A 57,671-nucleotide genomic window follows, 5' to 3' on the forward strand; every position below is an offset into this window, starting at 1 on the left:
GGTAGGTAAGCTTGGGAATGCCGCCCGGACGATTGCCCGCCAGCTCGGCTGTCGAGCTGTCCCTGATCTTGGGGTTCACCCAGGTCGCATCGACGGCCAGGTGGAAATTGTCGATGTTGAAACGGCCGGTAAATTCGATGCCCCAGGACCGGTAATCGTTCGAAATATTGGGATCGTTGTTCGGCGGCGGATTGTTGATCCGCGTAAAGTCATAGTTGTTTTCGGTGAGGGTCGACCGGAATCCGGTGATCTCCACCGAATAATTGCCCGACCCGCCGACATGACCGCGATGCTTCACCCCAATCTCCTGCTGGTTCAGGAAGTTGATGGCGGTGCTGGCGCCCTGGCTGTTGAGCGAGCCGTCGGCATTGAAGTTTCCGCCCAGCACGCGCCGGTCCGCGTTGAAACGACCGCCACGGCTCGCGCGGGCGAAGACGCTATTGTTGTTGTCGATCGCATAGAGCGCGCCGAACGACCAACTGGTATAGCTGCGCCTATAGTTGATCCGCTCGATCGGCCCGCCCGGCAGCATGGAGGGCAGGGTGGCGCTCCCCATTTCATCGCTGACGATATAGTCGGGGCCGGCCACGCCCGCCTGCGCCGTGCCTTCGCCCCGCACCCGATCGAAGCGAACGCTGGCGTCGATGTCGAACCCGCCGCCCGAATAATTGGCCGACAGGAAGGGCGCCTCGTCGGTATATTTAAGATCCACGCTGCGCGCGCAGCACGCCCCCCAATTATCGTTGAACCCTGCCTGTCCCGCCGCAGTCAGCTGGACGCCGGTGGTGGAGAAGAGGTTGAGCGGCGCAGCATTCTCCCCTTCCAGGGCGCTATACTGGCGATTGACGTGCCAGTCCTGGACGATGTTCTGGCTCATGTGGAACCAGCCCGCCTGCACTGTGACCTTGCCCGCGCCGATATCGAACTTGCCGGTCAGCGCCAGGTTGTTGGCGATGCTGCCCATGTCCTTCATCAGCGTGTTGATGTTCGGATTATTGTTCAGATAGGCACCACTATAGACCTGTCCCAGTTGCGGCCCGGCGGCGTATCGGATCGATCCGACGGTCTGGCCGTTCACCGTCGATCCCAGCACGCCGGCGGTGGACGCGACATTCAGGAATTGCGTCGCGAAACTGCCGCTCATGTCGGTGTAGCGAAAAACATTGTCGATGGTCAGCAGGTCGCTCAGTTCATAATGGAATTGGGCGCCGACCGACGTGACCTTGGGATGGATGCCGTTCATGTCGGCCGAGTTGAGCTGACCGTCGCGCGTCACATATTGGAACTGGCGGTTGTAGATCGAATAGGTTGATCCGTCGCGCGCGTCGAAGCCTGGCAACGGCTTGAAGTTGGTGATCTTGTTGCCGTCGATCGTCACCAGCGACGGCATGGTGGTGTTGGTCGGGGCGTGTTCGTCCAGACGCTTGAAGTTGAAGCGGATAAAGCCCTTGCCGTCGTCGAACTCCTTGGTCAGGTTCGCCTTCACCTGATAGCCGCGCAGGACATTGAAATCCTCATTTGTCGGCCCGCCGCCTTCGCGCGCATAGCCGCCGACATGAAAGCGCAGCGTGTCGCTGATCCGTCCGCCATAGTCGAAATCGATCCGCCTCTCGCGGAAGTTGACGCCCTTCGACAGGGCGATCGATCCGCCCTCCCTGTCGCCGGTCTTGCCGATATAGTTGACGACCGCACCGGGCGCCTGGCTGGCGAAGGTGGAAGCGGAACCGCCGCGCACTGCCTCCACCCGATCGACATTCTGGTCGAAGCGGAGCCAATAGTCATTATTGCCGAAATTGATGTCGCCGAACAGTGTGACGGGCAGGCCGTCCTCCTGCAACGCCACATATTCCGAACCGCCGGTCGAAACCGGGATGCCGCGCACGCCGATATTGGCGTTGCCGCCGGGGCCGGCGGTGTCCGACGGTGTCCGACGGCTGGAGGCCGGGGATGGAGCGCAGCACTTCCGCTTCGGAACGTGGCGTGAAATTCTGGATCGCGTCCTGGCTGACCTGGGACACGGAGATGGAGGACCGGAAGCGGGATTTGTCGCCAGCGGCGGCAGTGACGACGATATCCTCGCCACTGATGGGGGACTGATTTCCTGCTGCCTGCTGGACTTCGGCCGGGGCGGCGTCCTGCGCCTGGCCGGCCGTGGAAAGGCAAGCCATGGCCAAGGCGGCCGTAGAAATGCAGCTATGTGGAATGCGACTCTTCATCAACCCCTCCTGAAAAGGCCGCCGCGCGTCATCCGCGGTCGGTGAGGATGATGCATTAGGCGCTAAGGCAAACCTTTGCAAAAATTTTCAGCAAACGTTTGCAGATTTAATCCGGCCATGGGAAGGCGGGCGGCTGAACGACCCGCATTTCTTTCTTCATAGCTGTCCGTTTCGCTGTCTGTTTGATCCGCCAGTCCCGCAGGTCCAGCACTGGGATGACCGCGCCCGGAGGCGTGACGATCATGCTGCAATGCCGCCCCTGTCGCCGTCCAGCCAGAGCTGCGTGAAGGGCGCGAAGCTGCCGCCGAAGCGGCGTTCGGTCCCGACACCCCAGTCATCGACAAAGCTGGTGACGGAAAGGTCGGGCAAGATCATCCAGCTATAGGCCTGAGCAGGCGCCTCGCGCGGATTGGCGAAAACCAGCCCACTGCCATTGATTGGCCGCCAGGGGCCGGACACCCCCTCGCTGACCATGCCGTACAAGCCGGTAGGCCCGATCGCCGCTTCGGGATTGAAGACATGGCGTTGCGTCGACCAGAACAGATAATATAGGCCTTTGTGCTGGATGACATGCGGCCGTTCGAGTTCATTGTTGACACCGTCAGCCGACAGCAGCGGGCGCGCGATGGTCCAGTGATCGGGCTGATCAGCCGGGGCCGTAGCGACGCCGACAACTCCGTTGAAGGCGGATGCCGACCCTGCGAGCGATCCGGCGAAGAACAGATAATGGCGGCCATCGGTCGGGTCGCGGAAATAGGCCGGATCGCGAAAGGCCTTGATCGTGCCGATCTGCCCGCCGTCGGTCGTCGGCATGTAGAGCGCGGGTTGGGCGGGGATGACCTCTATGAGTTGGCCCCACTCCACCAGGCGGCCCTCTTTCGTCAACCGGGCACGGGCGCTGAACATGCGTTGTTCGAAGGTCAGTTCCGCTTCGTCCCGGCGGCCGGCAGCCGTGAAGTAGAGGATCACTTCGCCCACGGCTTCATCGAAAATAGCCGATCCCGACCATTCCCGGCTACCGGGAGAGAAACCGTCCGGCATGGCCGGACCCAGATGGTCCCAGCGATCGTCCGTCCGAAGGAAGAGGTGAATGCGCGCATGTTCGTGGCGTTCATCGGGATTGTCGAACCGAGGCGCCGCCAGCGCCATCCACAATTGAGCGCCACCATCGAGAAGAAGAGGCGCGCCATCGCGTTTCTGCACGGGCCAAGCATCCCATATATCGATGGAAGGGGATATGCGCACAAAGTCATCTGCGGCGATTAATGCCGAGGTGGACGGGTTCGTGGAAATTGCGCCGACATGCTCGGCAGTCCAGGATGTGAGCATATTCGGCGTCCTCTCTGCATGAGGAGGACGCCATCAAGCGTGCAGTCTTGACGACATCCTCCCCTGAAATGGGAACCGATTCGAACTGCGTGCGCCCCAGAGGGCAATGCTCCGAACCAGTGTTCCGAGAACGGAATATGCAATTAAGCAAACGTTTGCAATATGTCTTTTGCCAAGGACGCAGGATTGAGTGGATAGGGAAGCGATGCCATCATCGAAGTCCAGTATCGACGATGGCATCGACGATCAGGCGGGTTTGACGGCTGCCGTCTCCCTATCTCCCGTCCGGACCCGGTCTTTCCCCGCATTATAGCTACCGAAGCGGGCGTAGAGCGTCGGTAGAATGAACAATGTCAGCAACGTCGCGGAGACGAGGCCTCCGATCACCACGGTCGCCAGTGGTTTCTGGACTTCGGCGCCTGACCCGGTAGCGAGCGCCATCGGCACGAAGCCGAGCGAAGCGACGAGCGCGGTCATGACGACGGGCCGCAACCGCTGTCTCGCACCTTCCCTGGCGGCGTCGGCCGCCGCCATGCCCTGCGCTACGAGATGCTGGATGGAGGTCAACATCACCAGACCATTGAGCACAGCGATGCCCGATAGCGCGATGAAGCCCACCGCAGCGGACACGGAAAAAGGCATGCCGCGCAGGAACAGCGCCAATATCCCCCCGACCAGCGCCAGTGGTACGCCGGTGAAGACGATCACTGCATCCCGCGCCCGACCCAGGGCGCCGTAGAGCAGCAGGAGAATGAACGCGAAACATGCAGGCACCACCAGCATCAGCCGTTCGCGGGCGGAGGCGAGATTCTCGAATTGCCCGCTCCATTCCAGATAGGCGCCGGCGGGCAGGCGCAATTCCGTGGCGACGGCGGCTTGTGCGTCGGCGACCACGCTGGCGACGTCCCGGTCGCGCACATTGGCTTGCACCACGATCCGCCGCTTGCCATTTTCCCGGCTGATCTGGTTCGGTCCGGTCGTGACCGCAATGTCTGCCACGCTCGACAGCGGCACATGGACGCCCGCCGGTGTCGGCACCGGTATCTGTTCCAGTTGCGCGAGGTCAGCACGTTGGCGATCGTCGAGGCGGATGGTGACGGCAAAGCGCCGGTCGCCTTCGAAGATCATGCCGGCATCGCGTCCGCCAACTGCGGCGGCGATGACATCCTGCACGGCTCTGGCGGACAGGCCATATTGGGCGAGCGCTTCCCGGCGGGGACGGATGTCCAGCATGGGAAGTCCTTCCGTCTGCTCGACCCGCACGTCGGTGGCACCTTCGCTCTTGCGCAGGATCGCGGCGATGCGATTGGCGGTGCGGGCCATGGAGTCCGGATCGTCGCCATAGACCTTGACCGCTATGTCGCCGCGCACCCCGGCGATCAGTTCGTTGAAGCGCATCTGGATCGGCTGGCTGATTTCGAAGGCGCTGCCGGGCAGAGCCTCCAGCTTCTGCTCGATCTGCGCGATCAACGCCGCCTTGGACAAGCTGGGGTCGGGCCATTGGTCGCGCGGCTTCATGATAATGAAGGTGTCGGAAATATTGGGCGGCATCGGATCGGCGGCCAGTTCCGCCGTTCCCGTCTTGGAAAAAACGAACAGCACCTGGGGTAGGCTGGCGATCGCCTTTTCGACCTTGAACTGCATCGCCTGGCTCTGTTCGACCGATGTGCCGGGGATGCGCAACATCTGGGCGGTCGCGTCTCCTTCGTCCAGTTGCGGCAGAAATTCCTGGCCGAGGGTCAGGAAGGCGCCGATCGCCAGAAGGAAGGCTGCGACGGCAATGCCGATCGTACGGGTAGGGCGACGCATCGCACCATCCAGACCAGGTTCATAGCGCGTCTTGATCCACGCGATGATCCGGCCTTCCTTCTCTTCCACCGGTTTGGACAGCAGGATGGCGAGCATCGCCGGCACAAAGGTCAGCGACAGGATGAACGCGCAGGCAAGCGCGAAGATGACCGTCATCGCCATCGGCGTGAAGGTCTTGCCCTCGATGCCCGTCAGTGTGAGCAGCGGTATGTAGACGAGGATGATGATCGCCTGGCCGTAAACGGACGGACGGATCATCTCTCGCGCCGCGGCCACCACGGTGGCGAGCCGTTCATCGAGGGTGAGCAGCCGCCTTTGATGATGCTGTCCCTCGGCAATGCGGCGCAAGGCATTTTCGACGATGATGACCGCCCCATCGACGATCAGCCCGAAATCGAGCGCGCCGAGGCTCATCAGATTGGCCGAGATACTCCCCTGCAACATGCCGAAACTGGTCATCAACATGGTGATCGGAATGACCAGGGCAGCGATCAGCGCTGCGCGGAAATTACCCAGCAGGGCAAACAGCACGACGATGACGAGCAACGCACCTTCGGTCAGGTTCTTTGCCACGGTGGAGATGGTCGAATGGACCAGCGCGGTGCGATCCAGAACCGGCTGGATGATAACGTCGGTCGGCAGTGAGGCGTTGATGGCCTCCAACCGGTTCGCCACCGCTGCCGCCACGGTGCGGCTATTTTCGCCCACACGCATGACGGCGGTGCCGACCACGACTTCCCGCCCGTTTTCGGAGGCAGACCCCATGCGGATCGCCTGCCCGGTCTTCACCGTCGCCACCTGGCTCAGCAAGATCGGTACGCCTTCCCGCGTGGCGATGACGGTGCGGGCCAGGTCGGCGGCACCGGACAGGCGCGCGTCGGATCGCACCGCCAGTCCTTCCCCATTGCGGTCGATGACACCGGCGCCCACCGCGCCATTATTCTCCTCCAGCGCGCGGGCCAGGTCGTCGAGGCTGATGCGCAGCGCCGCCAGACGCTGAACGTCAGGCACGACCTGATATTGTTTCACATAGCCGCCGATCGAATCGATGCCGGCAAGGCCGGGCGTATTCTTGAGCAGGGGCGTCACGATCCAATCCTGCGCGGTGCGCAGATAGGTCGCCTGATCCGCCTGACTGACCAGCCTTTCGCCTTCGGGTGTGATATAGCTTCCGTCCGGCTGCAGACCCGGCTCGCCCGGTTCATGTCTGTCGTCCTTGCGATGAGCGAGGTGGACGGTCCACATATAGACCTCCCCCAGTCCCGTCGCGATCGGCCCCATTTCGGGCGTCACGCCAGTGGGCAGGCTTTCGGCAAGTCCCGCGAGCCGTTCATTCACCTGCTGGCGCGCGAAATAAATATCGGTCGCATCGGTGAAGACCGCCGTGACCTGCGCAAAGCCGTTACGGCTGAGCGATCGTGTATATTCCAGCCCCTGGATACCCGAAAGCGCGGTTTCGATGGGGAAGGCAACCTGCTTTTCGATCAGTTCGGGCGACAGGGCAGGCGCCCGCACATTCACTTGCACCTGGTTGTTGGTGATGTCGGGAACCGCGTCGATCGGCAGGCGCTGAAGCGCCCATCCACCGATCAGACAGGCGACGAGGGTCAGCAGCAGCACCAGCCAGCGCCGTGCGACCGAAAATGTGACGATGGCGTCGATCATCGATCAATGTCCATGTTCGGCCTCGCCCTTTCCGAGCTCGGCCTTGAGAATGAAACTACCGGTGGCGGCGATGCGTTCGCCGCCTTTCAGGCCGCGCGTGATGAGGATGCGTTCGCCGCTGACGGCACCGGTCTCGACCGACATCGCCCGAAATCCGGTGCGTGTGCGGACGAAGACGCTGGGCTTGCCCTCGATCGTCTGGACCGCGACCTGCGGCACGCTGATAGACTGGTCCCCTTCCTTGACAGGCAGGTCGATAGCAGCGGTTACGGCTTCGCCGATGCGCCAAGAGGCGTCGCTATTATCCAGTGCTACGATGGCCGGGACCAGCCGGGTCTGCGCATCCAATATGGGCGAGAGGAAGCGCAGCGTTGCGCGCGCGCTGCGGCCCTGACCCGTTATGGTTACTGCCACGCCGGGTCGAATCAACGCGGCATCGGCGGCCGAAAGCGACACCGAAACGGACAGCTTCGAAAGATTGGCGATGCGGTAGACTTCCGTATCGGCAGCAACGACCTGACCCAATAATGCGGTCCTGCCGATGATCTGACCGGAAATGGGGGCGGGAAGGGCGACGCGGTTCAAGCCGCCGCTCGCACGACCGGTGGCGGCGAGTTGCTGGCGCGCGAGGCGCAGGGCGATAGCGGCTTCGGTTGCGGCGGTACGGGCGGCGATCAGATCCTGCTCGGGCGACACTTTCTCAGCGAAGAGTCGCTGTTCTCTGGCGAGATTGCTGCGCGCCAGCGTGAGCCGCGCTGATGCGGCCTCGATATCGCCCTGTATCTGTGCGGCCTCGCGGCTCTCCACTACCACCAGCGTTTCGCCACCACGAACCGTCTCGCCCAGATTGCGGTTCAGGGCAACGATGCGGCCACCAATCGCAGCCGTGACTATCTGAATCCCTTGCGGGTCCGCCTCGATCGTCGCGGGCAGGGACAGCATCCCCTTCGTGCCCGCTGCATCGACCGGCACCAGTTCGATCTGGGCCGATCGGATCTGGGCGTCGGTCAAAGTGACGACGCCTTCTTCTTCCTCATGATCTTCTTCGTGAGCCTGAGGTGTGGCATTGTCTGCCGTGCCGCCACTACAGGCGGCGAGCGACAGAGCGAGCGCCAGTGGCACTGCATATGTGAATGACTTCATCGGATCAGTCCTTGGATGAAAGCGGCGCCGGCGCGGTCAGGCGGTCGCGGCGGGCCGAAGCGTCATGATAGGCGGTGAGCGCGTCGATCGCGGCCAGCCGGGTTTCGGCGAGCGAGCGTTCTGCATCGAGCAGATCGATCTGTCCGAACTTGCCTTCGCGATAGCCGATGCGGGCGATACGTGCCGCCTCGGTCGCGATGGCCAGCGCGGTGCTGCTGGCGATGCGTGCGGCAGTCTCGGCATTGGCGACTTCCACATCGGCCGAAGCAATCGCCTGCGCCAACTGGATTTCGGTCATGCGCCGCGTGGAGTCGGCCTGCTGCCGTGCTGCGCGCGCCTGCGCCATGGCCGCCGATCCATTGTTGAAGATCCGCAACGGAAAGGAGACGCCGAACAGCATGGCCGTGTCGTTGGTTGCCGCCAGCCTGCGTGGGCCGGCGAACAGTTGAAGGTCGGGTACGCGCTGCGCTCCAGCGAGACGTACCTGCGCCTCCGCCGTAGCAACATCCAACGCGGCGGCGCGGGCGGCCAGCATCATCTCCGGCGGCGGGCGATCGATGGGGCCAGTGGACGACAGGCGATCAAACCAGGGCTGGTCGAGCGGGCCGTCAACCGCTGCGTCGATCAGCCGCGCCAGATTCGCCCGCGCGACGATGGCGGCGCGCTGGTTCTGTTCCGACAGCGCTTGCGCGTTGATCCGCATCAGACCTGCGCGCTGTTCCTCCAGAGGAGATGCACGACCGGCGCGCACGCGAATAACGGCCGCACGGCTTGCCTCCTCCGCTATTTCGACCTGCCGCGCGGCGATGGCGGCGCGTCGTTCAGAGGCGACGGCAATGATATAGTTTTGGGTGACGGACAGGCTGAGGTCGGCCATGACCACCGCTTGCTCGATCAGTGCGCGGTCATGCTGGGCGTCTGCGATGGCCATGCGGGCCGACCGCTTGCCACCCATTTCAAGCGGCAAGGTGACTTGTGCCGTGGTTTCCGCGCTACCGAAGCCGCGATAGCTACCGCTGCCGGCGACATTTTCGGTTTGCAGATTGAGTTCGGGATTGGGGCGGAGCCGCGCGACGGCCTGGGCGGCTTCGGCCGCCTGGACGCCTGCGGTGCCTACTTGTGCAGCGGGGGACCGGACGCCTGCCAGATTCAGCGCCTTCGCCAGAGTAAAGGGCGAAGACCCTTCCTGTGCTCCGGCGAAGGGAATGCAGCAGGCCACGGCCAGCATGGCCGCAATGAAGCGATACATGATGAAAATCTCCTGAAACGACGAACCGGGCCGCGTCGCGCAAGGCGACGGGCCGATGGATCGGCTTCAGGCGATGGGTGGCCGCAGGGCAGGGTCCGGGGCCACGGCCGACAGGCGACCGGCCGGGGGCATCACTGGCTTGTGACGGCCTGAAGCAGTCTCTCCCATCGTCAGGCGATGGACCGGTGTGCCGACATGATGGCCATGGCAGCCGCCATGATGATGCGGCATGGCGCTATCGTCGTCGGGAAGCTGGTCGCCGTCCCCGTCGCTATGATCGACGGACGAACTGATGCTGGTGCTCACGCAATCAAGGCTCTCGCGCGCATGTGCCAGCGACCCCACGCCCAGCGAGAGGAGGATGACGGCCATTGCAAGAAGCGAGAGCAATCGTTGCATGGCCGCTCCCTTAGCATCGCGGCGGACTGCTGTCATGCCCTGCGCAAGCATGATCAACTTCAAAGCGGGATATATGTCTTGATCAGACGGTCGAAGGCCGGGGCACTGCATTGGTTGAAGGACAGGAAATTGCCCTTCGACCGCGCGACATTTTCGTCATATCCTCCTGGCATGAGCTGCGTCTGCGCGCCGACAGCACCCTTATCTTGTTTGGTTATTCGGACAAGGCGGCCCGGGAGAAACTGCATTTGTACAAGGAGTTGAGTACGTGACCACCCTGTTTGAGCCGCAGGCGCCCGTGATAGTCGCGACCAGCGAAGGCAATGGCTTTCCTGTCCGCCGCCTGTTCTGCATCGGCCGAAACTATGCCGCCCATGCCCGCGAAATGGGCAGGGACCCGGACCGCGAAGCGCCCTTCTTCTTCACCAAATGGGCTGAAACCGTGGTGCTGTCCGGCTCGATGATCGCCTATCCCGCCGAAACCGCCAATTTCCACTATGAGGCCGAACTGGTGGTCGCCATCGGCAAGGGCGGACGCAACATCATGGCGGTCGATGCGCTAGACCATGTCTATGGCTATGCCACCGGCCTCGATATGACGCGCCGCGACCTGCAGTTCGAAGCGCGCGACAAGGGCCGCCCCTGGGACACCGGCAAGAATGTCGAGCAATCCTCGCCGCTGGGTATCATTCATGCGGCCAATGCAGTCGGTCATCTGTCGACCGGGCGCATCGCGCTGACCGTCAATGGTGTGGTGAAGCAGGATGCCGACCTGGCCGACCTGATCTGGAATGTGCCCGACGTCATTGCCTATGTCTCGCGCTTCTACCGGCTGGAGCAGGGCGACCTGATCTACACCGGCACGCCGGCAGGTGTCGGCGCGGTGGTCGAGGGGGACGAGATCGTCGTGACCATCGACGGCCTGTCCGATTGCATCATCAAGGTTGGACCCAAGGCCCATGACTGAACCCGTCCTCCACGGCTATTTTCGCTCGACCGCATCCTATCGGGTACGGATAGCGCTGAACCTGAAAGGTGTCGCCTATGCCGATGCCTTCCACCATCTGCGCAAGGGCGAGCAGCGCGCGCCGGATTATCTCGCGCTCAATCCGCAAGGGCTGCTGCCTGCATTGGAGATCGACGGCGCAGTGCTGACCCAGAGCCTCGCCATCTGCGAATATCTGGACGAGACGGCGGCGGGACCAAGGCTGCTTCCCGCCGATCCGATCCGCCGGGCCAGGGTGCGCGCGGCGGCGCAGGTCATCGCCTGCGACACCCATCCGGTCCAGAACCTCAAGATACTCGATCGGCTGCGCGGCCTGGGTCTGGACAAGGAACAGGTGACGGGCTGGGCCGTGCAGGCGATCGACGAAGGGCTGGACGCCTTCGACCGGCTGATCGCGGATGAGGACGGGCCATATTGCTTCGGCAATCAGGTGACGCTGGCTGACATTTTCCTGGTGGCGCAACTGGTGAATGCCCGGCGTTTCTGCGTCGACCTGCGATGGCCTAGATTGCTGGCGGTGGAGCAGGCCTGTCTGGCGCTCGATGCATTCAACAAGGCCGCACCGCAGAACCAGCCGGACGCGGAATAGGGAGCAAAGATGGGGGCCGCCGGATGGGCGTGACGTGCGGGCGCGCGTCTCAGCCCTTTGGTGTGAAATATTGTCGCAGCCGGTCCAGTTCCTCATTGCTGATCGGGATCACCGCGCCATGTTTCGGCTGGACGAAATTGGTCGCCTTCATGGGCGAGCCGGGATCGTTGAAATGCCCCAGATTCCGGAAATGAACAAAGTCTTCCGTTTCGGAGAAGCCCATGGTGTTGACCGGCTTTGCGCCGAAGACGTCGTACATCAGGACATAGGTGTTCGTGCCATGCCGCCGCCACAGATTCGGCGCTTCAGTGCCGACGGTTTCCGGATCGATCTTGGCGGGGTTGAAGACATAGCCGCCGTTGATCCGGGCAGAAGTGGCCTGGCGCAGATATCCGGGGCGGTCATGTGCAACGTAGAAGAGATGATAGGTGTCGCCGATCTTCGTAATGTCCCCGTCGATCGTGCTGATCCTCACCTTGGGGTAGGTGAATAGATTTTTGGGTTCGGTGACGAGCGTCGTGAAGGCATCGTCGGCATAGGAATAGACCATATGGTCGGTTTCCTTGCCGTTGCGGGTCGTGAAATAGACCATCATCTTTCGCTTCTGCGGATCATAGATGGTTTCGGGCGCCCAGGCCGCACCGATATTGGCGGTCGATTTGAACAGGCGGTCGACGGGTACGATCGCATGGGACCAATGGATCAGGTCGTAGGACTTCATGAAGATCATCGCGTGGTTATTGCCCCAGCCATAGGTTTCGTCGGGCCGTTCCCATTCCGTATCGCGCAATCCTTCGCGTTTCGCGAAGATATGGAGATCTGTCATGGCGAGATAGAAGGCATTGTCGGGGCCACGGACGATATGGGGATCGCGTATCCCCTTCTGCTCGGCGATGTCGCGCCCGTTCAGAACCGGCTGGCCATTGTTGACGTCGGTGAAATGATAGCCGTCGGTGGAAACGGCAAAGTGCAGCGAATGGGTCTCATCCTTGAAATAGACGAGGAGATAGGAGGATAGGGTTGCTTCGCCTTCGGCCTTGCCGTCTTTCGGCTTGGCAAGGGTCTGGACGATATCCAGTTGGCGCACCTGGTCGGCGGCGACGGGCTGCGCCGCACCGGTAAGGCTGGTCCAACCCAGGGCCAGACAGATGCCCAATATTCCGATCCTCGCCTTTGGCTGCATGGTACGAAGTTCCTCCCTCATTGTTCGATTTCCACCAGCGTCACCGATTTGGACGCGATCTTCACGCTCACCTGCCCCTGACTGATTCGGGTTGGCAGCGGCTGCGGTATGAAGGGGTCGGGCGCATCGAACCCTATCCGCGTGTCGATCCGGTCGGCGGTGAGCGTTTGAGCGCTCGCCTTGCGCCATGTTCCGCTCTTGAGCGTGATATGGAGATTGCTGGCACGCGCCGGATCGAGATTGACGATGGTCAGGTGCAGCTTTCCTGCTTTATCCTTCGAGGCGGAGACGCTGAGGCCCGGCAGGCGCGTATCGCCTTCGATATAGTCGGGGGCCTGTACCTCGACCGGTATCAGCGCCGCGCCCTGATGCGCCTTGTACAGGTCGAACACATGATAGGTTGGCGTCACCACCATCTTCGCGCCGTCGGTCAGGATCAGCGACTGGATTACATTCACCATCTGGGCGAGATTGGCCATCCGCACCCGGTCAGCATGGCGATTGAAGATGTTGAGGCTAAGTCCCGCGATCACCGCGTCGCGCAACGTGCTTTCCAGATAGAGTTGGGACGGGGCGTCCTTCTCGCTCTGGAACCAGGCGCCCCATTCGTCCACGGCCAGGGCGACGCGCTTTTCCGGATCATATTTGTCCATGATCGCCGAATGACGGCGGATGAGTTCGTCGGTCAGATTGGCGCGCGCCAGTGCGGAGGCCCATTCGGCCGCGCCGAAGCCGACATTGCGTCCCTTGTTGCGCCAGTCATTGCCGGCGAAGGTATAGAAATGGAGCGACAGGCCCCACATTAGCGGGCGATCCGTCGTATAGGCGAGCGGTGTCGGATGGGGCCGCCACATCATCGCCTGGGCCATGACGCGATCGGTCCAGTCATAATCGTCCGTATCGGCGCCCACGGCGATCAGCTTCGCCCCTTCGCCTGAATAGTTGCGCAGGAAGGCGGCATAATGGCGGAAGGCGACCGCGTAACTGTCTGCGGTCATATTGCCGCCGCAGCCCCAGTTTTCATTGCCGACACCGATGAAGGGCACCGCCCAAGGTTCGGTCCGTCCGTTGGCTGCGCGGGCTTTGCCGGGCTGGCTGTCGGCCGGCGCGGTCATGTAACGCATCCAGTCGTCGGCTTCCTTGACGCTTCCCGATCCGACATTCACCGATACGAAGGCCTTGGCGCCGATCTGATCGAGAAAATCCATATATTCATGCGTACCGAACGCATTGGTTTCGGGCGATTTGTCCCAGGCCGCATTGATGCCCTGTGGCCGCTGGCTGGCGGGACCGATTCCATCCGCCCAATGATAGCCATCGGCAAAACATCCGCCCGGCCAGCGGATGACGGGGATCTGTACCTTGCGAAGCGCGGTGACGACATCGCTGCGGATACCGCGCACATTGGGGATAGGAGAATCGGGACCGACCCAGATGCCTTCATAGACGCCACGGCCCAGATGCTCGACAAACTGGCCGTAGATATTGGGATCGATGGTGGGGCCGGGTTTGTCCGTATCGACAATCAGTTGGGCGTCCCCAACGGACGCGGACGGCTGCCGCGCTTTTGCCTGGGGCGTGGATAGGCTGAGAAACAGGGCGCCGATCGCGGCGATCCCGCAACAAAGTTTCCGTCCGGCCTGGCCCACGCGCAATCACTCCCCTTTTGTCGGAGTAATTATGCGGGCAAGTATCGCGGTCGTCAAGCGGCCAGCTCGTCGCTGGTTCCTGACGGGGAGGCCTATCGCCCGGTAGCGAAACGGACGGATATCAGTGTTCCCGGCCCACCGTCCGCTATCGCGACGCTAGCGCCTATGCGCAAGGCAGCGGACTGCACGATGGCAAGGCCAAGGCCCGTCCCCTCCGGACCGGTCTGGCCGCTCACCCGGAAAAATCGTTCGAATATCTTGTCATGATAAGCCGGAGGGATGCCTGGCCCATCGTCGCCGACGGTCAGCGTCACATGATCCGGGTCGCGTGACAGGGTGATGGTCACGGAGCCGCCGTGCCGGTTGTAGCGAATACCGTTGTCGATCAGATTGGCGATGATTTCGAACACCAATGTCCGGTGCGCCTGAACCAGATAGGTTTCATCCTCCCGCGCGTCCAGATTGAGTTCGACCTTTGCCTGGATCGCCTGGTTGATAAGGCGGCCGATCACGGCGGCGCTCACTTCCTTGAGATCGACCGTTTCCAGGGGAGGGGATACGCCGCCCTCCTCGGCGCGGGCAAGCGCCAGCAATTGCGTCACCAGCCGCTCCAGCCGTTGCACCGCGTCGGCAATTTCGTCCAGCGCGGCGGATGATCCTCGCCGGGCCAGTTCGATCTGCACTTTCAGCACCGACAGCGGCGTGCGCATCTGGTGGGAGGCGTCCGCTGTGAAGCGGCGTACGCCACCGGTTGCCTTGTCGAGTTGCGCCAGCAGATGGTCGAAGGCGGTGGCGAGCGGCCGCAGTTCGTTGGGCAATGGACCGGCATCGAGCGGGGAGAAATCGGGTCGCACGCTGGCGTCGCGCGCCTCCACCGATCGGCGCAGGCGGGCAAGCGGGCGCAGGCTCCACCCCAACGCCGGGCGCAGCAGCAGGATGGCGACGCCCACCAACGCCACCTCGCCTAACAGCAGTGCGATCGTCAGCCGCCTCGCCAGCGTCTTGCGATTGTCGAGCGTCTCGGCGACCTGGACGATAACCGGGCGGTCGATCCGGGGAAGCATCCGTTTCACTTCAGCGATGCGGACACCTTGATCGCGATAGCGCGCGAAGCGGAAACGGGGCTGGTCCACCGCCATTGTCGCCGGATCGGGCGCGGGCAGGTCGGCATAGCCGGTCAGCAACTCGCTGCCCACTGCGATCCGGTAATAGACATTGTCGCGCTCGCTATTCTCCAACATGCCGAAGGCGGCGGGTGGCAGGTCCAGCGTTACTTCCCCGCGCTCCACCTGTACGGTTTCGGCGATCGCGCCCAGCGCGCCGCCCAGTACCCGGTCGTTGGTCCGGCGCACCACGTCGGCGATCAGTGTCGCCCCGCCGATGCCGATGATCGCTGCTGCGCCGAGCAAAGGCCCCAGCATGGCCGCCAGCAGCCGGGTCCGCAGCGCGACAGCGCGCGCTTTCCCAATCCCTTTAGCTGGCATCGAGCATATAGCCGACGCCGCGCACGGTACGGATACCGGGACCATCGGGCGCCAGCTTACCCCGGAGCCGCGTCACATGCACTTCGATGGCGTTGCTGCCGACCGGTTCGTCAAATCCGAACACTTCCCCGATCAGCAATTCGCGCGGCACCACCTGCCCCGCGCGGGTCGCCAGTGCTTCCAGCACCGCCAGTTCGCGTCGGCGCAGGTCGAGCGGCCGTCCCGCCACCTCCGCCGTTCCGGTGGAGCGGTTGATGGTCAGCGTACCGAAGCTGATCTCCGGCGTAGGATCGCCGCCGCGCCGCCGTCCCAGCGCTCGCACCCGCGCCTCCAACTCCTCCGGGTCGAAGGGCTTGCGCAGATAATCGTCGGCGCCCAGATCCAGCCCGCGCACCCGGTCGTCCAGCGCGTCGCGCGCGGTCAGCATCAGCACCGGCACTTTCTCGCCCCGCCGCCGCAGCTCCGCCAGCACGGCAAAGCCGTCCATGTCGGGCAGGCCGACGTCCAGGATGACCAGCGCATAGGGTTCGCTGCCGATCACCGCCAGCGCGTCTTCCCCGGTCGCGACATGGTCCACGGCATGGCCGCCCGCGCGGAGCAGGGCGGAAATGCTGCGCGCCAGTGCGGCGTCATCCTCGATCATCAAAATCCGAATAGGGCACCTGGTGCTGAAAGGTTGATGACAGCTTGGCTTCGTAACGGGGCTTCACATCTTATCCGACCAAAGAAGCGGAAAAGCGAGGAGCAGGGTTGATGCGAAGGGTTATTCAGATAGTGGCGGCGCTGGCAAGCCTGTCCGTCACGACTGCGGCGGCGGTTGCCGAACGACCTGCCGGCTATCCGCGTTCCTATGACCAGTTGATCGCCGATGCCAGGACGGAACGGCAGGTGATCGTCTACGCCAATGCCGATACCTCGGAAATGGCGCCGGTCATCCTCGCCTTTCAACGCCGCTATCCCGGCGTCACCGTCCGCTATGCGGATCTCGGCTCCAACGAAATATCTCGTCGCTTCCTGGCGGAAGCGCAGGGACGTAAACCTTCGGCCGACCTTGTCTGGTCGTCGGCCATGGACCAGCAGGTGAAGCTTATCAACGACGGCTTCGCCCAGGCCTATGCCAGCCCTGAAAAGCCTGCCTTGCCGCCATCTGCGGTCTGGAAGAATATGGGTTTCGGCGTGACCGCCGAGCCGATCGCCTATGTCTACAACAAGAAAGCGATCCCGCAGCCGCCGCGCAGCCGCGTCGCGCTGGAGGCTATGCTGCGCAAGGATCGCAGGGCGCTGACGGGCAAAGTCGCGACCTTCGATCCGGCGCGTTCCAACACCGGCTATCTTTATCTGACGCAGGATTATGCGATCACCGGCGACACGCGATCGCTGGTGGAGGCGATGGCGGCGACGCGCCCGGTGCTGTCGATCACCACTGAACCGATGTTGCGCGGCGTGGCCGAAGGCAAGCTCTCGATCGCCTATAATGTCATCGGTTCCTATGCCGTGGAGCGCGCGCGTCGAGACCCGCGTATCGGTGTCGTTTTCCCGCAGGACTATACCATTGTGATGTCGCGCATCGCCTTCATCGCGCGAGAAGCGCGGCACCCTGCTGCCGCCAAGCTCTTCCTCGATTTCCTGCTGTCGCGTCAGGGCCAGTCCCTGCTCGCCCAGCACAGCCTCTGGCCGGTCCGCACCGACATAAACGGCCGCCGCCTTCCCGCTGCCCAGGCCCGGCCGATTCGTGTCGGCCCGCAGCTTCTCGCCAATCTCGATCGCCTCAAGCAGCAGCGCTTCCTGCGTGACTGGAATGCGATCCTTGCCTCCGGAGCCAAGTAGAATGACCCCCTCCATCCTGCGCGGCGGTTGTGCCGCGCTGGCGCTGATCGTCGCCACGCCCGCATTGGCGCAGGCGCCCACCCCCGAAGAACTGGCTGCGCTCGTCAAGGCGCAAGCGGCCGAAATCGCCGCACTCAAGGCGCGCCTCGACCGGCTGGAAGGGCAGGGCGTGGCGCAAATTGCCACATCCGCGCCATCGCAACAGCCCGCGCCGCAGGTTGTCCAGCAGCAAACCGCCCCGCCGCTGGTCATTACGCCTTTCGCCCCACAGATTGTGCCGCCCGGCCCCGCCGACATCGACGTGGCGCAGGCCCGCGCCGTCGCCGCCAATCCATCGGGCGTGACCACCGAATGGGGCGCGGGCCTGCCCGTCTTCCGTTCGGCCGATGGCGTCTTCACCTACAAGCCGCGTGGCCGCATCCTGGTCGACGTCAGCTCGACCTTTGGTTCCGACTATGCCGGGCGTAACACCACCACGACCGGAATGCGCGCGCTGCGCCTGGGTCTGGAAGGTGGTGTGGGTCCGCACTTCTTCTATCAGTTTGAAACCGACTTTTCCGAAAATGAAGTCGACATCGTCACTGCTTTCCTCGGCTGGCGCAACCGGCTCAGCAGCAAGGTCGATTATGATATTCGCGCTGGCCACCTGTTCAACGACCGCGCGTTCGAGGGCAGCACCGGGTCGGATTCGACTCCCTTCCTTGAACGCAGCGTCGTGTCCACCGCGATCATCCCGCAGCGCGGTTTTTATGGCATCGGCATCATGGGCCGCATGTTCGGCCCCAACTGGCATGCATCGGTCAGTGTGACCGGCGACCGGGTCGACGGTGAGCAGACGACGAACGACAGTCGCACGGCCTCCGCCCGTTTCCACTGGAACCCGGTCAAGACCGATCGCTCGCTGTTGCATGTCGGCGCATGGGGCTTTGACGAAGCGCTGTCTTCATCGGCGACCACGCTCACGCGCAGCACCGTGATTGGCGGGCGCTTCAACGGCGCGGTGCGGGTATCTACAGGCGAACTGCTCGGCGGTCGGTCGACGACCGGCTATGGCGTCGAACTGGGCGGCTATACCGGCGGCCTCTGGGTCATGGGCGAAGCGGGCCAGCGGATCGCCCGGCTCGATGGCGGGCGCCCCGACTTCAAGAGCAAGGCCTGGAGCCTGTCCACCGGCTTCTTCCTAACCGGCGAACTGCCGCCCTATAACCCGCGCCTCGGCAGTTTCGGCCAGCCCAATGTGCTCGATCCGGTGCTGAATGGCGGGTCGGGCGCGATCGAACTGACCGCGCGCTATGAAAATCTGGACTATACCGATCTTGTTCTTGGCGGCGACGGCTGGGCCGCGACCCTGGGCGTGAACTGGTATCTCAACAGCTTCACCCGCATCCAGGTGAACGGCATCCACTGGCGCACCAACAACCGCACCGGCGTCTTTACCGGCAGCGACGATGGCCAGACCGTCAGCGCGCGTGTCGGCGTGACCTTTTGATCTTCCCCCTTATTGCCCAATCAAGGACGCAGCGATGAACCTTGCCCTGCTCGGCTTCCTGATGGTCGCCACCTTCATGACGCTGATCATGACCAAGCGGATGACGCCGCTGGTCGCGTTGATCGTCATCCCCTCTCTCTTCGGCGTGATTGCTGGCCAGGCCGCCGGCCTTGGTGACATGATGATCGACGGTATCAAGAATCTCGCGCCGACGGGCGTGATGCTGCTCTTCGCCATCCTGTTCTTCTCGACCATGACAGATACCGGCCTGTTCGATCCGCTGGTCGGGCGGCTGGTGAAGCTCGTCCATGGCGATCCGTTGCTGATCCTGCTGGGATCGGTGGTCCTGTGCGCGATCGTCAGCCTCGACGGAGACGGGTCCACGACCTACATCATCACCATCGCCGCGCTATTGCCGCTCTACAAACGGTTCGACATGAAGCGCATCTATCTCGTCTGCCTGTTGATGGTGACGAGCGGGATCATGAACCTTACCCCCTGGGGCGGCCCCACCGCCCGCGCGGCGAGCGCGCTGAAGCTGGATGCCGCCACCCTGTTCCTGCCACTTATTCCCGGCATGATCGCAGGCCTTGCCTTTCTGCTCGGCCTGGCTTTCTGGTTCGGTATCAAGGAACGCCGTCGCCTGGGCCATGTTCATGTGCCGCAGCGCGAGCCGGTCGACATTGCCGACCTTGGCGTCTCGCAATATCCCGAAGCGCGTCGCCCGCATCTGCGTTGGTTCAACGCGCTGCTGGTCGTCGCGCTGCTCGGCCTGCTGGTCTGGGGCGTGCTGCCGCTTTCCGTGCTGATGATGATCGCCTTCGCCATCGCCATGATCGTCAACTATCCGGGCGTCGCCCAGCAGAAGGAAAGGATTGCCGCTCATGCGGGCAATGTCCTGTCGGTCGTCTCACTGATCTTCGCGGCTGGTATCTTCACCGGCATCCTTGGCGGCACCGGCATGGTCGAGGCGATGAGCAAGGAAGTGGTAGGTGTCATCCCGCCCGTGCTTGGCCCCTATATGGCGCCGATCACGGCGTTGCTCTCCATGCCCTTCACCTTCTTCATCTCCAACGACGCTTTCTATTTCGGGATGCTGCCGATCCTGGCTGAGGCTGGGTCGCATTATGGCGTCGATCCGATGGCGATCGCCCGCGCCTCCCTGATGGGCCAGCCGGTGCATCTGCTGAGTCCACTGGTGCCGTCCACATATCTGCTGGTCAGCCTGGCGGGGATCGACCTGGCCGATCACCAGCGCTTCACCCTGCTGCCTGCCGCAGCGGTCTGCATCGTCATGACCCTGGTCGGGATGATCGCGCTGGCCTTCCCCTTCGTCGCTTGACGGTCATGCATCCAGAATAGGAGCGGCGCTGGCCCGCTCCTATTCTGACGCTGGGGAATCAGAAGAGGGTGATGAGGCCCGTCGCCGGATCGATCGCGCCCTCATAGATCATCTTGCCAGCGACATAGAGGATCACCAGCAGTCCGAAATAGGCGATGGCGCGATACCGTTCGATCACGCGCGCGAGCAGGTTCGCCGCCACGCCCATCAACGCGACCGACAGGATCAGGCCGATGACCAGGATGCCCGGATGCTCGCGCGCCGCGCCTGCAACGGCGAGGACATTATCCAGGCTCATCGATACGTCGGCGATAGCGACGGCCCAGGCGGCCTGGGCAAAGCTCCTGGGCGCAGCCTTGCCGGCGATATCCTCTGCATCTTCGGCCTCGCCGTTCGACCGCAGCTCGCGCCACATCTTCCAAGCGACCCAGACCAGCAGCAACCCGCCGGCGAAGACCAGACCGACAAGTTGCATCAACTGCGTCACCAGCAGGGCGAAGGCAATGCGCAGCAGCAGCGCGGCGATCACGCCGATCGCGATCACCTTGCGGCGGGAGGCCGGCGGCAACCCGGCGGCGAGCGCGCCGACGACGATTGCGTTGTCGGCCGCCAGCATGATGTCGATCAACACCACCTGGCCGAAAGCGGCCAGTGCGGAAGGGGAGCCAAGATTGGAGAAGTCGGCGACGATATGATGCCAGATGTCGTTCATAAATCCTCTCGCCATCCGGCAGGAGAGGGCGTCGGGACGCCAGCGCCTGAACGAACGGCCTTTGTCATGCGGATTGGGGCCGCCGCCGAATAGGAAGCGAAGCTGTCATCAGCCTTTCAGGGCGGCATGACTATCGCACGCAGCTTCACTTCCCCTGGCGGGCTGTTACTGGCGTTGCAGCAACCGCTCCGCCGACAGGCCGAACGCCACGCCGATCGTCGCCCACAGCACCAACTGGGTTGCCATGGCGGCAACGCGGAAATTCCACAGCAGGCTCGCGGGGAAATGTTCGGGCACCTCATCGATCGTGGGCAGCAGATATTGGCCCAGCATGACCAGCAGCAGATAGGCGCCGATCGCGAGCAGGACGGCATCGATCCTGCGCCAGGAGCGGGACAGCGCCATGCGCAGCCTGCCAGCAATCACCGCAGCGCCCAAGGACAGGACAATCATCGCGAAATAGGCGGCGGTGCGGACGCCCACCGTTTCATGTCGCCCGACGGCAGGCGGTGTCTGCGGATATTTGATCGCCGGCACGATCACGACCAGCAGGAAGGCCAGGCCCGCCAGTAGCAGCGCGAAGCTGCGCGGTCCCATCCGCCCGATCCGCCCGTAGCCATAAGCGAAAACCAGCGAAAAAATGCCGCCCACCGCAGCGCCATAAAGCGTCAACGCCGTGAGCAGCCCCGCGCCCTTCTGGGTAGCGCGGCTGACCAGTTCTTCCTCTCCGCCACCCATATCATGGGCGGCATGGGACGCTTCATAGGCGATGGCCAGGTCGACCTGCGGCTCGGCGATGACGCGCGCGCACAAGGTCGACAGCAGGGCCGCCAGAATGCCCGCCAGCATTCCGCGCCACAAGAGATCCTTGGTCATGTGATTGGGCTGTCAGTGGCAGGGGAAGCCGAGCAGATGACGGCCGTCATGCACATATTCATGCACATACATGCCGTCGAACAGGGCATAGGCACCTTGTTCGGTGCTGACGAAATAGAGAAAGATCATCGCGATCAGCAACCCGAACACGGCCCAGGGGGCGATATCCTCGATCGGAATTGCGGCCTGCCCGCGTACGGGAATGAAAACGTCGTCGAACAGGGCGGCATTGCTGGCCATGGTCATGCTCCTTTGCGGGATGTCGCGTCCCGATGGGGGTATCAAAAGCCCAGGAAGAAAATCTGGCTCTCGACGCGCGGCAAGGGCATCGATTACAGTGGCGCGACCGCGCCGGATTTGCACCGGCTTCCTCTTCCTGGACGCTGTCTGTCCTTTGAACCGGCAGGCGATCGGCGTCAACTGTCTGTCGGAGCTTTGCCTGACCCTTACGCTTACCCTTACCCTTACCCTTACCCTTACCCTGGTCTGTGCCGGTGCGACACGCTTCAGTCGATCGGGTGGCTTTGCCGGGCCGGAAGAGCCGCTGGACGATGCCGGTCGTCGCGCGGCCGTGGCGGCGATGGCGGGCGTGCGGTTTGATCGGCTCTTTTGCAGTCCCGCGCGGTCCGCGATGGAAACGGCAGCGGCCATGGCGCTGCCGGTGGAACCGGAAATCGCATTGCGTGACGTCGATCATGGCGCGTGGAGCGGGCGCACCATTATGGAGGTCGGTGCATCGCATCCCGATGGATTGGCAGCCTGGCTTGCCGATCCCGCCGCCGGCGCTCCGGATGGGGAGGATATGGCGAATGCCGCCGCGCGCATCGGCTCCTGGATCGATAGCCTGGCGGGGCAGACGTCAGGCCGGCCGGGGGCGATTACGCATCCGATGATGATCCGCGCCGCGCTGGCTCATATGCTCGACATGCCGTTGCGCGCGACCCTCGCCATCGACATCGCCCCGCTTTCATTCTGCCGCCTTTCCTTCAATCGGGCATGGCGCCTGCAGGCGCTTGGCGCGCTCCCTATTGATAGTGGTGGAAAGGCTAAAGCCGCTTACCATGCCAGCGCAGATGATCCTCCATGAAGGTGGAGATGAAATAATAGCTATGGTCATAGCTAGGCTGGACCCGCAGGTTAAGGTCGATCCCTGCGACGGAGCAGGCGGCTTCCAGCAACTCGGGCTTCAATTGTTCGGCCAGGAATGGGTCCGCCGCGCCCTGATCCACCAATAGCTCCGGCACTCGCGCGCCATCCTCGATCAGCGCGACGGCATCATGTTGACGCCACGCCGCCTTGTTGTCGCCCAGATAGCCGCCCAGCGCCTTCTGCCCCCAAGGCATTTGCGACGGCGCGACGATCGGGGCGAAGGCGGACACAGCTTTGAACCGGTCGGGGAAGGTGAGGCCGATCGTCAGCGCGCCATGGCCGCCCATGCTGTGGCCCATGATCGACTGGCGGCCCATGTCGGCGGGGAAATGCGCGGCGACCAGCGCGGGCAGTTCCTCCGTCACATAGGACCACATGCGATAATGGGTGGCAAAGGGCGGCTGCGTGGCATCGACATAGAAGCCCGCGCCCAGGCCGAAATCATAGGCGCCCGCCGCATCGTCCGGCACATCCTCTCCGCGCGGCGAGGTGTCCGGCGCAACGAAGATCAGGCCGAGTTCCGTGCAGGCGCGGCGAAACTCGCCCTTCTCGGTCACATTGGCATGGGTGCAGGTCAGGCCCGACAGATACCAGACCACCGGCAGCCTCGCGCCTTCCTCATGCGGCGGGACATAGACGGAGAAGGTCATGTCCGTGCCGGTGCTGGTGGAGGCATGGCGATAGACGCCCTGCGTCCCGCCGAAGGCTCGGTTCTGTGAGACTGTCTCCACGGTCAGAAGACCACGACGCTGCGGATGCTTTTGCCCGCGTGCATCAGGTCGAAACCCTTGTTGATCTCCTCCAGCGTCAGCACATGGGTAATCATCGGGTCGATCTCGATCTTGCCGTTCATGTACCAGTCGACGATCTTGGGCACGTCGGTCCGGCCCTTCGCGCCGCCGAAGGCCGTGCCCTTCCACACGCGGCCGGTGACGAGCTGGAACGGGCGGGTGCCGATTTCCTTGCCCGCTTCAGCCACGCCGATGATGATGCTCTCACCCCAGCCGCGATGGCAGCATTCCAGCGCGGTGCGCATCACTTCGGTGTTGCCGGTCGCGTCGAAGCTGTAGTCAGCGCCGCCATCAGTGATTTCCAGGATCTTTGCGACCGTTTCCTCCCGTGACAGCCCCTTGCTGTTAATGAAGTGGGTCATGCCGAACTTGCGGCCCCATTCTTCCCGGTCTGCATTGATATCGATGCCGATGATCTTGTCCGCGCCGACCATCTTCGCGCCCTGGATGACGTTGAGGCCGATGCCGCCAAGCCCGAAGACGACGACATTCTCGCCGGCCTGCACCTTGGCCGTGTTGACCACCGCGCCTACGCCGGTGGTCACGCCGCAACCGATATAGCAACTGGTCTTGAAGGGCGCGTCTTCGCGAATCCTGGCCACCGCGATCTCGGGCAGGACGGTGAAGTTGGAGAAGGTGGAGCAACCCATATAATGATAGATGGGCTGGCCCTTATAGCTAAAGCGTGTGGTGCCATCGGGCATCAACCCTTTGCCCTGCGTCGCGCGGATTGCGGTGCACAGGTTGGTCTTGCCGCTGAGGCAGCTTTTGCACTGGCGGCATTCGGGTGTGTAGAGCGGGATCACATGGTCGCCCGGCTTCACGCTGGTGACACCCGCGCCGACTTCCCGCACGATGCCCGCGCCCTCATGGCCCAGCACCGACGGGAAAATGCCCTCGCTATCGAAGCCGTCAAGCGTATAGGCGTCGGTATGGCAGATGCCCGTCGCCATGATCTCGACCAGCACCTCGCCCGCCTTGGGGCCTTCCAGATCCAGTTCGACAATCTCCAGCGGCTTCTTGGCTTCGAACGCGACGGCGGCGCGGGTCTTCATGATGCTTCTCCTGATGGCGTAGCGTGGGCCTAGCGCTTCTGCTGCTGAGTGATAAAGGGGGCATCTGGCAAAAGTTTATAACCATAGGGTGATAATGATGGACGGTTGGGCCGGGATCGACGAATTTGTCGCCGCTGCGCTGGCTGGTTCCTTTTCCGCGGCTGCGGTCAAGCTGGATTGCTCCGTCACCCATATCAGCCGATCGATCGCGCGGCTGGAAAAGCGGCTCGACGTGCAACTCTTCCACCGCACCACGCGACGGGTGACGCTGACCGACGCGGGCCAGACCTTCCTGCGCCATTGCGAAAGGCTGGTGGCGGAGCGGGAAGAGGCGATCGCCTCCGTAACCGCCACGGGCGAGCCGCAGGGCGCGTTGCGCATCACCTGCTCGACCGCGATGGGCGAATTGTTCGTGGCGCCGATCGTCAGCCGCTATGTCGCCGCCCACCCGCGGCTGAGCGTCGCGATGGAATTGACCAACCGGCTTGTCGATCTGGTGGCTGACGGGTTCGACCTGGCGATCCGCACCGGGCAGATGGCGGATTCCCAGTTGATCCGCACGCGTATCGCGTCGCGTTCGCTCTATAGCTGCGCGGCGCCGGCCTATCTCGACCGGTGCGGACGGCCGGGTACGCTGGAGGAACTGGAGGGGCATGATTGCCTGCTGGGGTCGGCATCGACCTGGCATTTTTCGGTCGACGGCCGCGACGTGATCCATCGGCCGCAGGGACGGTTGCGGGTCAACAGCGGACGGGCGGTGCTGGATGCGGCGGTACAGGGCATGGGCATCTGTCAGTTGCCGGAATTCTATGTCCTGCCTCATGTGCGGACCGGCGCGCTGGAACTGGTGCTGGCCGATATCCGGCCGCAGGACGAGCCGATCTGGGCGGTCTATCCGCAGCGGCGGCACCTCTCGCCGAAGGTGACGGCGCTGGTCGCCATGCTGCGGCGCGAATTGCCGCTGGCGCTTGGCGCGGGTCAGCCTTCCTCATAGAGTTCCAGCGGCAAGCCGTCGGGATCGGCGAAGAAGGTGAAGCGCTGGCCGGTATATTCGTCGACGCGGATCGGTTCGCATTCCACGCCATGGGTGGCGAGGCGGGCGACCTCTGCATCGATGTCGGTCACAATGAAGGAGAGGTGGCGCAGGCCGCAGGCTTCGGGCCGTGAAGGGCGCCGCGGCGGCGTGGGGAAGGAGAATAGCTCGATCCGCGCATTGCCGGCGTCGAGATCGCATTTCCAGCTATCCCTGGTTTCCCGATACACTTCATGGAGTATCGGGAAACCCAGGATTTCGGTGTAGAAACGGCGTGAGCGCGGATAGTCGGAGCCGATGATGGCGATATGGTGGACGCCGCGCAGCCCCATCCCTTAGCGCTCGATCTGGCTGATGTCGCGGACCGCGCCCTTGGCGGCATTGGTGGTCATCGCGGCATAGGCGCGCAGCGCCGGAGACACTTCGCGCTTGCGACCGAAGGGTTTCCAGGCCTTTGCGCCGCGCGCTTCCATCTCCGCGCGGCGTTCGGCGAGGATGGCGTCGTCCAGGTCGACCTTGATGACGCGGGCGGGGATGTCGATGACGATCGGGTCGCCGGTCTGCACCAGCGCAATCAGGCCACCTTCGGCCGCCTCGGGCGAGACATGGCCGATCGACAGGCCCGACGTGCCGCCCGAAAACCGCCCGTCAGTGATGAGCGCGCAGGCTTTGCCCAGCCCCTTCGACTTCAAATAGCTGGTCGGGTAGAGCATTTCCTGCATCCCCGGCCCGCCCTTCGGCCCTTCGTAGCGGATGACGACGACGTCGTTCGCCTTCACCTCATTGCCCAATATGCCCGCGACTGCCGCGTCCTGGCTTTCATAGACGCGCGCGGTGCCGTGGAAGACGAGGATGCTGTCGTCCACGCCCGCCGTCTTCACGATGCAGCCTTCGGGTGCGAGATTGCCGAACAGGACGGCCAGGCCGCCATCCTTGGAAAAGGGATGTTCGGCCGATCGGATCACGCCCTTTTCGCGATCAATGTCCAGTTCTTCCCAGCGCTCCGACTGGCTGAACGCGGTCTGGGTCGGCACGCCACCGGGCGCGGCCCGGTAGAAGTTGCGTACTTCCTCGCTATTGGTGCGGCCGATGTCCCAACGGGCGAGCGCGGCGGCCATGGTGGGGGCATGGACGGTCGGCAGGCTGGCGTCGATCAGGCCCGCGCGTTCCAGTTCGCCCAGGATGGCCATGATGCCGCCGGCGCGGTGGACATCCTCCATATGCACGTCCTGCTTGGCGGGCGCGACCTTGCACAGGCAGGGGACGCGGCGCGACAGGCGATCGATATCAGCCATGGTGAAGTCGACTCCGCCCTCATAGGCGGCGGCCAGCAGGTGCAGCACCGTGTTGGTGGAGCCGCCCATGGCGATGTCGAGGCTCATCGCATTTTCGAACGCGGCGAAACTGGCGATGTTGCGCGGCAGGACGCTGTCGTCATCCTGCTCATAATAGCGCTTCGTGATGTCGACGATGACATGGCCGGCTTCCCGGAACAGCCGCTCGCGATCGGCATGGGTCGCCAGCGTCGATCCGTTGCCCGGCAGCGACAGGCCCAGCGCTTCGGTCAGGCAGTTCATCGAATTGGCGGTGAACATGCCCGAACAACTGCCGCAGGTGGGGCAGGCTGACCGCTCGATGGTCTGCACTTCCTCATCCGTGTAGCTGTCGTCGGCGGCGACGACCATGGCGTCAACCAGATCGAGCGCGACCTTCTTGCCGCGCACGATGGTCTTGCCCGCTTCCATCGGTCCACCCGACACGAAGACGACGGGGATGTTGAGGCGCATCGCGGCCATCAACATGCCGGGCGTGATCTTGTCGCAATTGGAGATGCAGACGATCGCGTCGGCGCAGTGGGCGTTGACCATATATTCGACGCTGTCGGCGATCAGATCACGGCTGGGCAGCGAATAGAGCATCCCGCCATGGCCCATGGCGATGCCGTCATCGACCGCGATGGTGTTGAATTCCTTGGCGACGCCGCCTGCCGCTTCAATCTCGCGCGCGACGAGCTGGCCCAGATCCTTCAGATGGACATGGCCCGGCACGAACTGGGTGAAGCTGTTGGCGATGGCGATGATCGGCTTGCCGAAATCCTCGTCCTTCATCCCCGTCGCGCGCCACAGGCCGCGCGCGCCGGCCATGTTACGGCCGTGGGTGGTGGTACGGGAACGATAGGCAGGCATGACTCGGATCCTTCAGGAAAATATCGCGGCCCCTCTACAGGCTGCGGCCAGCCTGTGAAACATATTATTCCTTTTATGGAGTCATTGCGCCATTTTCTTGCGTCACGTGCCGCTGCCCTGGAGCAGCGCCATGCGCAGGCACTGGCATACGATCTCGTCGCGCTGGTTGAGCAGGCGGTGGGTGAAGGTAACGATGCCCGCGCCGGGGCGGGATTTGCTGGGCTTGAGGTCGGTGACGTCCGTTTCGCAACGCAGCGTGTCGCCGATGAAGACGGGCTTGGGCATCACCAGCTTGTCATATCCCAGATTGGCGATCAGCGTGCCCAGCGTGGTGTCACCGACCGACAGGCCGATCATCAGCGCGAAGGTGAAGGTGCCGTTGACGAGGATCTGGCCGAACTCGCTGTTCTTCGCGAACTCGGCGTCGAGGTGCAAAGGCTGCGGATTATGGGTCATCGTGGTAAAAAGGAGGTTGTCCGTCTCCGTTACCGTGCGGCGGATATCGTGGGCGACGGTGTCGCCGATTTTCCACTGATCGAAATGCCGTCCCGCCATGGCGCTTTCCCTTAACTTCGCACATTTCCTGCAAATTTCGACATTTCATGTCAAATGTAGGAAATTATATTATAATCTTGATCGTCTGATGACAGTATAGCCCGGAGGGTAGCCTGTAGGACAGGCGCTAGTGGAGCGAATGCACTAGCGCCGATCGACATTCAGATTGAAGCAGAATCCTAAGCCTCATTTTCAATGTCATGCCGGATCAAGTCCGGCATGACGGCTTGGGAAGTGCCTAAAACTGTGAAGGTCGATCCGCACTAGTCAGCCTTCTCGATCTTCACCAGCAGCACGCCTTCGCTGACTTGCCCGCCCTCGGTAGCGTTGATGTCCGCGACGATGCCGTCGAAGGGCGCGACGAGGCTATGTTCCATCTTCATCGCTTCGAGCGTCAGCAGTTTCTGGCCCTTGGTCACGCTATCGCCCGCCGCCACTGAGACCGCGATGATGCGGCCGGGCATGGGCGAGAGGATCGCGCCGTCGGAGGCTGCGCCGGTGGCAGCTCCGTCATGGCGGTTGACGGCTATGACGAAACTCGCACCATTTTCGAAATAGGTGGTTCCACGTCCGTTGCTGACGCTGGTACGGGCATAGTCATTCCATATAGCCTTATCGCCAACCAGAATTTCGGCCTCGGCACCGTCAACCCGCAGACGCACGGCGCGGTTGGCTGGCGCATTCAGGCGAAAGCCGAAGCAGGTCTTGTTCAGCTCAAATTTTGGACTGCCCCACCGATCGGCCATATGGGCGCTGCTGAACGCAAGATCGTCTGCGACATATTGTAGCAGGGCGTTCGAGGGAACAGGCGTGGCGCACAAGCTGTCGATATGATCGCCGATGAAGGCCGTGGTCACATTGCCTTTCTCGAAGGCTGGTTCATCGAGCAGCCGACGAAGGAACCATGCATTCGTCTTGACCGGTTCACACTCAACCGCACCGCAGGCAATTTGCAGGTCAGCCAAGGCTTCGGATCGATCTTGTCCCCAACTGACGATCTTGGCGATCATCGGGTCATAAAAGGGCGAGATGACATCCCGTTCTTCAACCGCAGTTTCGATACGTTCGTTCGATGGCAATGCGAGATGATCAAGCTGTCCCGTCGATGGTAGGAAACCGGTCGCCGGATTTTCGGCGTAAAGGCGCGCTTCCATGGCCCAACCGTTGATCGACAGTTCATGCTGCTTCTTCGGCAGCGGTTCGCCCGACGCAACGCGCAACTGCCATTCGACCAGATCCTGACCGGTGATTTCCTCCGTTACTGGATGCTCGACCTGAAGCCTGGTATTCATTTCCATGAACCAGATGCGGTCAGCGCGCAGGCCATCGGAGCCGTCGGCGATGAACTCGATCGTGCCTGCGCCGACATAATCGACCGCCTGCGCCGCGCGCACCGCCGCCGTACAGATAGCCTCTCGCGTGGCTTCGTCCATGCCAGGCGCGGGCGCTTCCTCGATCACCTTCTGGTGCCGTCGCTGAAGCGAACAGTCGCGTTCGAACAGGTGGACGACATTGCCGTGGTTGTCGCCGAAAACCTGCACTTCGATATGGCGCGGGTTGGTGATCCATTTTTCCAGCAGGACAGCGTCGTTGCCGAAGCTGGAAGCGGCTTCCCGCCGGCAGGAGGTGAGGGCGTCGGCAAAGTCGGCGGGGCCGTCCACCTTGCGCATCCCCTTGCCGCCGCCGCCCGCCACCGCCTTGATGAGGACGGGATAGCCGATCACGTCGGCTTCGGCGGCGAGGCGCCCAGGCGACTGGTCTTCGCCCAGATAGCCCGGCGTGGTGGGAACGCCCGCTTGGCTCATCAGCTTCTTGGCGGCGTCTTTCAGGCCCATGGCGGTGATGCTGGACGGGTTCGGGCCGACCCAGATCAGCCCGGCGTCGATCACCGCCTGCGCGAACGCTGCATTTTCGCTGAGGAAGCCATAGCCGGGATGGATCGCCTGCGCGCCGGTCTGGTGCGCGGCGGCGATGATTTTTTCGCCGACCAGATAGGATTCGCGCGCGGGGGAGGGGCCGATATGCACGGCTTCATCGGCATCGCGGACATGAAGGGCGTCGGCATCGGCATCCGAATAGACGGCGACGGTGCGGACGCCCATCTTTCGCGCGGTGCGGATGATCCGGCAGGCGATCTCGCCGCGATTGGCGATGAGGAGGGAGGTGATCATCGCGGACGTCTCCTACCGTTAAGTCTCAATTCTGGCGAGATTTGTTCAATCCAATGGCGTTCTCGCTCGTTCAAGCGGCTTGGCTCAACATTTTCCAGAATTTCGAGATGGACTGTTCGACCGTCCATCACAGCTCGGTAAAGAGCGAGATGTACATATCGGAATCCGTTTCGATTTTGCGGCCGATAAGGGAGACTATCTCGCAACTTTTGAACATTTTTTGTATATTCTCGAAGAACACGCGAAGCCCTAGTGAAGCGCCCTACATAAAGGCCTTCGCCTTCAATGGTGAATCGGTAGATGCCGGGTCGAGAACATGATCCATTTGTTTCATCGGGCGCTGGCCAAAACATAATCACATCCTGAAAATGCCGAACTGCGCCCGGTCGTCGACCGGGGCGTTCAGCGCGGCGGCGAAGGCGAGGCCCAGCACGTCGCGGGTCTGGGCAGGGTCGATGACGCCGTCGTCCCACAGGCGGGCAGTGGCGTAATAGGGATTGCCCTCATCCTCATATTTCTGGCGGATCGGCGCCTTGAAGGCTTCGGCCTCCTCCGCCGTCCATTTCGCCGCGTCGCGATGGACGGTGGCAAGCACGCTCGCGGCCTGCTCGCCGCCCATCACGCTGATGCGGGCATTGGGCCAGGTGAAGAGGAAGCGCGGCTGATAGGCGCGCCCGCACATGCCGTAATTGCCGGCGCCGAAGCTGCCGCCGATCAGGACCGTCACCTTGGGCACCTGCGCCGTGGCGACGGCAGTGACGAGCTTGGCGCCGTTCTTGGCGATCCCTTCCGCTTCATATTTGCCGCCGACCATGAAGCCGGAAATATTCTGGAGGAAGAGCAAGGGGATGCGCCGCTGGCAGGCCAGTTCGATGAAATGCGCGCCTTTCAGCGCGCTTTCGCTGAAGAGGACGCCGTTATTCGCCAGGATCGCCACCGGCATCCCCCAGATATGGGCGAAGCCGCAAACCAGCGTGGCGCCGTAGAGCGGCTTGAACTCGTGAAGCTCGCTGCCGTCGACGAGGCGGGCGATGACTTCGCGCACGTCATAGGGCGCGCGGACATCGTTGGGGATGATGCCGTAGAGGTCGGCTGCGTTATAGCGGGGCGGGCGGGGATCGCGCAGGTTGAGGTCCGGCTTGCGGTCGGGCTGAAGCGTCGAGACGATGTCGCGCACGATGGTCAGCGCATGGTCGTCGCTTTCGGCGACATGATCGACCACGCCCGACTTGCGGCCATGCAGGTCGCCGCCGCCCAGCTCCTCCGCGCTGATGACTTCGCCCGTGGCCGCCTGCACCAGCGGCGGGCCGGCGAGGAAGATGGTGCCCTGGTTGCGGACGATCACCGTTTCGTCGGACATGGCCGGGACATAGGCGCCGCCCGCGGTGCAACTGCCCATGACGCAGGCTATCTGCGGGATGCCGCGCGCGGACAGGTTCGCCTGATTGTAGAAGATGCGGCCGAAATGGTCGCGATCGGGAAAGACCTCCGCCTGGTTGGGCAGGTTGGCGCCGCCGCTGTCGACCAGGTAGATGCAGGGAAGCCGATTTTCGAGCGCGATTTCCTGCGCGCGCAGATGTTTCTTGACGCTCAGCGGATAATAGGTGCCGCCCTTCACCGTCGCGTCGTTGCAGGCGATCATCACCTGCCGGCCGGAAACGCGGCCGATGCCGGCGATGATGCCGGCGCCGGGCACTTCGTCATGATACATGCCGTTTGCGGCGAGCTGACCGACTTCCAGGAAGGGCGAGCCGGGGTCGAGCAGCCGTTCCACGCGATCGCGGGGGAGCAATTTGCCGCGGGCGACATGCTTGTCGCGGGCGGCGGATGATCCGCCCTGCGCGGCGGCGGCGACTTTCGCGCGCAATTCCTCGGCCAGCGCGCAATTATGTACGGCATTGGCGCGGAAGTCTTCGCCGTCGGGGGCGAGTTTTGTGTCGAGGATTGGTGCGGTCATACCCCGATCAACTCCCGGCCGATGAGCATCCGGCGGATTTCGTTGGTGCCGGCGCCGATGTCCAGCAGCTTGGCGTCGCGCATATAGCGTTCGACCGGCCAGTCCTTCGTATAGCCCGCGCCGCCCAGTGCCTGCACCGCCTCCAGCGCGACCTTCATCGCATTTTCGCTGGCGAGCAGGATCACGCCGGCCGCGTCGAAGCGGGTCGTCCGGCCAGCGTCGCAGGCGCGGGCGACGGCATAGACATAGGCGCGCGCCGAATTGAGCGCGACATACATGTCGGCGATCTTGGCCTGCATCAACTGGAAGGCGCCGATCGGCCGGCCGAACTGCTGGCGTTCGCGGACATAGGGGAGGACGGTGTCGAGACAGGCTTGCATAATGCCGAGCTGAATGCCCGCAAGGACGGTGCGTTCATAGTCGAGACCGGACATCAGCACGGCCGCGCCGCCATTGAGCGCCCCCATGATATTCTCTTCCGGCACCGCGCAATCGTCGAAGATCAGTTCGGCGGTGGGGGAGCCGCGCATCCCGACCTTGTCGATTTTCTGACCGATCGAAAAGCCCTTCATGTCCTTTTCGATCAGGAAGGTGGTGATCCCCTTCGATGAGGGGGAATCACTTGGACCGGTCCTGGCGTAGACGACGAGCGTGTCGGCGTGCGTGGCGTTGGTGATCCAGAATTTCGTGCCGTTCAGGATGTAGCGGTCGCCCTTCTTCTCCGCCTTGAGCTTCATCGAGATCACGTCGGAGCCTGCGCCCGCTTCCGACATGGCGAGGCTGCCAACATGCTCGCCGGAGATGAGCCTGGGGAGATATTTCGCTTTCTGTTCGGCATTGCCCCAGCGGCGGATCTGATTGACGCAGAGGTTGGAGTGGGCGCCATAGCTGAGCCCGATCGAGGCGGAGGCGCGGGCGACTTCCTCCTGTGCGACGACATGTTCGAGATAGCCGAGGCCGAGGCCGCCAAATTCCTCCTCCACGGTGATGCCGTGCAGGCCGAGCGCGCCCATTTCGGGCCAGAGATCGCGAGGGAACCAGTCCTTCGCGTCGATTTCCGCCGCGAGCGGGGCGATCCGGTCTGCGGCGAAGCGGGCGGTGCTTTCCCGGATCATGTCCGCCATTTCGCCCAGCGCGAAGTCGAAATTGCTCATTGGCCTCTCCTTTCCCCAAGCGCTAGCGTAACCGTCGCTCGATTCAAAATTGAAATATTTTGAGGTCCGTTATAGATAATATCTATGATCGAGCGCTATCAGCTTCGCTATTTCCTGGCCGTGGTCGATCAGGGCAATTTTTCACGCGCGGCCGCCCATTGCAATGTCGCGCAGCCCACCCTGTCGGTCGGCATCGCCAAGCTGGAACGCGCATTGGGTGGCCCCTTGTTCCTTCGATCGGGCCATCGGGTCGAACTGACCCAGGCGGGATCGCGCCTGCTGGCCCATGCGCGGCGGATCGAGGGGGAGTTCAACCTCGCGCAGCAGGCGATGGCGGGCGCGGCGCAGGGACCGTTGACGCGCATGGGCGTGCTGAAGAGCCTGCCCGGCGCGACCATCGCAAGGATCGCGCGGGAAGCGCGCCGGATCGATCCGACGGCGCGGCTGGAACTGGTCGAGGGGACGGAGCGGGAATTGCTGGGCCATGTCGCGCGCGGGCGGGTCGATTGCGCGCTGACCCTGGTGGAGCGGGGGAGCGACCGCTTCCTGGAGGAGCCACTACGGCGGGAGGGTTATGCACTGGCGGTGCCGGTCGATCACCCGGCGGCAGGGCAGGCGTCGGTTGCGGCCGAGACGCTGAATGAGGATGTGATGATCGTGCGGCGCCATTGCGAGGCGCTGTCGGAAACCAGCCGCTTCTTCACCGAACGCGGCGTGCGGCCGCATTTTGCTTACCGATCGGTCAATGACGAGCGGGTGATGGAAATGGTCGCGGCGGGAGTGGGGATCACGTTGATGCCTGAAAGCTATCTGGCGCAGCATGTCGCGCGGCCGAAGCTGGCGGGGTTCGATCTCCAGCGAACGGTTGGCCTGGCCTATGCCGCAACGGCTGAGGCGCTGGCGGCATCGCCGCCCGCGATCGTGGCGGCGGCGCGCACGGTGATGGGCGAGGGCACCTGACGGTCGGTGCCGTTGAAAATCGGATGCCATGCACAAATGGAATGCATTTCGTCCCGATCCTGAAATTAGGGCGGATCGACATTTACCCTTTTATGTGATTCCTGCGCCGTCATGCCGGACCCTTCGACAGGCTCAGGCACGCTCGATCCGGTATCCAGAGTCGCAGGTACTGCCCTTTGTGGCCCTGGATGCCGGATCAAGCCCGGCATGACGTTGAAAATAGGGGTGAAGTTTCCGCCTCAACCTGAATGTCGATTGGCGCTAGAGCATCGAGCTTTAAATAAGAACCGTTCGGGGCTTCGACACGCTCAGGAGAGCTTGTCGAAGCCCCGCCCTTCTCTTCAAGAAAGAATGGCCCCCTTCGACTGCCTGCCAAGGCAGGCACTCAGGTTCAAACGAGGCACGTGACTCGTTTGAAGCTTCGACAAGCTCAGGGCGAACGGAGGTAAGGTGATCTCGATTTAACGCAGCGTGCTCTAATGGCGGACCATTTTGCGACGAATCAAAAGTCGATGAAGCGATTCGCATGGAAAACTCTCCAATCTGCATCGCTCGGGCGATGGCGGGTGAGATTGACGCTACGGAAAGCGTTGCATTCTGTCATGGATGCAGTTTTTGCAATCGCGAGAAGGTTTTTCGCAATTGCAGCAGAATGTCGTTCAAGTCAGAAGGAACGTGCCTTTCAGGCATCCTCTCCTAAAACTTTCGCGGGCTGGTCTTCGGATCGGTCCGTTTTTTTTATGGCCGCATATCAAGGTGCAAGACAGCGCACCAAATCCTGGGCGGAATGGCAATGTATCAGCATTGCCAATGGGAGAAGGAAATCAGCGCCGGTGCGCTGCGTCATCATTCTGCTTATGGCGCGCCAGCGGGCAGATCAATTGATTGAGGCGCAATTCATCCTGCACGCCGGACGCAAAGGCCCGGCAAAGCCAATCCAGACACCGCGCCAAAAACAGCATGGTCCTCTCCATCTTCTTATGCGTCAATTATAGCATAAGCGTTATCGGAGAGAAGAGGCGGGCATGAAATGATACGGTGGAGTACGGCTTTGCGCCGGTTACTATGCCCTGTTGCCGATTATTACACCAAGATAGGTTGATGAGAATTCATGTAGACGAGGGCGGATCGACATTCACAGTTTTAGGCGCTTTCCAAGCTGTCATGCCGGATCAAGTCCGGCATGACGTTGAAAATGAGGTTGAGGCTTCTGCTTTGACCTGAATGTCGATCGGTCCTAGTTCCCTGGCCTTCGGCCTACGGCCGAAGTTTATCCTGAGCGCCTGCTGCAAGCAGCCAGTCGAAGGGCCGGGGAACAGCAACCGGTCGATCTTGATGGGTCATTCTCTACGCAGCTTGATATTGCCCTGCCAGTCTTGCCAATTTTTGCCAATCCTCTAACGTCTGGGGGATGAGCACGATGAACATCTCGCTGCCCGAAACGCTCAAGACCTTCGTTGATGAGCAGGTGGCCGGGCGCGGCTATAGCACCAGCAGTGAATATGTCCGTGCCCTGATCCGTAAGGACCGGGATCGGGAGGCGCTGCGCGCAATGCTGATCGAGGGCGCGGCCAGTGTGCCGGGCGAACCGGTGGATCGGCGCTATTTCGACGCATTGCGCGATCGTATCGCCGCTACAGGGTGAGCGGCAAGCCCGTCGTGCCGCGCGCCCGCGCGCAGGCCGACATTTCACTGATTGTCGATCATTATCTGCAGGACGCGGGGGCCGACGTTGCTCTGCGTTTCGTCGATGCGCTGGAGGCAAACTATGCCGCCCTGTCTTCGCGACCGGGCGCCGGATCGCCGCGCTACGCCCATGAACTGGACCTGCCGGGTCTGCGCAGCCGAAGCATCAGTCGCTTTCCCTATCTGATTTTCTATGTCGAGCAGCCGGATCATATCGACGTCTGGCGCATCCTCCGCGCCCGGCGCGATATTGCCGGCTGGCTCGGCGAGACGTGAATCCTACTGGTCCGCGCCGATGACGCGGTAGAGGAGGATATGATTGCTGACCAGGGCCAGGTCGGTCGCGATCGCCGACTGGCGCGCGCTGTAGAGCGTCCGCTGGCTGGTCAGGGCGGTGAGGAAGGGGTCGATGCCCGCGCGATAGCGCTGTTCGGCAAGGTCATAGGCCCGGCCGCTCGCCGTCACCAGTCGTTGCTGCGCTGCCTGTTGCGCGTCGATCGTCCCATCCCGTGCCAGCCCGTCCGCCACTTCCCGGAAAGCGGTCTGGATCGCCTTTTCATATTGGGCGAGATAGAGGTCGCGCTGCGCCTTGCTATATTCAAGGTTGCCGCGGTTCGCGCCGCCGAAGATCGGCAGGCTGGCCGAGGGGCCGACGGACCAGGCGAAGGCGTCGCCCTTGAACAGGGAGGATAGCGCCGAACTGGCGAGGCCGATGGCCGAGGTCAGGCTGATCCGGGGGAACATCGCCGCGCGGGCCGCGCCGATGTCGGCATTGGCGGCCTTGAGCTGATGTTCGGCCTGAAGGACATCCGGCCGCTGGAGCAGGATGTCGGACGAAAGGCCGGCCGGCACCCTGGCGACGCCCGCGATCAGGCTGTCCAGCGAGGCGGGGAGCAGCGCCTCTTCAACCGGGCTACCTGCAAGCAGGTCTAGCGCATTACGATCCTGCGCGACCTGAGTGATGTTGGCGGCTACGTCGGACGCGGCTTGTTCCACCGCGGTTTCGGCCTGATGCACGTCGAGTTTGCCGGCAAGTCCCGCGGCGTTGAGCGACCGGGTGAGGTCAAGCGTGCGCTGCGTGCTCGCTTGCGTCTGGCGGGAAAGGGCGAGCAGTTCCTGGTCCGCGGCCAGCGTCGCATAGGCGGTCGCGGTCTCGGCGATCAGGGTGATGCGGGTCGCGCGCGCGCCTTCTTCGGTCGCGAGATAGGATTGGAGGGCCGATTCCGTCAGGTTGCGCAAACGGCCGAACAGGTCGATCTCGAACGCGCTGAACCCCAGGTCGGCGCTGTAGCTGTTTTGGCGACTGTCGTTCTGCCGCGCGAAACTGGCCGAGGTGTCGGCGGTGAGGGTCGGCAGTTGGGTCGCCCGCTGGACGCGATACTGGGCGCGCGCCGACTGGACGTTGGCGAGCGCGACGCGCAGATCGCGATTGTTTGTCAGCGCCCGTTCGATCACCGTTTTGAGCTTCGCGTCCTGCACCAGCCGCGTCCAGGGCAAGCCGGCCTGCACGGCCGCTTGCGGTGCATAGGCCTCGCCCGTCGGCAGGATCGCGGGCACTGGCGGGGCCGGGCGCTCATAGTGGGGCGCCAGGTTGCAGCCGGCGAGCAGGAGCGCGGCGCTTAGCGAAAGAGGCGCGCGCATTATGCGGGGACTCCAGTGTCGGACGTAGTGGCGGGTGGCGCGGCTTTGGGCTTGTCGCTGCCGAAGAGGCGGGCGATGGTGAGGAAGAAGAGCGGCACGAAGAAAATGGCGAGGATCGTCGCGGTGGTCATGCCGCCGATTACCGCCGTGCCGATGGCGACGCGGCTCTGCGCGCCCGCGCCGGTCGCGATGGCGAGCGGAATGACGCCGGCGATGAAGGCAAGGCTGGTCATCAGGATCGGACGAAAGCGTAGCCGGGCCGCCTCCAGCGCGGCATCCCAGGCGTTGCGGCCCTCATGATGCGCCAGTTCGGCGAACTCGACGATCAGGATCGCATTCTTGGCGGCGAGGCCCATGGTGGTTAGCAACCCGACCTGGAAGAAGATATTATTCTCCAGCCCACGCGCCGACACTGCGATCACCGCACCGATCAGGCCGAGCGGGATCACCAGCAGCACCGCCAGCGGGATCGACCAGCTTTCATAAAGAGCCGCGAGGCAGAGGAACACCACCAGCACGGAAAGGCCGTAGAGCAGGGGCGCCTGTCCGCCCGAAAGCTGTTCCTGATAGGACAGGCCGCTCCAGGCATAGCTGGTGCCGGTGGGGAGCTGCTTTTGCAGTTCGACCATCCGGTCCATCGCTTCGCCCGAGCTGGCGCCGTCACCTGCCTGACCCTGAATTTCGAAGGAAGAGAGGCCGTTGAAACGCGACACGCTGCTTGGCCCCATGGTCCAGTGGGTGGAGGCGAAGGCGGAGAAGGGCACCATCTCGCCGGTGCTGCTCGACCGCACCATCCAGTTGTCGAGATCGCTGGGCAGGGCGCGATAGGGGGCATCGGCCTGCATGAAGACGCGCTTCACGCGGCCACGGTCGACGAAATCGTTGATATAGCTGCTGCCCCAGGCGGAACTCAGCACATCGTCGACATCGGCCTGGGTCAGGCCCAGCACGGCGAGCTTTTCGGTATCGATATCGACCTTGAGCTGAGGCGTGTCTTCGAGCGAGGCGGCCCGCACGCCGGCCAGCGTGGGATCTTTCTGCGCGGCGGCGAGCAACTGGTTCCGCAGGTCCAGGAAGCGTTCGCGACTGAGGCCGCCGCTGTTGAGCAGTTCGAAGGTGAAGCCGTTGGACTGGCCCAGACCGCGAATGGCGGGTGGGGTCATCGCCAGCACTTTCGCGTCCCGGATAGCGGTAAGCTGCTTGGTCGCGCGGCCGGCGATGGCGCCTGCGGTGTTGGCGGCACCCTTGCGATCCTTCCAGTCGGCAAGGTTGATGAAGCCCTGGCCGACATTTTCGCCCTGCCCCTGGAAACTGAACCCGGTCATGATGAAGGCGAAGGCGACATTGTCCTTCTCATCGTTCAGAAAATAACTCTGCACCCGGTCGATCGCGGCGTTGGTGCGGCTGGACTTTGCGCCGGCGGGGAGCGTTACCTGCACCATCACCTGGCCCTGATCCTCGACCGGCAGGAAGCTGGAAGGCAGGCGTACGAAGAGCAGCACCAGCAAGGCCAGCACGACGACATAGAGGCCCCAGAACAGCTTGCGCCGGCCCATCACTGCTTCGGTGCGGCGGATATAGCCGCCGGTCATCCGCTCGAACCAGCGGTTGAATTTGCCGGCCCAACCCTTGTGCCGTTTTTCCTCGTCCGTTGCCTTGAGCAGCGTGGCACAGAGCGCGGGGGAAAGGATCAGCGCGACCAGCACCGACAGCAGCATGGAGGAGACGATGGTGATCGAGAATTGCCGATAGATGACGCCGGTCGATCCGCCGAAAAAGGCCATGGGCAGCAGCACGGCGGAAAGGACGAGGGCGATGCCGACCAGTGCGCTGCCAATTTCCGCCATCGACTTGATCGTGGCGTCGCGGGGGGAAAGCCCTTCCTCTACCATGATGCGTTCGACATTCTCCACGACGACGATCGCGTCGTCGACCAGCAGGCCGATCGACAGGACCATGCCGAACAGCGTGAGTGTGTTGATCGAATAGCCGAAGAGGGCAAGAATGCCGAAAGTGCCGAGCAACACCACGGGCACGGCGATGGCGGGGACCAGAGTGGCGCGCCAGCTCTGGAGGAAGACGAACATCACTACGACGACCAGGCAGACGGCTTCGATCAGCGTCTGGATGACTTCTTCGACCGACAGTTTGATGAAGGGCGTGGTGTCGCGCGGATAGGCGATCTTGTAGCCGTGCGGCAGGTTGCTCGACAGTTCAGCGACCCTGGCCTTTACCAGTTCGGCGGTCTTGAGCGCATCGGCGCCCGGCGATAGCTGTAGCGCCATGCCCGATGCGGGATGGCCGTTGAGCCGTGCCGAAGTGGTGTAGCTTTCGTTGCCCAGTTCGACCCGCGCGACGTCGGACAGGTGGACGATCGATCCGTCGCTCTGCGTCTTGACGACGATCTTGCGGAACTGGTCGGGGGTCTGGAGGCGCGCGCGCGCCGTCACCGTGGCGTTGATCTGCTGCCCGACAGGCGCGGGATCGGCGCCGATCTGGCCGGCCGACACTTCGATATTCTGCGCCCTGATCGCGCTTTCCACGTCCGACGGCATCAGCTTGACCGCCGCGAGCTTGTAGGGATCAAGCCAGACGCGCATCGCATATTGCGACCCGAAAATCTGGGTCGCGCCGATGCCGTCGATACGCGCGATCGAATCCTGGAAATTATTGACCAGATAGTCGGAGATGTCCGCCTGGGTCGCGCTGTCATTCTCATCATAAAGGCCGACCAGCATCAGGAAGTCGGTCTGCTGCTTGGTGACGGTCAGGCCTTGCTGCTGCACCGGGTTGGGCAGGCGGCTGAGCGCCTGTTGCACGCGGTTCTGCACCTGCACCTGCGCGGTGTCGGGATCGGTGCCCTTTTCGAAGGTGACGGTGATGCGCGACTGCCCCGTCGCGGTGGACGAGGAGGAGAAATACATCAGGCCGTCGATACCGGTAAGCTGCTGTTCGATGACCTGGGTAACGCTGGTTTCGACGGTTTCGGCCGAAGCGCCCGGATAGGTGGCGTTGATGCCGACGCCGGGAGGCGCGATGTCCGGATATTGGGCGATCGGCAGCGACAGCATCGCGCCCAGGCCCGCCAGCATGATGCCGATGGCGATGACCCAGGCGAAGATCGGCCGGTCGATGAAATAGCGGCTCAGCAAGGGAAAGCTCCTACTTCGCCGCCGCGACGGCGACGGGCTTCACCACATCGTCGGGCTGCACCTTGTCGGTGCCTTCGACGATCAGCCGGTCGCCGGCCTTCAGCCCCGTGGTGATGAGCCATTTGTCCCCGATCGCCTGGGCGGCGGTAACAGTGCGGCGTTCGACCTTGTTCGCCTTGTTCACGACCAGGGCGGTGGCGTTGCCCTTGGGGTCACGGGCGATGCCCTGTTGCGGGGCAAGGATGGCGCCGGGCACGACCGATTGCGGCGCAACGACGCGGACGAACATGCCGGGCAGCAACATCCCGTCGGGATTGGGGAAGCGGGCGCGCAAGGTCACGGTGCCGCTGTTCACGTCGACGATCGGTTCGGCAAATTCGATGCGGCCTTCCAGTGGATAGTCCGTGCCGTCGTCCAGCTTCAGGCGGATGGTGGCGCTGGCCGGGAGCGTCCTGCCTGCCGCGAGCGAGCGCCGCAGGGCGAGCAGTTGCGTGCTCGACTGGGTCACATCGACATAGATGGGGTCGAGCTGCTGGATAGTGGTTAGCGGGCTGGTCTGGCTGGCTGTGACCAGCGCGCCAGGGGTGAAGAGGGTGCGCCCGATCCGTCCGCTGATCGGCGCGCGGACAAGGGTGAATTCCAGGTTGACGTTGCTGGTCTGCAAAGTGGCGCGGGCCTGCTGCACGGCCGCCTTGGCCTGGCGCGCGGTGGCGGTCACATCGTCGCGGTCCTGCGCGCTGACAGCCTCTGTCTCCCCAAGGGTGCGATAGCGCTGCGCCCTGGCCTGCGCGGCCACGGCCGTCGCCTCCGCACTGGCGAGCGTGGCCAGGGCTTCGTCGCGCGAGGCGCGGTAGAGGCGCTGGTCGATCTGGTAAAGCGGCTGACCGACGTTGACCATCGACCCTTCGGTGAAGAGGCGCTTCTGGATGAGGCCTGCCACCTGGGGCCGCACCTCTGACACCATGGTCGATACGGTGCGGCCGGGCAGTTCGCTCGCGACCGTCACATTCTGGGTGGTGAGCGTCACCACGCCGACTTCTGCCGGTCCTCTTTTAGGAGCCTTGTCCTGACCACATGCGGCAAGCAGTGCGAGCAGGACAATCGGTGCGACCCGAAGGCTGTGAAGAGGGGCAGAAGTCGGCATGGGATCGGCGTCAGTCCTTGATGTCAACATTACGGGCCCCTGCGACGCCACCCGAAGCGGAAAGGGGATGGATCGCGCGCACGGGAGGGAGGGGGAGGGGATGTGCGCGGCCGATCCGGCCTGTCCAATCGGGTTTTCCGGCCATGATGGCTGGAAGGGTCATCGCAAGGGCTCCGCTTTGTGTCGGCGGAGGGAAGCCGACACGGTCCTCATCGATAGTTTGCCCGTCACATCATAGAGGCACTTGTTTTCCGATTGGTTCGGCCAGTTGCGACGCACCCAATGTTGGTATCGCTTTGTATCAGCCTGTATCGACGGCGAAGGAGCGCAGACTTTTGGCGAACGGCGCGCTAGGGAGGAAACATGGTGGATTCTTCCCTTACCCGGCCCGCCACGGTGCTGGTGGTCGATGATGATGCGGATATTCGCGAACTCATCGTTGGCCAGTTGCGGCAGGAAAATTACCGGTTGCTGTCGGCGTCCAATCTGGCCGAACTGCGTCAGACGCTGCGCGAGCAGCCGGTCGACCTGATCGTGCTGGACCTCAACCTGCCCGATGGCGACGGCCTGTCGTTGTGCCGTGAGTTGCGGGCCGAAGGATCGGACGTGCAGATCATCATGGTGACGGCCCGTGGCAGTGCAATCGACCGGGTGCTGGGGCTGGAACTGGGTGCGGACGACTATCTGACCAAGCCGTTCGAGCCGCGCGAGTTGTTGGTGCGCATTCGTAACCTGCTGCGGCGCACGCGCAGCGAACCGGCGCCGCGCAACGGAACGATGCGCTACGCGCATTTCGGGCCGTGGCGGCTGGACCTGCAGCAGCGCCGGCTGGTCGCGCCCGACGAACGACTGGTGATGCTGTCGTCCGCCGAGTTTCGCTTGCTCAGCCGCTTCGTCGAGGAACCGAATGTCGTGCTGGCGCGCGAGACGCTGTTGCCTGAACGGCGGGCTACGGCGGCTTTCGACCGGTCGATCGATCTGCAGGTAAGCCGGCTGCGCCAGAAGCTGGCCGCCGTCGCGGGCGGAGACGAATTGATCCTGACCGTGCGCGGCGAAGGCTATGTGCTGGCGAGCGGGGTCGATTATTCATGATGCCGTGGGTGCAGCGGGCGCGCGCTTTTTTCGGCACGATGGCGGGGCAGATTTTCCTGATCCTGACCATCGGCATGTCGGTGGCGGCGATCATCGCGCTGCTGGTGGCCGAACAGGCGCGCCATCATGATTTTGAGCGCGTGCGACGGCAGCGCGTGGTGGCGAGCGCGGTCGATATCGCCGCGCGGTTGCGACGCGATCCGGCGCGGGTCGAGGCGATGATGGCGGCGCACAACATCGTCGGCGCCTATCCCGCGCCCGAAGGTGTCGCGCTCGGTGAACCGGACACCGATCTTGGAGCCGCATTGCGAGACCGGTTCGGACCGCAGTCGCAACCGGAAGCGGGACAAGTTCCGATGGGCCTGTGCTTTCCGCCCAGCGACCGGAAGGACCGAGCAGCGGGCCTGATCGACGCGCCGCGGCCGGACTGCTGGGTCGTGCGCTTCACCGACATTCGCGGTCAGCGGCGCGCGATGGCGCTTACCTTTCCGCGCATCGCCAAGCCGGCCAGCACCATTTTCAATCCACTCTACCTGCTGGTCATCATCGTCGCTTCGGCGGGACTGGCGATATTGGTTGCACGGATTGTGTCCCAGCCGCTGCGGCGGCTGGAACGGGCGGCGGAGGCATTTTCGTTGTCGCTCGACCCGGAGGAGATTCCGGCGACCGGACCGGAGGAAGTGCGGGCCGCCTTGTCTACCTTCAACCTGATGCAGCGCCGCGCCCGCGCCGGCTTTGCGGAGCGTACGCAACTGCTGGCGGCGATCAGCCATGACCTCCAGACGCCGCTGACCCGGATGCGGCTGCGGCTGGAACTGGTGGAGAATGTCGAATTGCGCGAGCGGCTGCTGGCCGATCATCAGGCTATGCAGACGCTGGTGCGTGAAGGGCTGGACCTTGCCAGCAGCACGGAATCGCGGGAGGAATGGTCGGTCGTCGATGTCGACTCGCTGCTCGCCAGCATGGCCGAGGACGCGCAGGATTTGGGCGCGCCGGTGCGTTTTTCGGGGGGATGCGGCGGATCGGTGCGGGTGAAGCCCAATGCGCTTACACGCTGCATTGCCAATTTGGTCGACAATGCCGTCAAATATGGCGGCAGCGCGGAGATTAGTTGCGCGCGGGCGGGCGGCAGGCTGCTGGTCCATGTGCGCGACCATGGTCCCGGTATCGCCGCTGACCAGATCGACCAGATGTTCGAGCCTTTCACCCGTGGCCAGAGCGGTCAGCCCGGCGGGCGCTACGGCACCGGCATCGGGCTGACCATCGCGCGTGCGCTGGCGATGAGTTTCGAGGCGTCCGTGCGGCTGCGCAATGCGGAGGATGGTGGCGTCATCGCCACTATCGACATGAAGGAATAAGGGTCAGGTGCGAAGGACCAGACCAGCCAGGATGAGCAGCGCGGCGGCGGCCAGCCCCGGCCGTAGCCAGGCGGGACGGTAGGTGAGGCCCAGCATCACCACACCGCCGACGAGCGGCAGCAGGCCGCACCAACTGACAAGGCCCACGCCGCCCTTCCACACTGGCGCGATGCTGAGCAGGGACAGGGCGAGCAGGCACCAGCCAAGCGGCGCCAGCAGCGGTGCGATGGCGGGTCGGTGCCATGGCCCGGCCAGCACCCGGCGGTGGCGATCCATGGCCGCAGCCAGCGCGAACAGGCCGAGATAGAGAAGACCGGCAGACGCGATCATGCCGGCACCGCCCGACGTCGCGCAGGCGCAGGCGCGCGCTTCCGCTGCAACTGGCGCAGGATGATCGGCAGCAGAGCCAGCGCCATGCCCAGCAGCAGCAGATTGATGGTCGCCATCAGCACGCCGCTCGCCCAGATCGGCCCCAGCAACGCCGCCGACAGGCAGGTGATGGCGAGCGCGCCGAGCAATGTCGGCCAGCCGATCGCGGGTGGCAGGGCCAGGCCGACCAGCACCGCCGCGCCGGTAGACCAGAGTGCGGTCGATACTTCCGCTTCGGCGCGGGCGGCAAGGCCGAGCGGCAGCAGCCGGTTGGCAAGCAGGAAGGCGACAGCGCCGATCGGCACCCCGGTCAGCACGCCGACATTCAGTCGTTCGAGGATGCGGTTGCCGATCGAAAGCGGCGCGCGTTCGCGTCGCTTGACGACCCATAATATCATCCCCGTCGCGATCGTCAGGGTCAGCATCGTTCCGCCCAGGAAATAGAGCCAACGGGTGAGCGAGGGAGCAAAGCGGGCCATGTGGAGGCCATAGACAGTCTGGTAGGTGCGAATGCCCGGTCGCGCCTCGATCCAGGTCTTGAGCGGTTTTCCGGTTGCGCCGTCGAAGCTGATCTCGCGGGGCATAAAGCCGATGGCGTCCGCGTCCGACGGGTAGACGGCGACGACGGCCGCCTTGTTGCCGGGATTGAAGACATAAACGCGGCTGATCGGCGTGCTGCCGAAATAGCGCTGCGCCTGTGCGAGCATTGGCGCAATGGGAGCGAGTGGCGCTTTTTCCCCCGTCGCGGGGCGTGTGACCGATCCCGGCGTCAGGTCGGAATAGAGCGTCGCCATATCCTCGCCATAGGCCGACACCATGCCCCAGGGCAGGTTGAGCGACGCGAGCGTCAGCAGCCCGGTGAAGGTAATCATGATGTGAAAGGGTATGGCCAGCACGCCCAGCGCATTGTGGCCGTCGAGCCAGCTTCGTTGTCCCTTGGATGGACGGAAGGTGAAAATGTCCTTGAAGATGCGCTTGTGCGCGATGACGCCGGTGACGAGCGCGACCAGCATCATCATCGCCGCGAGCGAGGCGATGAGCCGACCCCAGGGATAGGGCAGCTCCAGCTCGAAATGCAGGCGGTAGAAAAATTCGCCGCCTAGCGTTTCGCGCGCGACCGGTGCGCCGGTCAGCGGGTCGAGCGCCTGGGTGCGATACGCGCCGCGGCCGTCATAGCTTGCCTCCACCGTATTGGCGCGGCCGTCGGGCGCGGTGAGATACCAGCCGGTCGAACCCTGGGTATTATGCTCCAGCCAGCGGGTGGCGGCCAGGATCGCATCGGCGGGCGAAGCGGTCGCCACCGTTTCGGGACGCATCCAGCGACCGATTTCCGGCTTGAACACGGTCAACGTGCCGGTGAGGCACATGATGAAGAGGATATGGCCCAGCAATAGCCCGGTCCAGCCGTGGAGCCAGGCCATGCATTGGCGCACGCCGTCACGCACCGCGCTCATGCGGGCGGCCCCGCAAGCCAAGTGAGCAACGCCAGCAGCGTCGCGGCCAGCGCCACGCCTGCCAATGCACGCCATGGGCCACGCGCCAGGAAGGCCCAGATCGTTACGGCCGGCATGACCAGATAGGCGATCATCGTGCCGCTCGTCACCGCTTCCGCCCGGCTCATCGGCAAAGTGCGTGCGAGCATGGCGGCGACCAGCGCGGCCACGAGATAGGCGCCGATAGTCCCGGCCAGGATGCGCAGCGTCACATTGACGCGATAGCGCCAACCGCCCTGCCGCCGCTTCACCCCGGCCGTCATGCCATCAATACTCCACGCTGAGCGTCGCCAGCACGTTGCGCGGCGGCGCATAATAGGCCTGCCCCCACATCAGGCTGTTGAGATAGCGGGTGTTGGTGACGTTGCGGACATTGACGCTGGCCCGGACATGATCGACGACGCGGATGCCGGCCATCAGGTCGAGCACGGCATAGCTTTTCTGCCGGACAGTGCCGACATCGACAGCCGTGTGGATTGCGTTCTGCCAGCGCAGTTGAGCGCCCAGCTTCAGGTCGTTGAGCTGCGGCACCATATAGGTGCTGGACAGTTTCAGCGTCTGGGTCGGCAGCCAAGTGCGCGTGTCGTTGCCGTCCGGATCTTCGATGTCGAGCCAGGTATAGCCGCCGCTCAGCGACCAGTTTTCCGTGATGTGCCCCGCAATCTCCAACTCAAACCCCTTGGAGGTGGTGTCGACTCCGCGATAATAGCTGTCGCCCGCCCGTCCCGCGCCATCCGCATCGAATATGCCGGCATATTCGGCAAGCCCTTTTTGCTTGGCGCGGAAGATGGCGGCGGTGGCGTAGAGTTTTCCATCCAGCCATTCGCTCTTCACGCCCGCCTCGATGCCGGTGCCCTTGGCGGGATCGAGCCGGACATTGTTCGCATTGACCTGGGTCTGCGGATTATAGATGTCGGTATAGCTGGCGTAGAGCGAGATATGGGATGTCAGGTCCGCGACCAAGCCGAGATAGGGGCTGATCTTGCTGTCCTTGCGGTAAAGGTCGCTGCCGTAGGAATCGCCGGTGGACTTGAGCCACATCGCGCTGGCACCCACCACCGCCTTGAGATTGTCGGCCAGGTTGACGTGCGCCGCGCCATAGGCGCGCGTCAGCTTGTCGGTGCTGTACCCGGCCCGATAAGGGGCGGTGAAGCTGGGTTCGGCAATCGATCCCTGATCCCATTGATCGACGGAAGGATAGACGATGACGGCGGACGACGATCCCGCCCATTCCTCTCCGTCGCGCTTGGCGGTGGACAGGCCGAAGGACAGGCTATGTTCCCGGCCGAACAGGGTGACAGGGCCGGATGCATAGAAATCGCCCAGATATTGCTTATAATCGGAGGGATAAACCCCGGCCATCCCATAGACGCCCTGGCCGGTTTCCCGATCGGGCGCGCCATAGGCGTAGAGCAGCTTGGACTGTTGTTCGAGGCGCTTGTAGGTGAAGACGCCCTTCACTGACCAGCCATTGGTGAAGGCATAGGCCAGTTCGGCAAAGGCGGTGGTGTCGGTCGTATCCCAATAGGTCCAGTCGGCCGAGGTGGAGGCCGAGCGCGGATAGGGAACGCGCGTGCCGTCGGTATAGAGCAGTGGCAGCGCCCCCCACAGCACGCCGTCGCTGTTGTTTTCCTGGCGGCTGTAGCCGGCTGTCGCGGTAAGCTGCGGCGTCACCTTCCAGCTCACGATGCCGCTCATCACGTCGCGATTATTGCGGTTATAATCGAGATGGGAGTCGCGCTCCTGATGGGCGTAGGTGACGCGCGCGGCCACCGTGTCGGTGATCGGCACCGATATATCGGCTTCCGTGCGCCAGAGATCCCAGGAGCCGAGCTGGACGGACCCCTTTGCCTGGAAATGGTCGAGCGGCCGCTTGCGCACATAGTTGATCGTCGCGGACGGATTGCCGACGCCGGTCAGCAGCGCGTTGGCGCCACGGATCGTCTCGACATTCTCGAACAGGGTGGTGTCCAGATCGCCGAACTGGATGCCCCAGACCAGCGGCAGGCCGATGCCGTCGAGCTGAAAGTTGGTGATGTCGAAACCACGCGAATTGAAATAGGTGCGATCGGTTTCGACCCGTTCGACATTGATGCCCACCGCCTGCGCAAGCAGGTCATTGACGTTGGTGAGCGCGAAATCATCGATCCGCGCGCGGTCGATGATGCTGACCGACTGGGGCGTTTCGCGCAGGGTCAGGGAGAGGCCGGTGGTGGATGCAACGGTCTGGTTGGTGATGCCCGTGATGATGATGCTGGAATCGTCCACCGGGGCATCGTCGGCGAGCGGCGCCGCCAACGCCTGGCCGGTCGGAAGAATGGCGACGGCACCTGTTAGCAACAGACGGCGCAAATGGTGGCGCATGTGATTCCCCTTATGGTGCGACTTGCGCGCCGGTTAGAGGAATATCGTAATGCGAGTCAATCGCATTAGCGTCAATTCAGCTTTGATGCAGAAATATATCCCGTTTATGTCGTCACGGTCGGTTGGTGTCTATTTCGCTGGCTATCATCTCCTTGCCCGCGCGATCGATCGACCAGAGACGGCCGGGCTTGACCGGGTCCCAATCGATCGCCTGTCCGGCCGACGCGAACCCGATCGTCCGACGCAGTTCCAGCGTCGATCCGGCGTCGGGCAGCGCCAGTTCGTAGATTTCCGGCCGGTCATGGCCGGTGACGTAAAGCCGTCCATCATTGCTCCAGCTAAGGCCCGAACAGCTTTTCGGAGCGAAGCGGGCAAGCACGGCAGGCGGGAAGGTCCAGGCGGCCTCCTGCCGGAACTGGTCGTCCATCCGCACCAGCAATGTGTAGCGATAGTCGCGGCCCGGTTCGCCGCCCTTGCCCGTATAATTGGCGAAGACGGCCCACCATTTGCCGGCATGACGATCCATCACGGTCAATGATCCGGGGCCAAGGCCCAGGCTGACGGTGCGCAGATGGCGGAGCGTTCCCGTGTCGAATATCTCGACCGCGCTGGTTTGCGGCACGGCGGGATAGTTGGACGCCGCGCAGACCAGTTCGCGTCCCGCCACGGTACAACTGTTCATGTGCGGAAAGAGGCGGCGCTCACCCTGCCAGGCGGCGATGCGTTTTCCGTCGGCGATGCGATATTTGCCGATCCGGTCATTGTCGATTGCATAGACATGGGTGCCGTCGGAGGCGACGCCCTGATTGGCTTCGGGTGCGGCCAGCCGGATCGAAACGGGTGCGGGCGGGGGCGAAGGCGCATCGGCGCCGTCCTGCGCAGCGGCCATGGCGGACAGGCTGAGGCCAGTTCCGATGGCAAGGATGGAAACCAGGCGACCCGTCATAGTGTTGCTCCCATCATGAATCTGGGCGCGATAGGCGGCGAAGGCTACAGAAAAATGGCAGTTACCAGACGAGGTTGGTGGAGAAGAGCAGAACGCGCGCCTGGTCCTGCGCTCGCAGGCCGAGCGGCGCGGCGGGTGTGGTAAAGGCGCTGCTCGCCAGCCGATCGGGATCGGCGAGGCGCAGGCCCAGGGTCAGGTTTGGCACGGCAGGAGGCTGGCAACTGATCGCGGCCGAAAGACGGACCGGACGTTCGTGTTGGTCGCCCGGCAGCAGTAGCGCTGGCCTGCTGGTCCGTGCGGCGCGCAGGCTGGCGCGCCAGGGGCCGGTTTCCCAGATGCCTTCGACCGCCAGTTGCCTTTCCTGCGCCGAGCCGCCGTCCAGCCGATCCACGCGGGCATGACTGTAGCGCAAAGACCAGCCGAGCGCCGGCGTCACCCTGTGCGTGGCGGTTATCGCTCCCCCCTGAAGGTCGGCCGATCCGCGATTGATCGGCAGGGCGCTCCCTTCCGCGAAGGTCAGCCGGTCTTCCAGCCGACCGCCATAGAGCGTGAGCGAGAGGCGCAAGTCGGGCGTCGTGGTCCAGTCGGCGTCAAATCTTACGCGACGATGCCGTTCGGGATGCAGTCCGCTCTGGAACCGCCGAAAATCTTCGCGCGTCAGACCGAGCGGGCCGCTCATGCCAATATCGGCATAAGCGAGCAGGTTTTCGTCATAGGCGGCGCGCAGCAGCAGGCCGCGCCAGGCCGCCCAATGCAGCGCGGCGTGCGGCTGGAACCAATCCTTTGCGCGCAGATTGGCGTTACTATAGGCGGCGGTCACATTGGCGTTGCGATTGCTATATTTAGCGCCGGACCAGCCGAACAACAGACTGCTATGCTCGTCGACCGGCATCATTCCTTCGACTCGGATCGTACGGACGTGGGTGCGCGAAAGATGGGCGGCGAGCGAGGCAGTGGCGCGGGTGCCGCTTTCGCGTTGCTGCGAAAACTGCATGGTTCGGCGCGCCACGCTGAAGAGGATCGCGGTTTCGGCGCGGGTCGGGCGCGCTTCTCTCAGGGTGATCTGTTCCGGACGGGGGGGCGATGCAGGCGCCGCGCCCGGCAGCGACAGACGGAATGCCGGTTTCAATGTAAATCTTGCAGTCTGGTCGATCGAATGGATCTGCGCCTGTGCCGCTGGGCAGAGGGAAGGCAGCAGGGCCAGGCCAGCCAGAAAGCGCGTCACAGTCGGGCCTTTCCAGCGAGCGCCGCCAGCCGGACTCCGGTTTCGATCGGTTGACCGGTTGGAGCATAGGTCAGGGCATAGCCATAATGGTCCGAGAGCGGCGCGCCCTCTCTTTCCCGACCGAAGGGGACGGTCGCTTGGACCACCGTCATGGCCCGGCCGCCTGCATCGCGGGCGAACAGCCAATCCTTGGCGCGATCGGACGAAGCGTTGAGGTCCGCGCGGTCGATCTGGCCGGGCAGGGCGATGGCGCGCCGGAGGCCGCCAAGGGCTGGGGTGACGAATGTCTGCCCTGTTCGCGTCCATTGCCCGAAGAAGGCGGCGTTTCGGGCGGGATCGCCGCCGATATTCATGTCGCCGCCCAGGATCAGCGTGTGTCCCTGGGGAACTTGCGCCCGCACGAAATCGGCGAGCAGGCTCACTTGCCGTGCGAAGGCGCGCTGCGATCGGGCGATCGGGACGCCCGCCGCCTTGCGCGCGTTGAGATGGGTGTTGACGATGCTGACCGGCGTGGCGAAGCCCGGCACCGCAAGATGGGCGACCAGCACGCCCTTGTTGGCGAGGCAGTCGAAACCGGCGCAGGCAAAGGCGGGAAAGGCCATGCGCGCCTGCCCGACGATCGGATAGTCGGACAGGATCATGAGGCCGCTGCCAACACGCTTGCCCAGCCCCTCACCCCGATCCCAGCGGGCGGAGGTGAGATAGGCGCGATCGCCTGCCGTGGCGGGCAGAGTGCTGATCGCGGACGTATCCGGTCCGGTGGCGACATAGGGGTAGCCGGCGCGGCGGGCGATGGCGGCGGCTTCCGGCGTGAAGGCTTCCTGCAACAGGACGATATGCGGCTGTTGTCCGGACTGGCGTTGGGCGGCTAGCCGGTTGCCGATCCGGGCCAGCGCTTCCTGCCGGTCCCAGGCGACCGGCCACGGCAGGCCCTGCACATTATAGGTCATCACCGACAGGCGGCCGTCGGCTGGCGCGACTGCGTTCAGCCCATCAAGAGCGGCATAAGCGATGCGACGGCTACCGGTCGGACCGGTTGCCGCTATCACCGTTAAGCTCGCGAACAGGAGCGCGCGTAAAGGCTTCTGCATAATCAAGACCCCCGCCGCTGCGTTTAGCTCGGCATTGAGTCATGATCGCGAAAGTAAAGCGGCAGGGGTGTTAAAGTTCAAAGTCGGCGTGCTTCACGAAAAAGACGCCCACTTGTCATGATAGCGGAGGCGCTATTCAGTCCTGTAAATCTTTCCAACCGCTTATGAAGGCGCTGGCGGCTTCGCCGACCTGTTGTGCGGTGGTGCCGGGTTTGTAGAGAGCGGAACCCAGGCCGAAGCCATTCGCGCCGGCCTGTACCCAAGGCCCCATATTGCCGGGATTGACTCCGCCCACGACTAGAATCGGCAGATGCTTCGGGAAGACGGCCCGCTGCGCCTTGAGCACGGCAGGGGTGGCGGCTTCGGCGGGGAAGAGCTTGAGCGCGGCGGCGCCCGCCTGGACCGCGGCGAAACCTTCGGTCGGGGTGAAATAGCCGGGCATGGAGATCATACCGGCCTTCGCCGTTGCCGCGATGACGGACAGGTCGCTGTTGGGCGAGATGACGAGTTGACCGCCCACGCCTTGCACCTGCGCGACCTGATCGACGGTCAGAACCGTGCCGGCGCCGACCAACGCCTGTCCCGCGAAACGGCGCGCCAGCCTGCCGATACTGTCCAGCGGGTCGGGCGAGTTCATCGGCACTTCGATCAGGGTGAAGCCGGCCGCGACCAGTGCGTCGCCGATCGCTTCCACCTCGTCCGGGCGGACGCCGCGCAGGATCGCGACCAGCGGACAGCGGGCAAAGGCGGTAGCGAAATCGAGACTCATCACAGATACTCCCAAAGGCGGTTCACGCCGGCGATGAAGGCCGCGTGACTGTCGATCAACAGCGGTGTGCCGCCCAATTCGGTGATGGCCTGGCCATAGAGCGCGCCCAGCGCCGGATCAGCGAGCAGATGGACTTCGCCCGCGCCGGCGTGGGCAGCGCAATCGGCGCCGATCAGCAGGCCGCTGACGAAGGAGGCCGCGTCTTCACGGTCGCGCAGGCCGAGCAGGCTGGCCGGGCGTACCCCGAAAAGCGAGGCGAGCAGGTCGCCGCGCGCGCCTTCCCGCACGCCCTCTGCAAAGGCGTTGCCGGGCGTGACCTCACCGGTCATTTCCTGGCCAATCAGGGCATGTGCCTTGAGCAGCGCGAACATCTCACCGGTCATGGCGGTGACGAAGGCGGACAAGGCTCCGTCCTTCATCCAGGCCCATTTGCAATGGGTGCCTGGCTGGCAGAGCAGGGCGTCGGCGGGTGCGAGGCCGGCGGCGAGCGCGCCGAGAAGCTGCACTTCCTCGCCGCGCATCACATCGCCGCGGCCGTCTGCGACGTGGCGAACGCCGGGGATGATGAGCACATCGTCCATTGGCCGAACGACGGCGGCCGCGAGCGCATCCAGGGTCGCCGGGGTCGGGACATAGCCCGCATCCACCCAGCCGCGGTTGGAGCCGACCATACCGGCCAGCACCACCGGGCCGCCGCCATGGCGATCGCGGAGTCGCGCCACTTCGTCGACAAAACCGCCAGGCGGCACGGCCGTCACACCGAGCGAATCCCGCTCGGTTTCGACGACGACGCCATTTTCGATACGATAGGCACGGCGATTGGTGGTGCCCCAATCGACGGCGATGAAACTATGTTGGCTCATATATTGTCTGACTATATCGGGGCGGCGGCAAAGGCAATGCCGTCGGAATAGCTCTTCCTCCTTTCGGGGATCGTGACGATCGGGATGCGGTGGTCGCGGCTATCCCGCGCTCAGGTTCGGCCTATCTGGCAACCCCATATAGCAGTACCGGCCCCAATAATCCCGACGGCAGCAACGGAGTATCCTTGTCGATTATGCCGCCAAGTGCCGAAAAACCACCACCGGCCGGTTGGCTGGTAAAGGCGACAGGTTTTGCGCCGGGTTGCTGATCGCCTACCAGACGATTGCGCCAGACGTTGGCAACCTCGATTTCCAGCTCGTTTCGGCCCGGTCGAACAAAGTCCGATATATCGACGCCATAGGGGGGCTTCCAGGCAATCCCCGCAACGCGGCCGTTGACGCGAACCTCGGCAAGATCGGCTACCTCGCCCAAATCGAGTTGCAGGCGTTGTCCTCCTTTGCGCCAGTCCGAGGATATGGTGATGGTCTTGCGATATGTTCCCACACCGGAATAATAGCGTACGGACGGGTCAACGCTCTCGGTCCATGACGAAAGGCGTTCCAAATTCAGAGACGCTGGGCCGCCATGTTCAGCGGGAAATGACAGTGCCCATCCGCCGGAAATGTCGGCGAGACGCTTTTTGACAAGTGGCGTTACCTGATGCTCGCCTTTCGTCGCAGGGGTTCGCAGCACGACAAAGGCGGCTTCATAGGGGGCAAGGTCCAGGGACACATCAGTAGCACCATCATGAATATTGTAACTGACGGCCTCTGTCGTGCCGGTGTCGGCATGCCAGATTTCAGGCACCTTGCCCGTAACCCGCAAACGCAGCGTCACCGGCCCCTTTTCCGCACTCTGGTTGGTAACGAAATAAATGTCGCCATCATCGACCTTGCGATGAGCGAACTGGAGATCCATGCCGATCTGGTCACTGGCAAAGTCGAAATCGCGGCCCAATTTGAGTTCTTCGAGCACGGCTTCGGGCGAATATCCCCAAAAGACGCTGCCTTTACCGAAGTCGTTGCGGGTCAGTATCTTGCCGTCCGTTGCTCCCCATAGCTGATCGGCCACAGCTCTTACGGCCGCATCATCTGAAGCAAGGCTGGGCGAGCCGATCGGCTTCGGTCCGACAATGACGGCGCCTTCCGAAACGAGCGTCCGCAATTTTTGCACCAGGGGAAGCGTCATGCGTTGCAAGCCGTCAGGCAATATGAAGATGCGATAGCTGGCGCCGCTGGGAAAGCGAATGCGCTTGTCCTCAACGGACGCAAGCCGAAGCATCGCATCGACATTCGCATAGTCGAAACCATAGCCTTTGGGATTGGCTGGCGTCTTCGCATCCCGATAGGGAACGCCGCTGGTGGCTCCTTCACCCGTGAAATAGAGGATGTCCGCGACCGGCTTGCCCTGTTGCAGCAGGAAGGAGCTTCGCGAAAGATAATCGATCCAGGGCTTCGCCATGCCCGCCCATGTCTCATTGCGGGTGAAGGCCTGGCCGAACGGACCGAGTGTCAGTCCGGGCTGATGGTCGTTTCCGGGTTGATGGGGAGATGTATGGATCACCAATCGGTTGACGCCCATCGCCATATATTTGTCCGCGACCCACTTGAGCGCCCATGGCGTGGCGGTCCATTGCGGCTGGGAGGATGTCAGCGATTCCGCCGCGACGAGCGGTTTGCCATAGACATGCGCTGTGGAAGCGGTTTCGATGATGTCCGCCGGAAACTCGTCGGCGCGCACGCCCTGATAGGCCGCGGGCTTGCCACCAAAGGGCATCGCCCAGAATTCCCCCATCGGAATGTCGGTGTAGCTCTTGGCCAACATGCCATCGGCTATGGTCGGCATCGCCGCACCGACAGCTTCGCCATAATAACCAAGGCCATGCTGTTTGGCGAAGCGCGTGATCGTGCCATAATGGTTTTCGGCCAGAAGGTCGGCCAGGGTCCGCCTGAAATCCCACAGGAAAGCATCGCTCTGCTCCGCGCTGCCGACGATATGGCCGGCAAGAACGGGCAACCACGGCATCAGGTCATATCCGCGCCGTTTCGCAAATTCCTGGGGCATTGCCTCGGTCCAGTTCTGGACGCCTGCTTCCCAACTATCCGTGATGATGTAGCGCAGGCCGCGCGACCCGCTGAGTGGCCCAAGCTGCTTCAGGACCGGCGCCATATAGGCGTCGAGATGCGCCTGAACATGCGCAGCGTTCAGCTTGTCCGCTTCCGGTCCCGTCGCTTCGGGCGTGGCGGGATGATTAATCTCGCCGGTGGGGGAATAGCCCATGCGGAGGATCACCCAATCTCCCTTGGGCGGCACCCAGTCGAGGCTGCCGTCGGGGCGTAGATGACGGGTCAGATCAATGACGCCGCCTTTGGCGATCACCGCCTCCATATCCTGCGGCGGCGTCTTGGGGATATCGGCATCGGGCAGGACGCCAAAGCCAGCCTTGTCCTCGAAAAGGTCGACCCGAGAACCCGGAACGAACGACAGCTCGCTCAGATGAATGCCATCCGGATGGGGATAGGGTTCGCGCGACACCTCCGGCTTCTCGAAGATCACGCGGAAGAATTTGGCGGTGGTCGCGGCGAAGGCGAAAGTACGTTCGGGTGCCGGGTTGTGCGCAGCGCCGGTTAGCGTCCGGATCGAGTTCCAGCGCACGCCATCGTCGCTCGCTTCGATCCGGCCGACGGGGCCATCGGCAAAGCGGCCGCCAAGGGGGCCGACCATAGTCAGCGCGCGCATCGTGGCCGGTTTGGCAAACGCATATTGTATCCAGGCGGGCGACTGAAGGCTTGGGTTTGCAAGCGTAATGCCTGCGTCCAGCCTGCCGTCTACAAGCGCGGCTAGATCCAGGCCGGCCTGAGCGGAACTCAATGTCGGTTTGAGGTCCGCCAGCGACACATCCCCTTTGGGTGCGCGATAAGCGATGACGGCTACATCCCGATAATAGCCTTTGACGACATCGACCGGCTTTCCCTGATGATCCTTCTTCTGCATGTCGAGAAACGGACCGGCGACAGATGGCGGAGCCGGCAGTTTGCCGATCTTGCCATGCCCGCCCGCGACGCGCAGTTCCGACCAGACGATCTTTTTCATTCCAGCCTCGGGCTGTACCCAGGGCCCACCGGTTTCGCTCCAGCCCGGCGCGGCGGCCATGGCGAATTCAAGACCGAGCCTGTCTGCTTCGGATGCCGCATATTGAAGATGATCCAACCACTCCGGCGTCAGCGCCTTGATGCGATGGGGAACGATTTGCGGTGCGCCCATATCGCCATCGAACATTTGCGCGCCGGCGATACCGATACTCTTCATCCATTCCAGATCGGCACGGATGCCAACCTTGTCGATATTGCCGCTGAGCCAGTGCCACCAGACGCGCGGCCTGGCGCTGTCCGGCGGCGTTTCGAATCCGCCGAGGAGAGGGTCGGCCACAGTCTTGTCGTCTGCGGCAAGCAACGGAGCAGCGAAAAGCAGCGAGGTCGCGAGGAACGCCGCCTTCAAA

Annotated in this window: 48 protein-coding genes and 1 riboswitch (2 of these 49 cut by a window edge); of the genes, 14 read left to right on the forward strand and 34 right to left on the reverse strand. The window is 63.4% G+C overall.

Annotated features, from left to right (window positions below):
* Nucleotides 1-1,882, reverse strand: the 5' portion of a protein-coding gene (locus MOK15_RS16610; protein ID WP_242932839.1) for a TonB-dependent receptor. The gene continues 302 nt to the left of window position 1, outside the view; the window shows 1,882 of its 2,184 coding nt (coding positions 1-1,882); its start codon is at nt 1,880-1,882; its stop codon lies off the left edge, out of view.
* A gap of 65 nt (nt 1,883-1,947) precedes the next feature.
* Here MOK15_RS16610 and MOK15_RS16615 point away from each other — a divergent pair, with 65 nt between their 5' ends.
* Nucleotides 1,948-2,097, forward strand: a complete 150-nt coding sequence (locus MOK15_RS16615) for a hypothetical protein (protein WP_242932840.1) — start codon at nt 1,948-1,950, stop codon at nt 2,095-2,097.
* Between the two features lie 359 nt (nt 2,098-2,456).
* Here MOK15_RS16615 and MOK15_RS16620 read toward each other — a convergent pair whose 3' ends face one another.
* The 5 genes from MOK15_RS16620 to MOK15_RS16640 all read right to left on the reverse strand — a co-directional run bounded on the left by MOK15_RS16620 (nt 2,457) and on the right by MOK15_RS16640 (nt 9,810).
* The gene (locus tag MOK15_RS16620; RefSeq protein WP_242932841.1) at nt 2,457-3,545 is read right to left on the reverse strand and encodes a glycoside hydrolase family 68 protein; all 1,089 of its coding nucleotides are present in this window, start codon (nt 3,543-3,545) and stop codon (nt 2,457-2,459) included.
* Between the two features lie 246 nt (nt 3,546-3,791).
* Nucleotides 3,792-7,019: a CusA/CzcA family heavy metal efflux RND transporter gene (locus tag MOK15_RS16625; protein WP_242932842.1), complete on the reverse strand. Its 3,228-nt coding sequence runs from the start codon at nt 7,017-7,019 to the stop codon at nt 3,792-3,794.
* A 3-nt stretch (nt 7,020-7,022) separates the two neighbouring features.
* Complete coding sequence (locus MOK15_RS16630; protein WP_242932843.1) at nt 7,023-8,162, reverse strand: efflux RND transporter periplasmic adaptor subunit; 1,140 nt, start codon at nt 8,160-8,162, stop codon at nt 7,023-7,025.
* A 4-nt stretch (nt 8,163-8,166) separates the two neighbouring features.
* Nucleotides 8,167-9,411 carry a TolC family protein gene (locus tag MOK15_RS16635; RefSeq protein WP_242932844.1) on the reverse strand — a complete coding sequence of 415 codons (1,245 nt, stop codon included), beginning with the start codon at nt 9,409-9,411 and terminating at the stop codon, nt 8,167-8,169.
* A gap of 66 nt (nt 9,412-9,477) precedes the next feature.
* The gene (locus tag MOK15_RS16640; protein WP_242932845.1) at nt 9,478-9,810 is read right to left on the reverse strand and encodes a hypothetical protein; all 333 of its coding nucleotides are present in this window, start codon (nt 9,808-9,810) and stop codon (nt 9,478-9,480) included.
* A gap of 268 nt (nt 9,811-10,078) precedes the next feature.
* Between MOK15_RS16640 and MOK15_RS16645 the strand changes: the two genes are divergently transcribed.
* Together MOK15_RS16645 and maiA are read left to right on the forward strand one after the other, a co-directional pair.
* Nucleotides 10,079-10,777: a fumarylacetoacetate hydrolase family protein gene (locus tag MOK15_RS16645; protein WP_242932846.1), complete on the forward strand. Its 699-nt coding sequence runs from the start codon at nt 10,079-10,081 to the stop codon at nt 10,775-10,777.
* The gene (gene maiA, locus MOK15_RS16650; RefSeq protein ID WP_242932847.1) at nt 10,770-11,405 is read left to right on the forward strand and encodes a maleylacetoacetate isomerase; all 636 of its coding nucleotides are present in this window, start codon (nt 10,770-10,772) and stop codon (nt 11,403-11,405) included. Before MOK15_RS16645 ends, maiA begins: the two co-directional genes overlap by 8 nt.
* A 49-nt stretch (nt 11,406-11,454) precedes the next feature.
* On the opposite strand, the gene MOK15_RS16655 is transcribed toward maiA, so the two are convergent.
* The 4 genes from MOK15_RS16655 to MOK15_RS16670 form a co-directional block, all read right to left on the reverse strand.
* Nucleotides 11,455-12,609 carry a glycoside hydrolase family 43 protein gene (locus MOK15_RS16655; RefSeq protein ID WP_242932848.1) on the reverse strand — a complete coding sequence of 385 codons (1,155 nt, stop codon included), beginning with the start codon at nt 12,607-12,609 and terminating at the stop codon, nt 11,455-11,457.
* Nucleotides 12,606-14,237, reverse strand: coding sequence for an alpha-L-arabinofuranosidase C-terminal domain-containing protein (locus MOK15_RS16660; protein ID WP_242933763.1), 1,632 nt, complete (start codon nt 14,235-14,237; stop codon nt 12,606-12,608). The genes MOK15_RS16655 and MOK15_RS16660 overlap by 4 nt, the downstream gene beginning before the upstream one ends.
* A gap of 92 nt (nt 14,238-14,329) precedes the next feature.
* Nucleotides 14,330-15,721 (reverse strand): sensor histidine kinase, encoded by a 1,392-nt coding sequence (locus MOK15_RS16665; RefSeq protein WP_242932849.1) that lies wholly within the window; start codon nt 15,719-15,721, stop codon nt 14,330-14,332.
* Nucleotides 15,711-16,364, reverse strand: a complete 654-nt coding sequence (locus MOK15_RS16670) for a response regulator transcription factor (protein WP_242932850.1) — start codon at nt 16,362-16,364, stop codon at nt 15,711-15,713. Before MOK15_RS16670 ends, MOK15_RS16665 begins: the two co-directional genes overlap by 11 nt.
* Before the next feature lie 110 nt (nt 16,365-16,474).
* Between MOK15_RS16670 and MOK15_RS16675 the strand changes: the two genes are divergently transcribed.
* From MOK15_RS16675 to MOK15_RS16685, 3 genes are read left to right on the forward strand one after another with little or no spacing between them, the layout of a single operon-like run.
* Nucleotides 16,475-17,548, forward strand: a complete 1,074-nt coding sequence (locus tag MOK15_RS16675; RefSeq protein ID WP_242932851.1) for an ABC transporter substrate-binding protein — start codon at nt 16,475-16,477, stop codon at nt 17,546-17,548.
* 1 nt (nt 17,549) lies between these two features.
* Nucleotides 17,550-19,037: a porin gene (locus MOK15_RS16680; RefSeq protein ID WP_242932852.1), complete on the forward strand. Its 1,488-nt coding sequence runs from the start codon at nt 17,550-17,552 to the stop codon at nt 19,035-19,037.
* Nucleotides 19,038-19,071: 34 nt separating this feature from the next.
* Nucleotides 19,072-20,379 carry a CitMHS family transporter gene (locus MOK15_RS16685; protein WP_242932853.1) on the forward strand — a complete coding sequence of 436 codons (1,308 nt, stop codon included), beginning with the start codon at nt 19,072-19,074 and terminating at the stop codon, nt 20,377-20,379.
* A gap of 58 nt (nt 20,380-20,437) precedes the next feature.
* Here MOK15_RS16685 and MOK15_RS16690 read toward each other — a convergent pair whose 3' ends face one another.
* The 3 genes from MOK15_RS16690 to MOK15_RS16700 all read right to left on the reverse strand — a co-directional run bounded on the left by MOK15_RS16690 (nt 20,438) and on the right by MOK15_RS16700 (nt 22,207).
* Nucleotides 20,438-21,091 carry a YjbE family putative metal transport protein gene (locus tag MOK15_RS16690; protein ID WP_242932854.1) on the reverse strand — a complete coding sequence of 218 codons (654 nt, stop codon included), beginning with the start codon at nt 21,089-21,091 and terminating at the stop codon, nt 20,438-20,440.
* Between the two features lie 165 nt (nt 21,092-21,256).
* Nucleotides 21,257-21,967 (reverse strand): CbtA family protein, encoded by a 711-nt coding sequence (locus tag MOK15_RS16695; protein ID WP_242932855.1) that lies wholly within the window; start codon nt 21,965-21,967, stop codon nt 21,257-21,259.
* Nucleotides 21,968-21,979: 12 nt separating this feature from the next.
* A complete protein-coding gene (locus MOK15_RS16700) occupies nt 21,980-22,207 on the reverse strand; it encodes a CbtB-domain containing protein (RefSeq protein ID WP_242932856.1) in 228 nt (75 codons plus the stop codon).
* A gap of 3 nt (nt 22,208-22,210) precedes the next feature.
* Nucleotides 22,211-22,364, reverse strand: a riboswitch (adenosylcobalamin (AdoCbl) riboswitch).
* Between MOK15_RS16700 and MOK15_RS16705 the strand changes: the two genes are divergently transcribed.
* A complete protein-coding gene (locus MOK15_RS16705; protein WP_242932857.1) occupies nt 22,362-23,054 on the forward strand; it encodes a histidine phosphatase family protein in 693 nt (230 codons plus the stop codon). Its footprint overlaps the riboswitch before it by 3 nt.
* Here the strand turns inward: MOK15_RS16705 and fghA are convergent.
* Both fghA and MOK15_RS16715 read right to left on the reverse strand, forming a co-directional pair.
* Entirely contained in the window at nt 23,014-23,847 is an 834-nt protein-coding gene (fghA, locus tag MOK15_RS16710; protein WP_242932858.1) for an S-formylglutathione hydrolase, read from the reverse strand. The genes MOK15_RS16705 and fghA overlap by 41 nt on opposite strands.
* 2 nt (nt 23,848-23,849) lie before the next feature.
* A complete protein-coding gene (locus tag MOK15_RS16715; protein ID WP_242932859.1) occupies nt 23,850-24,962 on the reverse strand; it encodes an S-(hydroxymethyl)glutathione dehydrogenase/class III alcohol dehydrogenase in 1,113 nt (370 codons plus the stop codon).
* 97 nt (nt 24,963-25,059) lie between these two features.
* On the opposite strand from MOK15_RS16715, the gene MOK15_RS16720 reads away from it, so the two are divergent.
* Nucleotides 25,060-25,956 (forward strand): LysR family transcriptional regulator, encoded by an 897-nt coding sequence (locus MOK15_RS16720; protein ID WP_242933764.1) that lies wholly within the window; start codon nt 25,060-25,062, stop codon nt 25,954-25,956.
* Here MOK15_RS16720 and MOK15_RS16725 read toward each other — a convergent pair.
* The 6 genes from MOK15_RS16725 to MOK15_RS16750 all read right to left on the reverse strand — a co-directional run bounded on the left by MOK15_RS16725 (nt 25,941) and on the right by MOK15_RS16750 (nt 34,018).
* Complete coding sequence (locus tag MOK15_RS16725; protein ID WP_347567230.1) at nt 25,941-26,327, reverse strand: VOC family protein; 387 nt, start codon at nt 26,325-26,327, stop codon at nt 25,941-25,943. The two genes, MOK15_RS16720 and MOK15_RS16725, sit on opposite strands and share 16 nt — an antisense overlap.
* A gap of 3 nt (nt 26,328-26,330) precedes the next feature.
* Nucleotides 26,331-28,181: a dihydroxy-acid dehydratase gene (gene ilvD, locus MOK15_RS16730; protein WP_242932860.1), complete on the reverse strand. Its 1,851-nt coding sequence runs from the start codon at nt 28,179-28,181 to the stop codon at nt 26,331-26,333.
* Nucleotides 28,182-28,283: 102 nt separating this feature from the next.
* The gene (locus MOK15_RS16735) at nt 28,284-28,736 is read right to left on the reverse strand and encodes a MaoC family dehydratase (protein ID WP_242932861.1); all 453 of its coding nucleotides are present in this window, start codon (nt 28,734-28,736) and stop codon (nt 28,284-28,286) included.
* A 263-nt stretch (nt 28,737-28,999) separates the two neighbouring features.
* Nucleotides 29,000-30,907: an acetyl/propionyl/methylcrotonyl-CoA carboxylase subunit alpha gene (locus MOK15_RS16740; protein WP_242932862.1), complete on the reverse strand. Its 1,908-nt coding sequence runs from the start codon at nt 30,905-30,907 to the stop codon at nt 29,000-29,002.
* A gap of 355 nt (nt 30,908-31,262) precedes the next feature.
* The gene (locus MOK15_RS16745) at nt 31,263-32,864 is read right to left on the reverse strand and encodes a carboxyl transferase domain-containing protein (RefSeq protein ID WP_242932863.1); all 1,602 of its coding nucleotides are present in this window, start codon (nt 32,862-32,864) and stop codon (nt 31,263-31,265) included.
* Complete coding sequence (locus MOK15_RS16750) at nt 32,861-34,018, reverse strand: isovaleryl-CoA dehydrogenase (RefSeq protein ID WP_242932864.1); 1,158 nt, start codon at nt 34,016-34,018, stop codon at nt 32,861-32,863. The genes MOK15_RS16745 and MOK15_RS16750 overlap by 4 nt, the downstream gene beginning before the upstream one ends.
* Nucleotides 34,019-34,102: 84 nt before the next feature.
* On the opposite strand from MOK15_RS16750, the gene MOK15_RS16755 reads away from it, so the two are divergent.
* The 4 genes from MOK15_RS16755 (at nt 34,103) to MOK15_RS16770 (ending at nt 36,940) form a co-directional block, all read left to right on the forward strand.
* On the forward strand, nt 34,103-34,978 hold the full coding sequence (locus tag MOK15_RS16755) for a LysR family transcriptional regulator (RefSeq protein WP_242932865.1): 876 nt from the start codon (nt 34,103-34,105) through the stop codon (nt 34,976-34,978).
* Nucleotides 34,979-35,580: 602 nt separating this feature from the next.
* On the forward strand, nt 35,581-35,973 hold the full coding sequence (locus MOK15_RS16760; RefSeq protein ID WP_242932866.1) for a hypothetical protein: 393 nt from the start codon (nt 35,581-35,583) through the stop codon (nt 35,971-35,973).
* A gap of 416 nt (nt 35,974-36,389) precedes the next feature.
* A complete protein-coding gene (locus MOK15_RS16765; protein ID WP_242932867.1) occupies nt 36,390-36,623 on the forward strand; it encodes a type II toxin-antitoxin system ParD family antitoxin in 234 nt (77 codons plus the stop codon).
* Nucleotides 36,620-36,940, forward strand: a complete 321-nt coding sequence (locus tag MOK15_RS16770) for a type II toxin-antitoxin system RelE/ParE family toxin (protein WP_242932868.1) — start codon at nt 36,620-36,622, stop codon at nt 36,938-36,940. Before MOK15_RS16765 ends, MOK15_RS16770 begins: the two co-directional genes overlap by 4 nt.
* A gap of 3 nt (nt 36,941-36,943) precedes the next feature.
* Here the strand turns inward: MOK15_RS16770 and MOK15_RS16775 are convergent, their stop codons facing one another.
* The 3 genes from MOK15_RS16775 to MOK15_RS16785 are packed head-to-tail and all read right to left on the reverse strand — an operon-like array spanning nt 36,944 to nt 42,601.
* Entirely contained in the window at nt 36,944-38,305 is a 1,362-nt protein-coding gene (locus MOK15_RS16775; RefSeq protein WP_242932869.1) for an efflux transporter outer membrane subunit, read from the reverse strand.
* A complete protein-coding gene (locus MOK15_RS16780; RefSeq protein ID WP_278254313.1) occupies nt 38,305-41,457 on the reverse strand; it encodes an efflux RND transporter permease subunit in 3,153 nt (1,050 codons plus the stop codon). The genes MOK15_RS16775 and MOK15_RS16780 overlap by 1 nt, the downstream gene beginning before the upstream one ends.
* 10 nt (nt 41,458-41,467) lie before the next feature.
* The gene (locus tag MOK15_RS16785; RefSeq protein WP_242932870.1) at nt 41,468-42,601 is read right to left on the reverse strand and encodes an efflux RND transporter periplasmic adaptor subunit; all 1,134 of its coding nucleotides are present in this window, start codon (nt 42,599-42,601) and stop codon (nt 41,468-41,470) included.
* A gap of 363 nt (nt 42,602-42,964) precedes the next feature.
* Between MOK15_RS16785 and MOK15_RS16790 the strand changes: the two genes are divergently transcribed.
* Entirely contained in the window at nt 42,965-43,693 is a 729-nt protein-coding gene (locus MOK15_RS16790) for a response regulator transcription factor (RefSeq protein ID WP_242932871.1), read from the forward strand.
* On the forward strand, nt 43,690-45,051 hold the full coding sequence (locus MOK15_RS16795; RefSeq protein WP_242932872.1) for an ATP-binding protein: 1,362 nt from the start codon (nt 43,690-43,692) through the stop codon (nt 45,049-45,051). Before MOK15_RS16790 ends, MOK15_RS16795 begins: the two co-directional genes overlap by 4 nt.
* 3 nt (nt 45,052-45,054) lie before the next feature.
* Here MOK15_RS16795 and MOK15_RS16800 read toward each other — a convergent pair whose 3' ends face one another.
* The 10 genes from MOK15_RS16800 to MOK15_RS16845 all read right to left on the reverse strand — a co-directional run.
* Nucleotides 45,055-45,381: a DUF3325 domain-containing protein gene (locus tag MOK15_RS16800; RefSeq protein WP_242932873.1), complete on the reverse strand. Its 327-nt coding sequence runs from the start codon at nt 45,379-45,381 to the stop codon at nt 45,055-45,057.
* A complete protein-coding gene (locus tag MOK15_RS16805; protein WP_242932874.1) occupies nt 45,378-46,874 on the reverse strand; it encodes a PepSY-associated TM helix domain-containing protein in 1,497 nt (498 codons plus the stop codon). The genes MOK15_RS16800 and MOK15_RS16805 overlap by 4 nt, the downstream gene beginning before the upstream one ends.
* A complete protein-coding gene (locus MOK15_RS16810) occupies nt 46,871-47,176 on the reverse strand; it encodes a ketohydroxyglutarate aldolase (RefSeq protein ID WP_242932875.1) in 306 nt (101 codons plus the stop codon). Before MOK15_RS16810 ends, MOK15_RS16805 begins: the two co-directional genes overlap by 4 nt.
* 4 nt (nt 47,177-47,180) lie before the next feature.
* Nucleotides 47,181-49,277 (reverse strand): TonB-dependent siderophore receptor, encoded by a 2,097-nt coding sequence (locus MOK15_RS16815; protein WP_242932876.1) that lies wholly within the window; start codon nt 49,275-49,277, stop codon nt 47,181-47,183.
* A 112-nt stretch (nt 49,278-49,389) separates the two neighbouring features.
* The gene (locus tag MOK15_RS16820; protein WP_242933767.1) at nt 49,390-50,166 is read right to left on the reverse strand and encodes a hypothetical protein; all 777 of its coding nucleotides are present in this window, start codon (nt 50,164-50,166) and stop codon (nt 49,390-49,392) included.
* A 118-nt stretch (nt 50,167-50,284) separates the two neighbouring features.
* Complete coding sequence (locus tag MOK15_RS16825; RefSeq protein WP_242932877.1) at nt 50,285-51,448, reverse strand: hypothetical protein; 1,164 nt, start codon at nt 51,446-51,448, stop codon at nt 50,285-50,287.
* A complete protein-coding gene (locus MOK15_RS16830; RefSeq protein WP_242932878.1) occupies nt 51,445-52,539 on the reverse strand; it encodes an endonuclease/exonuclease/phosphatase family protein in 1,095 nt (364 codons plus the stop codon). The genes MOK15_RS16825 and MOK15_RS16830 overlap by 4 nt, the downstream gene beginning before the upstream one ends.
* A 136-nt stretch (nt 52,540-52,675) precedes the next feature.
* Nucleotides 52,676-53,308 (reverse strand): 2-dehydro-3-deoxy-6-phosphogalactonate aldolase, encoded by a 633-nt coding sequence (locus tag MOK15_RS16835; protein ID WP_242932879.1) that lies wholly within the window; start codon nt 53,306-53,308, stop codon nt 52,676-52,678.
* Complete coding sequence (locus MOK15_RS16840; protein WP_242932880.1) at nt 53,308-54,171, reverse strand: 2-dehydro-3-deoxygalactonokinase; 864 nt, start codon at nt 54,169-54,171, stop codon at nt 53,308-53,310. The genes MOK15_RS16835 and MOK15_RS16840 overlap by 1 nt, the downstream gene beginning before the upstream one ends.
* A 121-nt stretch (nt 54,172-54,292) precedes the next feature.
* Nucleotides 54,293-57,671, reverse strand: the 3' portion of a protein-coding gene (locus tag MOK15_RS16845; RefSeq protein ID WP_242932881.1) for a glycosyl hydrolase. The gene runs 26 nt beyond the window's last position; 3,379 of the gene's 3,405 nt are visible here — the last part of the coding sequence; the start codon falls outside the window, past its right edge; the stop codon is at nt 54,293-54,295.

The sequence above is a fragment of the Sphingobium sp. BYY-5 genome, from assembly GCF_022758885.1.
Taxonomy (GTDB): Bacteria; Pseudomonadota; Alphaproteobacteria; order Sphingomonadales; family Sphingomonadaceae; genus Sphingobium.

Coding starts and splice junctions, on each gene's coding strand:
- MOK15_RS16615 (WP_242932840.1), top strand. CDS start 1,948: ATGGAGCGCAGCACTTCCGCTTCGGAACGTGGCGTGAAATTCTGGATC.
- MOK15_RS16620 (WP_242932841.1), bottom strand. CDS start 3,545: ATGCTCACATCCTGGACTGCCGAGCATGTCGGCGCAATTTCCACGAAC.
- MOK15_RS16625 (WP_242932842.1), bottom strand. CDS start 7,019: ATGATCGACGCCATCGTCACATTTTCGGTCGCACGGCGCTGGCTGGTG.
- MOK15_RS16630 (WP_242932843.1), bottom strand. CDS start 8,162: ATGAAGTCATTCACATATGCAGTGCCACTGGCGCTCGCTCTGTCGCTC.
- MOK15_RS16635 (WP_242932844.1), bottom strand. CDS start 9,411: ATGTATCGCTTCATTGCGGCCATGCTGGCCGTGGCCTGCTGCATTCCC.
- MOK15_RS16640 (WP_242932845.1), bottom strand. CDS start 9,810: ATGCAACGATTGCTCTCGCTTCTTGCAATGGCCGTCATCCTCCTCTCG.
- maiA (WP_242932847.1), top strand. CDS start 10,770: ATGACTGAACCCGTCCTCCACGGCTATTTTCGCTCGACCGCATCCTAT.
- MOK15_RS16655 (WP_242932848.1), bottom strand. CDS start 12,609: ATGAGGGAGGAACTTCGTACCATGCAGCCAAAGGCGAGGATCGGAATA.
- MOK15_RS16665 (WP_242932849.1), bottom strand. CDS start 15,721: ATGCCAGCTAAAGGGATTGGGAAAGCGCGCGCTGTCGCGCTGCGGACC.
- MOK15_RS16670 (WP_242932850.1), bottom strand. CDS start 16,364: ATGATCGAGGATGACGCCGCACTGGCGCGCAGCATTTCCGCCCTGCTC.
- MOK15_RS16675 (WP_242932851.1), top strand. CDS start 16,475: ATGCGAAGGGTTATTCAGATAGTGGCGGCGCTGGCAAGCCTGTCCGTC.
- MOK15_RS16680 (WP_242932852.1), top strand. CDS start 17,550: ATGACCCCCTCCATCCTGCGCGGCGGTTGTGCCGCGCTGGCGCTGATC.
- MOK15_RS16685 (WP_242932853.1), top strand. CDS start 19,072: ATGAACCTTGCCCTGCTCGGCTTCCTGATGGTCGCCACCTTCATGACG.
- MOK15_RS16690 (WP_242932854.1), bottom strand. CDS start 21,091: ATGAACGACATCTGGCATCATATCGTCGCCGACTTCTCCAATCTTGGC.
- MOK15_RS16695 (WP_242932855.1), bottom strand. CDS start 21,967: ATGACCAAGGATCTCTTGTGGCGCGGAATGCTGGCGGGCATTCTGGCG.
- MOK15_RS16700 (WP_242932856.1), bottom strand. CDS start 22,207: ATGGCCAGCAATGCCGCCCTGTTCGACGACGTTTTCATTCCCGTACGC.
- MOK15_RS16715 (WP_242932859.1), bottom strand. CDS start 24,962: ATGAAGACCCGCGCCGCCGTCGCGTTCGAAGCCAAGAAGCCGCTGGAG.
- MOK15_RS16720 (WP_242933764.1), top strand. CDS start 25,060: ATGGACGGTTGGGCCGGGATCGACGAATTTGTCGCCGCTGCGCTGGCT.
- MOK15_RS16725 (WP_347567230.1), bottom strand. CDS start 26,327: ATGGGGCTGCGCGGCGTCCACCATATCGCCATCATCGGCTCCGACTAT.
- ilvD (WP_242932860.1), bottom strand. CDS start 28,181: ATGCCTGCCTATCGTTCCCGTACCACCACCCACGGCCGTAACATGGCC.
- MOK15_RS16735 (WP_242932861.1), bottom strand. CDS start 28,736: ATGGCGGGACGGCATTTCGATCAGTGGAAAATCGGCGACACCGTCGCC.
- MOK15_RS16740 (WP_242932862.1), bottom strand. CDS start 30,907: ATGATCACCTCCCTCCTCATCGCCAATCGCGGCGAGATCGCCTGCCGG.
- MOK15_RS16745 (WP_242932863.1), bottom strand. CDS start 32,864: ATGACCGCACCAATCCTCGACACAAAACTCGCCCCCGACGGCGAAGAC.
- MOK15_RS16750 (WP_242932864.1), bottom strand. CDS start 34,018: ATGAGCAATTTCGACTTCGCGCTGGGCGAAATGGCGGACATGATCCGG.
- MOK15_RS16755 (WP_242932865.1), top strand. CDS start 34,103: ATGATCGAGCGCTATCAGCTTCGCTATTTCCTGGCCGTGGTCGATCAG.
- MOK15_RS16760 (WP_242932866.1), top strand. CDS start 35,581: ATGGATGCAGTTTTTGCAATCGCGAGAAGGTTTTTCGCAATTGCAGCA.
- MOK15_RS16765 (WP_242932867.1), top strand. CDS start 36,390: ATGAGCACGATGAACATCTCGCTGCCCGAAACGCTCAAGACCTTCGTT.
- MOK15_RS16775 (WP_242932869.1), bottom strand. CDS start 38,305: ATGCGCGCGCCTCTTTCGCTAAGCGCCGCGCTCCTGCTCGCCGGCTGC.
- MOK15_RS16785 (WP_242932870.1), bottom strand. CDS start 42,601: ATGCCGACTTCTGCCCCTCTTCACAGCCTTCGGGTCGCACCGATTGTC.
- MOK15_RS16790 (WP_242932871.1), top strand. CDS start 42,965: ATGGTGGATTCTTCCCTTACCCGGCCCGCCACGGTGCTGGTGGTCGAT.
- MOK15_RS16795 (WP_242932872.1), top strand. CDS start 43,690: ATGATGCCGTGGGTGCAGCGGGCGCGCGCTTTTTTCGGCACGATGGCG.
- MOK15_RS16800 (WP_242932873.1), bottom strand. CDS start 45,381: ATGATCGCGTCTGCCGGTCTTCTCTATCTCGGCCTGTTCGCGCTGGCT.
- MOK15_RS16805 (WP_242932874.1), bottom strand. CDS start 46,874: ATGAGCGCGGTGCGTGACGGCGTGCGCCAATGCATGGCCTGGCTCCAC.
- MOK15_RS16810 (WP_242932875.1), bottom strand. CDS start 47,176: ATGACGGCCGGGGTGAAGCGGCGGCAGGGCGGTTGGCGCTATCGCGTC.
- MOK15_RS16815 (WP_242932876.1), bottom strand. CDS start 49,277: ATGCGCCACCATTTGCGCCGTCTGTTGCTAACAGGTGCCGTCGCCATT.
- MOK15_RS16820 (WP_242933767.1), bottom strand. CDS start 50,166: ATGGCCGCTGCGCAGGACGGCGCCGATGCGCCTTCGCCCCCGCCCGCA.
- MOK15_RS16830 (WP_242932878.1), bottom strand. CDS start 52,539: ATGCAGAAGCCTTTACGCGCGCTCCTGTTCGCGAGCTTAACGGTGATA.
- MOK15_RS16835 (WP_242932879.1), bottom strand. CDS start 53,308: ATGAGTCTCGATTTCGCTACCGCCTTTGCCCGCTGTCCGCTGGTCGCG.
- MOK15_RS16840 (WP_242932880.1), bottom strand. CDS start 54,171: ATGAGCCAACATAGTTTCATCGCCGTCGATTGGGGCACCACCAATCGC.